Raw genomic sequence first — 57,671 nt, 5'->3', positions numbered from 1 at the left:
TCGACAAAAGCCGCAATTCCAGCCGCCTCTGGTGCGACATGGCGGTGTGCGGCAACCGACAGAAGGCAAACCGATACTATCGCCGCCGGACCGCGGCGAGGGAGGTCACCAATGTCTAAGAGATTCTCGCGCGCGATGATTGTCGTCGCGGCGTTGTTCGCGGCGGCCGCGCTCGGCGCCTGCCGTGACTCCGGCAAGGACCAGCTGTTCGCCATTTCCGGGAAGCTGTTCGAGTTCAACTACCGGCTGGGCATCGCCACCTATGTCATCACCCTCAATCCGCTGCGGCCGGTGGGTGAGGGACAGGTCGCCGTGGTCTCCTTCCAGAACCCGGCCGGTGGTGATCCGATCATCGTCACCCAGAAAATATGGCCGAAGCTGCCGCATGTGACCCTGACCAGCCCGCCGCTCACCTGCGTCGTCAAGGACAAGCCCTATGCGGTGTCGATCCGCATCGAGGATTCCAGCGGCAATTTGCTGCAGAGTTTCGAGACGACACTGACGTCCTCGCTCGACCAATCGGTCCTGCCCGACCGGCCTCTCGTGGTCGGGCCAGTCTACGAGCTCAACAAGGACCTGGCCGGCCATGTCGACGGCAAGCTGCCCGGCGAACCGAAGCCCAGTTGCCCAAAGGCTGCATGATGCGTCACCAGCGGCACTGACCGCCGCCGGAATTTTCGTGCTCGACCATCCTCACCGACAGGCGGTTCGTGGCGCCACACGGCCGCGCACGGATCATTTGTTGCGCGCCGTCTGGCACCTTCGATTTTGTTTGACCTCCCCGGCAAGGGAAGAAAGACTGTAGGCACTCGACTCCGACGTTGGCTGCGCTCGAACTGCGGCCTCCGCACAGGAAATGCCTGATGACGCTGCATGATGTCGCGCTCGACGACAAGTTCGACCTGGGAAAGGAGCGCATCTTCCTTTCCGGCGCGCAGGCGGTCATCCGCATGCTGCTGATGCAGCGCGAGCGCGACCGCCGGGCTGGCCTGAACACTGCCGGCTTCGTCTCCGGCTATCGCGGCTCGCCGCTCGGCGGCCTCGACATGCAGCTTTGGAAGGCCAGGAAGCAGCTCGCCCGGTCGGACATCGTCTTTCAGCCCGGCCTCAACGAAGAACTCGCGGCCACGGCATGCTGGGGGTCGCAGCAGGCCGAATTGCTGGGCGAGGGCACGCATGATGGCGTCTTTTCTGTCTGGTACGGCAAGGGACCGGGCGTCGATCGCTCCGGCGACGTGTTCCGCCATGCCAACCTCGCCGGCTCGTCCAGATATGGCGGCGTGCTTGCCCTGATGGGCGACGACCACATGGCCGAATCCTCGACCAACGCGCACGCGACCGAGTTCCTGTTCGTCGACACCATGGTGCCGATCCTCAATCCGGCCGGGGTCCAGGAGATCATCGACTATGGGCTTTACGGCTTTGCCATGTCGCGTTTCGCCGGCACGTGGGCGGCGATCAAATGCGTCAAGGACAACATCGAATCGACGGCTTCGGTCGATGCCGCGCTCGAACGGCTTGATATCGTCACCCCGGACTTCGAGATGCCGCCCGGCGGCCTCAACATCCGCAACGAGATCGACATGCTCGGCCAGGAGGAGCGGCTGCATGAATACAAGCGCGCCGCCGCTTCGGCCTTCATCCATGCCAACGGGCTGAACCGGATCGTTTATTCCGGTGGACGTGCCCCGAAGCTTGGCATCGTCACCATCGGCAAGAGCTATCTCGACGTCCGCCAGGCGCTGGAAGACATCGGCGTGGACGAAGCCGCCGCCAACCGCATCGGGATCAGGCTGTTCAAGGTCGGCTGCCCGTGGCCGCTCGACCTGCAGCACATAGCGGATTTCGCTCGCGGTCTCGACACCATCGTCGTCGTCGAGGAGAAACGCTCGCTGATCGAGGTGCAACTGCGCGAGAACCTTTACGGCACCGCCATGCAGCCGGTCATCGTCGGCAAGAAGGACGAGCGCGGCGACGGGCTGTTCCCGGCCAAGGGCGCGCTCGATCCCAACGATATCGCCATAGCGCTCGGCGAGAGAATCTTGCGGACAATCGGTCCGTCGGACGAAATCGCCGCGCGGGTGGCGAGACTTCGCCAGTTCCAGGCGATGCTCGCCGACACGTCAGACATCGCCTCGCGCACCCCCTTCTTCTGCTCCGGCTGCCCGCACAATTCCTCGACCAAGGTGCCCGACGGCTCGCTCGCCGCCGCCGGCATCGGCTGCCATTTCATGGCGCTGTGGATGGATCGCAACACCGTTGGTTTCACCGCGATGGGCGGTGAGGGCGCGCAATGGGTCGGCCAGGCACCGTTCTCCAAGCGCGATCACATCTTCCAGAATCTCGGCGACGGCACCTATAACCACTCTGGTGCGCTGGCGATCCGCTTCGCGCTGTCGACCGACGCCAACATCACCTACAAGATCCTCTACAACGACGCCGTCGCCATGACCGGCGGCCAGCCGCACGAGGGTGGCCTGACCGTGGACATGATCGCCAGGCAGGTGCGGGCCGAGGGCGTCGAGCGGATCGCCATCGTCACCGACGAGCCGGACAAATATACCGGCAAGGTCGAATTCCCCGCCGGCGCCACCATCCATCACCGCGACGATCTCGACCTCGTCCAGCGCGAATTGCGCGAGGTCAGCGGCATATCCGTGCTGATCTACGACCAGACCTGCGCCGCCGAAAAGCGCCGCCGCCGCAAGCGCGGCACCTTCCCGGATCCCGACAAGCGCGTCTTCATTAACGAACTGGTCTGCGAAGGCTGCGGCGATTGCGGGGTGCAGTCGAATTGCGTGTCGATCCAGCCGGTCGAGACCGAGTTCGGCCGCAAGCGCAGGATCGACCAGTCGAGCTGCAACAAGGATTTCTCCTGCATCAACGGCTTCTGCCCGTCCTTCGTTACCGTGCATGGCGCCAAGATCAGGAAGGCCGAGGGTATTGCCGGCACGACCGATCCGCTCGACGGCGTGCCCGCGCCCGCTGAATTCCCGCTCGGCGAACAAGGCTGGGCGGCGATCATCGACGGCGTCGGCGGCACCGGCGTCGTCACCATCGGCGCGGTGCTCGGCATGGCGGCCCATCTCGAAGACAAGGGCTGCGGCATGATCGACATGGCCGGCCTTGCCCAGAAGGGCGGCTCGGTGTTCACCCATGTCCGCATCGCGCGCAGCCCGGACGATATCCATGCCATCCGCGTTTCGGCCGGCAAGGCAGACCTTGTGCTCGGCTGCGATCTCGTCGTATCGGGCGCCCAAAAGGTGCTCGCCGCGGTGCGCGAAGGCCACACGATCTTCCTCGCCAACACCGCCGAGATCATGCCCGGCGAGTTTACCCGGTCGGCGGATTTCTCGCTGCCTGTCGAGCGGCTGAAAAAGGCGATCCGCACTGCCGCAGGCGATAACAAGGCGCATTTCTTCGATGCCACCCGCACCGCCACCGCGCTGTTCGGCAGTTCGCTCGGCGCCAACATGTTCATGCTCGGCTTCGCCTTCCAGCATGACGGCTTGCCGCTGTCAGCCGAGGCAGTCGAAAAGGCGATCGAGCTCAACGGCCAGGCCGTGGCGATGAACGTCTCAGCCTTCCGCTGGGGCCGCCGCGCCGCCCACCAGCCGGAGTTCGTGCGCGGCCTCGTTGACCAGCCGGGAATGACTGCACAGAACGCCGCTGTCGCCGAGACGCTGGACGACATCATCGCCCGCCGCGTCGCCTTCCTCACCGGCTATCAGAACGCCGCCTATGCCAAGCGCTACGCCGACAGACTGGCCGCGCTGCGCAGGGCCGAAGCCCGTGCGGTGCCCGGTTCGACTGCTGTGACCGAGGCCGCCGCGAGGAACCTGTTCAAGCTGATGGCGATCAAGGACGAATACGAGGTGGCAAGGCTCTACACCGATGGCTCCTTCGCCGCCGAGCTGGGGAAGCAGTTCCAGAGCTACGACAAACTCGAATTCCATCTCGCGCCGCCGATCATGGGGCGCGGCAAGGACGGCAAACCGAGGAAGTCGAGTTTCGGTCCCTGGATGATGAAGGGATTCCGCCTGCTGGCAGCGATGAAAGGCTTGCGCGGCACGGTCTTCGACGTGTTCTGCTACAGCACCGAAAGGCGTATGGAACGGCAGCTTCTTGCGCAATACGAGGCCGACCTGGAGCTTGTCGCCGGCGCGCTGGCGCCGGGCAAGGTCGAGGCCGCGGCCGCCCTTGCCTCGGTGCCGGCGCTCATTCGCGGCTATGGTCACGTCAGGCAGGCCAGTGCCGAGAGGGCGGCTGGCGAGCGCCAGAGGTTGCTCGATCGCCTGGCGAAGGCGCCGGTGCGGCCGGAACTCCATGCCGCCGAATGATCGATGCGCCTTGTCTGAAGAAGCTCAACAGGCTTGACGCAGGCCCCGAGATGGCCCCTCTAAACCTTTCTTAAGGCGGTTATGACATGACTGCGGTTCGCGCGACACCCGCAAGGTCATGAACATAGATCGACCCGACGACATATCCGAGGACGTATACGTTGGCTTCGTTCGCTCGCTGTTTCGCGACGCAGGCATCTTGCTCGTTGGCGCCTTCACGCAAGGCGCTATGGGCCTGCTCGTGTACTGGAAAACGTCTGCGGCAATCTATCTCGCGCTCGCCATCCTGATGGTTGCCGCTAGCATCGGCCGTTATCTTGCGATCCGGAGGGTCAGTCCCGACACCATCGTCACCTACGAATCCGCGCTTGCCTGGGAACGCTACTACATTGTTGCCGGGACGATTCATGGGTCGGCGGTCGGACTTTTCGCGTTCGTATGCCTCTACGTGGTTCCGGACCTGTTTGGCGAGATTGCAGCGGTGTCGCTGGTGTTGGCAAGCACCATCACCATCGCCGGCCGCAATTTCGGCTCCCGAAGGATGGTCGCCATCCTGTCCGTGTCCGTGGTCGCGCCGATTGCGGTCGGCCTGATGCTGAAGGGCGACGTCTACAACGTCATTCTGGGCCTCTTTGTCATCCCGTTCATGTTCACCATCAACAAGATGGCGCATCTTGTGCGAAAGGTGCTGTTTACAGCAATCAGCGAAGAAAAGAAGGCGAACCGCATCGCCCAGCGCTTCAATCGCGCCCTGAACACCATGTCGCATGGCCTTGTCATGCTCGGCCCCGACGGCCGGGTAGCGGTGGCCAATGCCGAAGCCGCGCATCTGATGTCGCTCAAGTCGCCCGACGCGCTGCTCGGGCGATCGATCCACGGTCTGCTGATGCGCGGCGTTGCCGGCGGCATGCTGGCGCCGAAAGACTGCCGCTACATCGAAGCCCAGCTTACGCGCGCCCTGCGCGAGGGCCGCGATCGCAAGGTTCTCGTCTCGCTTGCGAACGGTCAGCACTATGAGTTCTCGGCGCGCGAAGGCAGCCAGGAACTGGGTGTCATCACCTTCGAGGATGTGACGGCCCGCGTCGAGGCGGAAGACAAGATCCGCTTCATGGCGCGTTATGACAGCCTCACCGGCCTGCCCAACCGCGCCTATTTCCAAGAGCTGATCGGAGAGGCGATGGCATCCGGCGACCTCGAGCGTCTCTGCGGGCTCGCCGTGCTCGACCTCGACGATTTCAAGAGCGTCAACGACACGCTTGGCCACCCGGTCGGCGATGGATTGATCTACGCCGTCGCTGAACGGCTGGCGGCGGTCGCCGTACCAGGCATCACCGTCAGCCGTTTCGGTGGCGACGAGTTCATGATCTTCTTCGACCGCGTCGAGGACGAGACCCATCTGATCAGCCAAATCGACGAGATTTTCATTGACCTGCAGGGCGAGGTCGACGTCGCCGGTCATGGACTGCGCATCCAGGCCAGCGGTGGCGCGGTGCTGTCGCGGGTCAGGGACACCGATGTCGCCGCCATGATCGTCAAGGCGGACCTCGCGCTATACAAGGCCAAGGAACTCGGCAAGAACACTTGGCGGTTATTCCAGGCATCGATGGATGCGGCATTTCGCGACCGTCAGCTGATGAAGGCGGATCTGCGCACTGCGGTGGAAAGCAAGGGGTTGCGGGTGGTCTATCAGCCGATCGTCGCGATGAGCACGATGCGGATCGCCAGTTGCGAGGCGCTGTGTCGTTGGGATCACCCCGATCTCGGACCGATCTCGCCCAGCATCTTCATTCCGCTGGCCGAAGAAATGGGCATCATTTCCGAGATCAGCACCTTTGTCCTGCAGGCGGCATGCGCCGAATGCGTCAAATGGCCCGACCCGACCAGCGTCTCGGTCAACCTTTCGGCCAAGGATTTCCGCAGCAGTGGCATCGTCCAGAAAGTCCGTGAGGCGCTCGCCGGTTCCGGCCTCGCCGCCGGCCGCCTGGAAATCGAAGTCACCGAGACCGCGCTTCTCGACGACAAATCGCTGACGCGTGAGTATATCGAGGAGTTGAAACGGCTTGGCGTGCGCATTGCGCTAGACGACTTCGGCACAGGCTATTCGAGCTTGAGCTATCTCCACAAGCTGCCGCTCGACAAGGTCAAGATTGACCGCTCGTTCCTGATGGACGTCACCCAGAACCCGAGTTCGCTCGCGCTGTTGAAGGGCGTGGTCGAACTGATCAGGGTTCTCGGTCTCAACGTAACTATCGAGGGCGTTGAGACTTACGAGCAGCACGCATTCTATCAAACCGGATATGGTCCAGGGCTTTTTGTTTGGTTCAGCGCTGACAGCGTCCGGCATCGGAACGATGGCTACCACGGTCTGGCCATTCGCCATCGATAAAAAGCCTGCGGGCAAACGTGCGCTTAGCTGATTCCGCGCTTCATTTTCGACCAACTCGACCAGACCTGCCGCGCGGCGGCAAGTTAAGGTTAATATTAGGTAAACGACGTCGATTGGATTTTCACCTTTTATGCCGCGACCGCACACGATAGGTTTGCAGTGAAGATGGCAGAAGGGAATTGTATTGTGGCGGTATCCGAAGGCGTTGTTCATGTGGATGACCGACCGACCGACCTCAGCGGGATGTCTTCCTTCTCGCGCAATGTTTCGACCCTTCTTGAGCGCGTGGAATACAGACGTTGCGAAAGCGGTGAAGACATGGAGGCGATTTACCGGCTTCGCTACAAGGCTTACCGGCTGAACGGCTTTCTGCCTGAATCCAGCGACCAGATGATGACGGATGCGCTCGACTACACGCCGAACTGTTATCGCTTTGGTGTCTTCGTCGACAATTCCCTTGTGTGTACGCTCCGTATTCATCATCTGACACCGAGCGAACCTTACGCGCCCGCAATGACCAGATTCGGCGATCTGCTTCATCCGCGCCTGCTTCGCGGCGAAACCTTCATCAATCCGACGCTTCTGGCAGCCGACCCGGACTTCATATCGATGCATCGTGCCCTGCCTTACGTTACGTTGCGGCTAGCACTTATTGCCAGCATCCGCTTCCACGTGACTGCCTGTCTCGGCGTGATCCGCAAGGAACACACGGCTTTCTACCAGCGGATTTTCGGTGCCGTGCAAGTGGGGCAACCGAGAGACTATCCTCCATTCACCGTTCCCGTGGTACTCTATGACGCGAACTACGAGATCAATTTGGAGCGGGTACTCCAGCGTTTCCCCTTCTTTCGGTCGACGCCGATGGAGCAACGCATGCTGTTTGAGACACCTAGTGCTGGTGAACTCGCGCCGCTGACCATCCTGCCGACCGCCAAATATTTTCGCGAAGCCGCCTGACATTGGCAATTGTGCATCGCGGCCTTGGAGCTTTCAGGTCGCTTCGGCGTTCTGGAAGACGCGCCGGTGGCGCGCGGACGACGTCAATCTGCATCGCTTCGGCGGCAATTTCTATCGAGAGGAACCTGACATGACCATTTCCACGCACGCACTCACTCCGCTGATCTCGCTGATTGCCGGCGTGCTGATCCTGGTGATGCCGCGGCTCCTCAACTACATCGTCGCGCTCTATCTGATCGTCGTCGGCCTGCTTGGGCTGTTCCCGCAGCTCGCCGGCTGATGTGACAAGCCTCAGCCGCAAGGAAGCGCAAGGCGGCAGCCACGCTCGCCTCCGGAATATCCTCCTGCATCAGGCGGCTTCAACTTTCCTTTGAGGCTGTCGTTTCCGGCGATGCGGCAATAGCGCCATTGCCCTCGGCTCGGCTTTTCGCTATGTGCCTGAAAGATGTCTTCGAAGGGGTATTCCTATGGCTGATCACTCGCCGACCGGTCCTGTCGAACTGGGCGCGAAGATGGACTATGCCGAGCACGACCGCACCTATGCCGGATTCCTCAGGCTGGCGAAATACGGATCGCTCTTTTGCCTCGCCGTGCTTCTGGCAATGGCTTTCGGCTTCTTTGCGGGCGGCTTCTTCTCGGGATTTGTCCTGTTCGCACTGATCCTCGCCGTCGGCGCTTTCATTCTCCGGTAAATTCTTCAAAACCCCTTGCCCGTGACATCGCCGGAAATCCGGCCGGCGTCCTGCGCAGACAGGTTCCAGCCGAAAGGATCATGCGGTGGGACAGACGGTTTTCATCCCTCGTGAGCTCGATGCGAACGAGCCGCGCGTTGCTGCCTCGCCCGACACGGTGAAGCGGCTGGCGGGGCTGGGGTTCGCCGTGATCATCGAAAGCGGCGCTGGCACGGCATCGCGCATTCCCGACGAGGAGTTCGCCAAGACCGGCGCTGTGATCGGTAAGGTCGGCGATGTCGCCAAGGCCGATGTGGTGCTGAAGGTTCGCCGGCCTGATGAGGCGGAGCTGAAGGCCTATCGCCCGGGCACTGCCGTCATCGCCATCATGGATCCCTATGGCAACGATGCTGCCGTCGATGCTCTGGCAACGGCCGGCGTCACCGCCTTCTCGATGGAGTTCATGCCGCGCATCACGCGCGCCCAATCCATGGATGTCCTGTCCAGCCAGGCGAACCTCGCCGGCTATCAGGCAGTGATCGACGCGGCTGCCGAATATGACCGAGCGCTGCCGATGATGATGACGGCCGCGGGCACGGTGCCGGCGGCGAAAGCCTTCATCATGGGCGTCGGCGTCGCCGGCCTGCAGGCAATTGCGACGGCAAGACGTCTTGGCGCTGTAGTCACTGCCACCGATGTGCGCCCCGCTGCCAAGGAACAGGTTGCCTCGCTGGGCGCAAAGTTCCTGGCGGTCGAGGATGAGGAGTTCAAGGCGGCCGAGACGGCTGGCGGCTACGCCAAGGAAATGTCTAGGGAATACCAGGCCAAGCAAGCTGCTCTGACCGCCGAGCACATCGCCAAGCAGGACATTGTCATCACCACGGCGCTGATTCCTGGCCGTCCGGCGCCGAAGCTGGTTTCGGCCGCGATGGTCGCCTCGATGAAGCCGGGCTCGGTGATCGTCGATCTCGCGGTCGAACGCGGCGGCAATGTCGAAGGCGCTGTGCCCGGGCAGGTGGTGACCACGGCCAACGGGGTAAAAATCGTCGGCCATCTCAACGTGCCGGGCCGCGTCGCGGCCTCCGCCTCGCTGCTCTATGCCAGGAACCTCTTTGCGTTCCTCGAGACGCTGGTCGACAAGACCACGAAGACGCTGGCCATCAACCGCGATGACGATCTGGTCAAGGCGACGATGCTGACCGATGGCGGCCAGGTCGTGCATCCGGCCTTCGCCGGCAAGCCGGCGGTGATGATCGCCTCGGCTGAACCTGCGAAGCCCGTTGCCGCGAAGAAACCGACTGCGCCAAAGAAAGCTGCCGCACTCAAGAGACCTGCCGCTGCCAAGCCGAAAGGGATCGCGTGATGGACCAGACCTTGCAGAAAGCCCTCGACCAGCTCGACCAGGCGACCGCCGCCGTCCGGCTCGCGGTGCAGGATCTGGCCACCGCTCCAGGCGGCACCGATGCGGCAGCCGACGCCGCGCACGCGCTGTCCGGCGGGGCGATCGACCCGTTTGTCTTCCGCTTCGCTATTTTCGTCTTGGCGATCTTCGTTGGCTATTACGTCGTCTGGTCGGTGACGCCGGCGCTGCATACGCCGCTGATGGCCGTCACCAACGCCATTTCCTCGGTCATCGTCGTCGGCGCGCTGCTTGCCGTCGGCATCTCGGCGTCCGGCATCGCCACCGGCTTCGGTTTCGTCGCGCTGATGCTGGTCTCGGTCAATATCTTCGGCGGCTTTCTCGTCACCCAGCGCATGCTGGCCATGTACAAGAAGAAGGACAGGTAGAGCGACATGAACGCCAACTTCGCCTCCTTCCTCTATCTGGTCTCCGGCATCCTGTTCATCCTGGCGTTGCGCGGCCTGTCGCACCCGACCACCAGCCGCCAGGGCAACATGTACGGCATGATCGGCATGGGCATCGCCATTGTCACCACGCTGGCGCTGGCGACCCCTTCGGCGGGAGGCTTTGGCCTCATCGTGCTCGGTCTGCTGATCGGCGGCTCGGTGGGCGCGGTCACCGCACGGCGCATCGCCATGACCTCGATGCCGCAGCTGGTCGCCGCCTTCCACTCGCTCGTCGGCCTTGCCGCCGTCATGGTGGCGGCTGCCGCCGTCTATGCGCCGGGAAGTTTCGGCATCGGCACGGCAGCCGACATCCACGCCCAGGCGCTGATCGAGATGAGCCTCGGCGTCGCCATCGGCGCCATCACCTTCACCGGCTCGGTCGTCGCCTTCCTCAAGCTCGATGGCCGCATGTCGGGCAAGCCGATCATGATCGGCGGCCGTCACTTCATCAACGCGGCCCTCGGCATCGCGCTGATCGTGCTGATCGTGCTGCTGGTCACCACCGAGTCCAAGCTGGTGTTCTGGCTGATCGTTGCGGCATCGCTTGTCCTTGGCGTCCTGCTCATCATCCCGATCGGCGGGGCCGACATGCCGGTGGTCGTCTCGATGTTGAATTCCTATTCGGGTTGGGCGGCTGCGGCACTCGGCTTCACGCTCGGCAATCTGGCGTTGATCATCACCGGCGCGCTGGTCGGCTCGTCCGGCGCGATCCTGTCCTACATCATGTGCAAGGGCATGAACCGGTCATTCATCTCGGTCATCCTCGGCGGCTTCGGCGGCGAGACTTTCGCCACCGCCGACGACGGCATCGAGCGCACGGTCAAGCAGGGTTCGGCCGACGATGCCGCCTATCTGATGATGAACGCGCAGAAAGTCATCATCGTGCCAGGCTACGGCATGGCGGTCGCCCAGGCACAGCACGCGCTGCGCGAGATGGCCGACAAGCTCAAGGCCGCCGGCGTCGACGTCAAATACGCCATTCATCCGGTCGCCGGCCGCATGCCCGGCCACATGAACGTGCTCTTGGCCGAAGCCAACGTGCCTTACGACGAAGTGTTCGAGCTCGAGGACATCAACTCCGAATTCGCGCAGGCCGACGTCGCCTATGTCATCGGTGCCAACGACGTCACCAACCCGTCCGCGCGGGACGACAAGAGCTCCCCTATTTTCGGCATGCCGATCCTCGATGTCGACAAGGCCCGCACCTGCCTGTTCGTCAAGCGCTCGCTCGGCTCCGGCTATGCCGGCATCGACAACACGCTGTTCTACAAGGACGGTACCATGATGCTGCTCGGCGACGCCAAGAAGATGACCGAAGAGATCGTCAAAGCCTTGGACCACTGATCCGGGTTAGCGGCGCCGGTACACCGCCAGTTGCTCGAAACCAAAAGTCTGGCTCCGCGCCGGGCTTTTTCTTGGCCCTGAGCATCCGGCCTGGAGCGTCTTTGCTCTCACCCCGGGTTCAGAGCTACGATGGGCAAATTCTGTTCCGGGATTTGTCACCAACGGAGGCACTGGTGTCCGACCCTCATCCTGTTGCGTCGCCGGCCAAGACCAGTCCGCCGGCCTCCGGAAAGGCCCCGCGCAAGCTCAGCCAGGCCGTGGTGATCGTGCATGGCATGGGCGAACAGCGGCCCATGGGCACGCTGAGGGAATTTGTTCAGGCTGTCTGGAGTCATGATCCCGCCCGCGCGCCGTTTTATGCCCGTGTCACTGATCCGGCCGACCCCGACGGCGAGAAGATCAACCAGAGCTGGATCACGCCTGACAGCCGGACGAACTCGCACGAGCTTCGCCGGATCACCACCCCTTACGATATCGATGGCCGCCGCACCGACTTCTACGAGCTTTACTGGGCCGATATTACGCAGGGCACAACGCGGGGCCGGCTTGCGGCCTGGGTAACGAATCTGCTTTGGCGCAAGCCCGCCGACATCCCGCGCGATGCCCGCGGGCTGTATGTCGTCACGCTTCTGGCCGTCACAATAGTCTTGTGCGCAGCGCTCCTGCTCGCGACGTCGGCATCGCAAGGGTATATTTCCTGGACCACGGGTACGCTCGTCACGATCCTGGCTTCGTTCGTCATCTGGTTGGTGGACCGGTTTGGCCTTCCTTATTTCGGCGACGTGGCCGCCTATGTACGTGCTGAAGCGGCAACGGTCGAGAAGCGCGCGCTTGTCCGCGACCGTGGCCTGACGCTGCTGAGGCGTCTCATGATGGACGATGGCTACGATCGGATCGTGCTGGTCTCACACAGCCTGGGATCGATCATCGCCTATGATCTGCTGCAGATATTGTGGGCCGATTTCAGGCCCCGAAAGCTGGAAGCCGTCCGCGACAAGGCGAGACTGAAAGCGATCCGCGCCGTCGACGAGGCCACGCTCCACGCCGATGGTTCTGCGTGGCCCGACGGCTTGGATGATTTTTCCGGATTCCGCCGCGCCCAATGGGAGCTCTATCGGCAGCTTCGCACCAGGGACGCCGATCATCCATTGCCATGGAAGATCAGCGATTTCGTCACGCTCGGCAGTCCGCTGACCCACAGCGAATTTCTGGTGACCTACAACCTCGCCGAATTCAGGCGCGGCATCGCTGAGCGGCTGTTCTCGGCATGTCCGCCGATTGCCGAGACGGCGGCCGGTGGAACCGTCCTCTATCAGGAAGGGCGCAGCCGTTCGGGCAAACCACAGCGGGCGGTGCATCATGGTGCAGTGTTTGCTGCGACGCGTTGGACCAACATCTTCGACAGGGGCAATGGCTGGCTGACGGGCGACCCGATCTCCGGGCCGATGGCGGAAAATTTCGGCCCCGGCGTGGACAACATCCAGGTCGAGCTGTGCGGTTCGCTTGGCCGCATCTTCACGCACACGCTCTACTGGTCGCTGAAGACGACCGGCGTCGAGGTCGCCGCAGCCGCCGGCACGCCGCCGCGCTCGCATATTGGCGTGCTGCGCGACGCCGTCGACCTCGGTCGCAAACTGGAGCCAAGTCAGGCGGTGCCGACGATAGGCCGCACAGAAACGACCTGAAGCATAAAAAACGCGCGCCGGGAGCACGCCAACACCTCAAATACCCTGATTGATTGGGCCTCAGATATCCAGATTGGCGACCGACAGCGCATTGTCCTGGATGAACTCGCGTCTAGGCTCAACTTCGTCGCCCATCAGCCGTGAGAATAGACTGTCCGCATCGGTGGCATCGGTGACCTTGACCTGCAGCAGCGAGCGCACATTCGGGTCGAGCGTGGTTTCCCAGAGCTGTTCGGCGTTCATCTCGCCGAGGCCCTTGTAGCGCTGCATGGTCAGGCCCTTGCGACCGGTGGCAAACACGGCGTTGAGCAGCGCCAGCGGTCCCGAGATGGTTTCCGACACATCCTTGCGGCGCAGCAGCGGCGGCTCGCCATAGACTTCCGCGAGGCGCGGCGCATAGCGGTCGAGCTGGCGGGCGTCGGCCGAATTGATCAGCGCGAGATCGAGATGCGCGAACTCCTTGACGCTGCGCACTGTGCGCTCGAACACATAGCCGCCGATGCCTTCGTTCGAGGTCGACATGCGGCCGGTCCAGCCGCGTTCGGTGTCCTCGGCAATGATGTCGAGGCGCCGGGCGACACGCTCAGCCATGGCGTTGGCCCGGCCGAGATCGGCGAACAACTCAGGGTTGAGTGCGCCGGCGATCGCCGCCTGCTCGACCACGCCCCGGTTATAGCGCGTGTGCAGCCCGTTGATGAGCTGGCGCACCGCCAGCGCATCGTCGATGGCGCTGCGCAGGTCCTGTCCGGCCCGCACCTCGCCGGTGCTGAGCGCAAGCGACGCCTCCTCCAGCCCCGAGCCGATCAGGAATTCCTCGAAGGCGCTTTCGTCCTTGAGGTATTGCGAACTCTTGCCGCGCGTCACCTTGTAGAGCGGCGGCTGGGCGATATAGAGATGGCCGCGCTCGATCAGTTCCGGCATCTGCCGGAAGAAGAAGGTGAGCAGCAAGGTGCGGATGTGGGCGCCATCGACGTCGGCGTCGGTCATCAGGATGATCTTGTGATAGCGCAATTTGTCGGCGTTGAACTCGTCCTTGCCGATCGAGGTGCCGAGCGCGGTGATCAGCGTACCTATCATGTCGGAGCCGAGCATGCGATCGAAGCGGGCCCGCTCGACATTGAGGATCTTGCCGCGCAGCGGAAGTATGGCCTGGTTCTGGCGCGAACGGCCGCCCTTGGCCGAGCCGCCGGCGCTGTCGCCCTCGACGATGAAGATTTCGGACTTCGCCGGATCGCGTTCCTGACAGTCGGCCAGCTTGCCGGGCAGCGAGGTGACGCCGAGCGAGCTCTTGCGGGTGATGTCGCGCGCCTTGCGCGCGGCTTCGCGCGCCGCTGCCGCCTGGATGACCTTGTCGATGACCACCTTGCCCTCGGTCGGGTGCTCTTCGAGCCAGGTGCCGAGCGCTTCGTTGACGAGTCCTTCCACCACCGGGCGAACTTCGGACGAGACCAGCTTGTCCTTGGTCTGCGACGAGAATTTCGGATCGGGAACCTTGACCGACAACACCGCCGTCAGCCCCTCGCGGCAATCGTCGCCGATCAGCGCCACCTTCTCCTTCTTGGTGAGGCCCGAGGATTCGCCATAGCCGGTTATCTGGCGCGTCAGCGCGCCGCGGAAACCGGCAAGATGCGTGCCGCCGTCGCGCTGCGGAATGTTGTTGGTGAAGGCCAGCACGTTCTCGTGGTAGCTGTCGTTCCACCACATGGCGACTTCGACGGTGATGCCGTCGCGCTCGGCTTTGATCGCAATCGGCTTGTCGATCAGCGGTTTCTTGACGCGATCGAGATATTTGACGAACTCCTCCAGTCCGCCATCATAGTGCAACTCATGACGCACGACGTCGGCATGGCGGGCATCGGTCAGAATGATGCGCACTCCGGAATTCAGGAAGGCGAGTTCGCGCAGCCGGTGCTCCAGCGTGCCGAAGTCGAATTCGACCATTGTGAACGTTTCGGCCGACGGAAAGAACGTGATCTCGCTGCCGCTGCGTCCGTCATAGGTGCCGGCAACCTTGCGCTGTTCGTAGGTGCCGGTGACCCTTAGCGGCGCGTCGGAATTGCCGTGCGTGAAGCTCATCTCGTAGATCTGGCCGTTACGGCGGATCTTCAGCTTCAGCCAGGCCGAAAGCGCATTGACCACCGAGACGCCGACGCCGTGCAGGCCGCCAGACACCTTGTAGGAATTCTGGTCGAACTTGCCGCCGGCATGCAGCTGCGTCATGATCACTTCGGCCGCCGAGATGCCTTCGCCGGTGTGGATATCGGTCGGAATGCCGCGGCCATTGTCGATGACCGTCACCGAACCGTCGGGGTTGAGCGTCACGGTGACGAGGTCGGCATGGCCGGCCAGCGCCTCGTCGATGGCGTTGTCGACGACCTCGTAGACCATGTGATGCAGGCCCGAGCCGTCGTCGGTATCGCCGATATACATGCCAGGCCGCTTGCGGACGGCGTCCAACCCCTTCAAAACTTTGATGGAATCGGCGCCGTACTCGGCCTCAGCGCCGTTGGCGTTGTCGATCTGATCGCTCATGAAAACCTGTCTGATTGATGCCGCACATCCAGCGCAAAAAACCGGCTCCGAATCGCGCGTCCTTGATGTCCAAGATATAGGTGCAAAAGGCGGTTTTTCCAAGATTTGCAAGCATTTCCGAATGGAAGAAGAGCGCGCCTGACCGGCCAGGGCATCGGACCCAAAAAGTGGAGCCGGACTTGGAACAGAGCGGCGGCAACAACAGAGGGCCGACCTGTTCCGACGATCAGGCACTTTCCAGTGCCCGGTCACATTCCGGAGAGCCGGCGACATGGACGCTTGCCTTGCCAGCCACTACATTGAGGTGACCAGCGGAGCACGCCATGGACAGTCAGCCCGCCCCCTTCGTCCCGCCGGCGCCGAAGCCGCGTACGTCGCCGCCGTCGACGCTCGAGATGATCCGCATCGTCTATCGCAACCCGCTCGAACTGTGGGGCGAGCCGACCTACAACCAGCCCTGGATATCGGTGACCGGCATCGGCGGGCCGCTGGTCATCGCCAACGACCCCGGCCTCATTCGCCACGTGCTGGTCGACAATGCCAAAAATTACAAGATGGCGACGGTGCGCCAGATGATCCTGCGGCCGATCCTGCGCGACGGCCTGCTGACCGCCGAGGGTGAGGTCTGGAGGCGCTCGCGCAAGGCGATGGCGCCGGTGTTCACGCCGCGCCACATATTTGGTTTTGCCGAGCCGATGCTGAGGCGCACGCGGGAGTTCGTCACGCGCTATGAGGGCGGCGGCACGTCGGACATCGCCCACGACATGACGCTGCTTACTTTTGATATCTTGGCCGAGACGCTGTTTTCCGGCGAGATATCAGGCGAGCCGGGCAGCTTCGCCAAGGAGATCGACCGACTGTTCGAGACCATGGGCCGGGTTGATCCGCTCGACCTGTTGCGGGCGCCCGACTGGCTGCCGCGCCTGACCCGCATCCGCGGCCGCAAGACCATGGCTTATTTCCGCAAGATCGTAACCGACACAGTCAAGATGCGCGAAGAGCGGCTCAAGCGCGATCCGGACAAGGTGCCGCAGGATTTTCTCACGCTTTTGCTCAAGGCGGAGGGACCGGACGGGCTGACACGCGCCGAGGTCGAGGACAACATCATCACCTTCATCGGCGCCGGTCACGAGACCACGGCGCGGGCACTTGGCTGGACGCTCTACTGCCTGGCCGAAGCGCCTTGGGAGCGCGAAAAGATCGAGCGCGAGATCGACGCCGTGCTGGCGCGAGAACCCGACCCGACAAAGTGGCTCGACGCCATGCCGTTCACCCGCGCCGCCTTCGACGAGGCGCTTAGGCTCTACCCGCCGGCGCCGTCGATCAACCGCGAGCCGATCGAGCCCGAAACCTGGAACGGCCTCTATATACCGAGGCGCGCCGCGGTGCTGGTCATGCCCTGGGTTGTCCATCGCCACCGCAAGCTGTGGGACCGGCCTGACGCCTTCATGCCGGAACGCTTTCATCCGGGAAATCGCGAAAAAATCGACCGCTTCCAGTATTTGCCGTTCGGCGCCGGCCCTCGCGTCTGCATCGGCGCCAGCTTTGCCATGCAGGAGGCGATCATCGCGCTGGCCATCATGCTGTCACGTTTCCGCTTCGACACCACCGCCGAGACCAAACCGTGGCCGGTGCAGAAACTGACGACGCAACCGCGGGGCGGCCTGCCGATGCAGGTTACGCGACGCCTTCAGTGAGCGTCTGATTGGCTAGGCCGCCGTCTTTCGCTGGAACTGGCCCGCGGCGCGGTAGCGCCAGAGATAGCTCGGCAGGATGCTGCCGATCGACTGCGGTTGGATGCCGAGGCCGGCGAGCGTCCTATTTTCCCTGATGGCCGCTTCCGATACGATGTTGTGCTCGCGCAGCTGCAGGACCTGATCCTTGGTCAGCAGCGGATTGGGCAAAAGCCCGAGAATCGATGCCTGCATGTTGGCCACCCACCACGGTACCGACACCAGAAGCCGCTCGCGGTCGATCATGGCAAGCATTTCCTGCATGCATTCCTTGAAGGTCAGCACCTGCGGTCCGCCAAGCTCGTAGATCCGACCGCCCTGGACTTTGCCGTCGACCGAGCGCGCCACCGCCTCGGCGACGTCGCCGACGTAGACCGGCTGGAATTTGGTCTGCCCGCCGCCGATCAGCGGCAGGACCGGCGAATAGCGCGCCATGCTGGCGAAGCGGTTGAAGAAGCTGTCCTCCGGCCCGAAATTGATCGATGGCCGCAAGATGACGGTATCGCTAATCGTTTCCAGGACCGCTTTTTCACCGAGCGCCTTGGTGCGTGCATAGTCCGATTGCGCGTTCAGATCGGCGCCCAGCGCCGAGATATGGGTGAGGCCAGCGCCGACGGCGCGCGCCGCTTCGGCGACCGCGCGTGCGCCGAACTCGTGGACGGAGGTGAATTTCTGCCGACCGCTCTCATGCAGGATGGCCACCAGGTTGACGACATGGTCGGCGCCCTGCACGGCGCGGTCGACCGACCAACGCACGCGAACATTGGCCTGCACCGGCTGAATCTGGCCGACATTGCCCAGCGGCTGCAGATGGCCGGCGAGATCGGGCCGGCGGCAGGCGACCCTGATGCGATAGCCGCGCTTGGCCAGCGCCCGCACGACGTGGCGGCCGACAAAGCCGGAGCCGCCGAACACGACGACGAGCTTTGGGGTCTGCAGGATTTCGGTCATTGCTGGCTCCGGCGCAGTTTCCAGATTTACTGGTGCTTGGCTGAAGCAGTTTCATAGTCGGTTTCGCGCCAAAGGCAAAGGGCGACGATAAGTCGCCAACGCCCTTGTTTGACCGCGTCAGAAGGCCCTGCCGATGCGTGCGTCGACCGATTGGCGGTTGCCGCCGCGAATGACGAAGAAGAACAGGATCGCCGCCCACAGCAGCGATTTTTCGGCGCCCGAAAAGCCCTCGCCCATGGTGACCCAGTGGAACCAGACCGTGACCAGAAGCACGAACATTCCGGCGAAGGCGGCCGGGCGGATCAAGAGGCCTATTGCGATGAAAATGCCGCCGAAGAACTCGGTACATGCCAAGAGCAGGGGCCAAAATGCGCCCGGATAGAAGCCGAGGCCTTCGACCATCTCGGCGGCGCCAAACGGATCGGGTGATCTTATGCGAGCCATGGACGGTGAGGAAGATGCCGGCCACGGCACGCAGGATGGTTTCGGAGGCGGTGTTCAACGCCGCATAGAGGCCGCCAAGGGCCGGGACGAAAAGGCTTCTGCTGGAATTGTCGGTGCTTGCGGACATTGGGGCTCCTCTGCTGCTCCGCGCAAACACCCGACCACCTCGGCCAGAGTCAAATGAACAAAAGTTGACAAAAACAGGCATGTTAACTGACCAGATGCGAGAGAACGCAGAAAACCCCGCCGAAGCGGGGTTTTCCGGGTGACTTCCATGGTCGGAGTCAGGGTCCGACGAGGCGGCCTGACCTGAGACGGTATCAGGACGGCAGGAGACGCCCGCCCCAGTCCTGGACATTCGACCGGATGTCACCGCCCGGGCAACCCCACCACCCCGGACAGGCATTGGTCGCGGCACCGCGCAAAAAGGTTCAACGGCGGCCAAAAAAATCGCAGACAAACTTTTTAGGAAGAATACCGGGCCGCGAATTCGGAAATGCGCTGCACCACGGCCTTGGGCGCCGTTATGCCCCGCGCCGCCGCTTTCTCCGCCGCTTCGGCTCGGGCACGGCCGGGCACATGCACGCCGTAGCGGCGGCGCAACCGGTCGAGCTGGTCCTTCATGCGTTTCTCGAAATCCGGATCGAGCAGCTTGGGCTCGACGGCCAGAACGAAGAGGCCGGTTCCGGGACTGTCCGGTCCGCCGCTAAACCATGGCGCATCGAGCGACCAGTTGGCGCCCGACAGGCCCGCCGCCAGCACTTCGACCATCAGTGCGATGTTGGCACCGCGCTGGCCGCCGAAGGCAAGCATCGCGCCTTTCATGGCAGCGGCGGGATCGGTGGTCGGGTTGCCGCTCGCGTCCAGTGCCCAGCCTTCTGGAATTTTCTTGCCGTCCTCGGCCGCCTTGCGGATGTTGACGAAGGCAGTGGCGCTCGACGACTGGTCGATCACCAGCGGCGCTCCGTCAGCGGCGGGCGCGGCGAAGGACATTGGGTTGGTACAGTAGACCGGCTTGACCGAGCCCGAGCCGGCAAGCACGGCCGGTCCATTGGTCGCGGCGAAGGACACCAGTCCCTGCGCGGCCAGCCGCCCGGTGAAATAGCCGAGCGCGCCGCATGTATAGGCGTTCTTCTGCGAAAAGATGGCAACGCCGAACAGGCGCGCCGCCTTGGCGAGATCGTCGATCGTGCGGTCGAAACCGGTATGCGCCAGACCGCCGTGCGCGTCGGACAGATAGATCGCCAAAGCCGGCCTGGTGATGACCGGCTCGGCTTTGCCGTCGATGCGGCCGGCCTCCAGCGCTTCGAGATAGTCGATGAAATGCGACAGTCCGACCGTCGACAGACCTTCCGCCTCGGCCGCTACGATGGAAGCTGCGAGCGACCGCGCCGCTTCTTCATTGGCGCCGGCGCCGAGCGCCGCCATCCGGCACAGCCCTGTCGCCTGGTCGAGACTGAGTTGCATTGTAGCGATCCTAGGGGAGTAGGGGAGTAGGGGAGTAAGGGAGTAAGGGAATAGGGGAATAGTGAGCAGTGAATGCGAATAGGATGGAAATGTGTATGTGAATAGTGGCTGGGCCTACTCCCCTACTCCCCTACTCCCCTACTCCCCTGTCAACCAATCTTGTTCGGGATCCGCGCCTCGATCTTGCCGAGGGCGAAGACCAGGATGCCGGTGATCGCCATATAGATCAACGCCAGGAGCAGCAAGGGTTCATAGGTGAGGAAAGTGCTCTGCCTCACCTTGGAAGAGACGGCGAATATGTCGATCACGCTGATGGTCGCCACCAGCGGCGTCGATTTCAGCTGCAACACGGTTTCGCCGGTCAGCGTCGGCAGCGCCCGATAGAAGGCTTGCGGCAGCCAGATCCGCCGCAGGATCTTCCAGCGGCTCATGCCGAAGGCACGCGCCGCTTCCAACTGTCCTTTCGGCACCCCGGCGAAGGCACCCCGCATGACTTCCCCCTCGTAGCCGGCGAAGGACAAGGTCAGCGCCAGGACGCCATAGGGCCACGCTTGCCTGAGATACGGCCACATCCAGGACTCGCGTACCCATGGGTACTGCGGAAACAGCGAGCCGAGCCCATAGTAGAGCAGCCAGAGCTGCAGCAGCAGTGGCGTTCCCCTGATGACGGTGCAGAAGGCCTTTGCAGGCGCCGCGAGCCAGAAGGGGCCGGCAGCCTGCGCCAATCCGAGCGGCACGGCGAGCAGGAAGCCGAGTGTGCAGGTGACGGCGAGGATCCAAAGCGTGCGCCAGATGCCGACAAGCGCCATCTCGTAATATTGCGGCAGCCAGTCCCAGCGCATGAAGAAGGCGGCCGCGAGAACCAGCGCCAGCGCGGTCAGGATCAGCACGATGCGATGCGGCTGCAGCCAAAGCGACGCGCGGGCAACATTGATGATGATCGCTTCGCCAGCCATCAACGCGCCTCCTTGAGGGAGGGCATGCCGCGCCGAGCCCGGAGTTCGATGCGGCCGATGATCAAATTGGAGACCAGCGTCAACAGAAGATAGATCACGCCTGCGGCGAGGAAGAACGTAAGATAGGCTTTGGTTACGCCCGCCGCTTGCCGCGTGGCCAATGTCAGCTCGAAGAAGCCGACGACCGCCAGCAGGGCGGTGTCCTTGGTGGCGATCAGCCAGAGATTGGCAAGGCCGGGTATGGCGAAGGGCAGCATCGCCGGCAGCGTGATGCGTCGCAGAAGGAGGCCGGGAGACATGCCATAGGCGCGCGCGGCTTCGATCTGGCCTTGCGGAATGGCAAGGATCGCGCCACGCATCACCTCGGTCGAATAGGCGCCCTGGACGAATCCGAGCACGGCAATGCCGGCCACCAGCCCACTGATATCGATGCGCTGATATCCCATTGCCGTCAGCAACTGGTTGATCAGATCGGTGCCGGCATAATAGAGCAGCAGGATCAGCACCAGCTCCGGCACGGCGCGGACGATCGTCGTATAGACCGCCAGCAGATCGCGCACCACGGGCCCGCCGTAGAGCTTGCCATACGCACCGCAAATGCCGATCACGAGGCCGAGACCGAAAGCACCGGCAGCGATCTCGACCGAGTGGAGCAGTCCGACCAGAAGCGTTCCGCCCCAGCCAGGCGGCGTCGGCGAAAGTAGTTCGATGATGCGGGCCACAGAGGCCGGAAGAAATGCGTCGATCAGCGTCGCCCCCGAATTGCTGGCGCCAAAACCGCCGGCGATGCCGTCAGCGGAAAGCTTGCATGGGTGGATATCGACGAAAGCCACACGGCACGCTGTCCGCGCCGCGTGGTTATTCGCTCAGGGATGCCGTCAGTTCGCCTGCGGATCGTCGCCGTAGATGTCGAAATCGAAATATTTCTTGCTGATTTCGTCATATTTGCCGTTGGCGCGGATAGCCTTGATGCCGGCGTTGATCTTCTCCTTCAACTCGGTGTCTTCCTTGCGGATGCCGGCGCCGATGCCGGGCCCGAGAACGGCCAGATCCGGCGCGACCATCCCCTTCAGGTCGCAGCATTGCTTGCCCTGATCCGATTTCAGGAACGCATCGAGCGCGATGGAATCGGCCTGCACCGCATCGAGGCGACCGGCGGCAAGATCCTGATTGGCTTCGTCCTGGGTCTGGTATTCCTTGATTTCCGCTGCTTCGGTGAAGTGCTTCTTGACGTAGTCGGCATGCACGGTCGAAACTTGGACGCCGATGATCTTGCCCTTGAGATCTTCCGGGGTAGCGCCGAACTTCTGGTCCTTCGGCCCGATAATGGCAGTCGGGGTGTTGTAATATTTGTCGGAGAAATCGATCGTCTTCTTGCGTTCGTCGGTGATCGTCATCGAGCTGGCGATGACATCGATCTTCTTGGTCGTCAGCGCCGGGATGATGCCGTCCCAGGCAACGGGGGTGATGACGCAATCGAGCTTTTGCTCGGCGCAAACCGCGTCGATGAATTCGATTTCCCAGCCGACCCATTTGCCCGAGGCATCCGGCGAGGTGAACGGCGGATAGGGTTCGGCAGCGACACCGATCTTGACCGGCTCGGCCTTGGCGACGCCCATCGCGGCAACGCCCAGCAGAAGCGCTGCGGCAAACGTCTTCAGGACGGTCTTCATTTCAATAACTCCCAGTTTGTTGTTGTTCCCGTTTTCCATCCGCCTCGGCTTAACCGATGTTGCGGATGAATTGCTTGAGTCTTTCGGATTTGGGCGCACCGAAGATCTGCTCCGGCGGCCCTTCTTCCTCGACCAGCCCGTTGTAGAGGTGGACGACATGCGTCGCGACTTCGCGGGCGAACTTCATCTCGTGGGTCACCAGCACCATGGTGCGGCCCTCGCGCGCCAGGTCGCCGATCACCTTCAGCACCTCGCCGATCAGTTCCGGGTCGAGCGCCGAGGTCGGCTCGTCGAACAGCATGACGCGTGGGTTGATGGCCAGCGCCCGGGCGATAGCCGCGCGCTGCTGCTGGCCGCCCGACAGATAGGCCGGATAGACATCGCGCTTTTCGGCAAGGCCGACGCGGGCGAGCAGCTTTTCCGCCTCGGCGATGGCCACGTCGCGCTTGACGCCCAGAACATGCACCGGAACCTCGATGACGTTCTCGATCAGCGTCATGTGGCTCCACAAATTGAAATTCTGGAAGACCATGCCGAGCTTGGAACGAATGCGCTCGATCTGCTTGCGGTCGGCGGGAACGGTGTGGCCGTGACTGTCGGCCTTCATCCGGATCTCCTCGCCATTGACGCGGACGATTCCACTGGTCGGGTTCTCCAGGCAATTGATGCAGCGCAGCAGCGTCGACTTGCCCGAGCCGCTGCCGCCGATGATGGCGATGACCTCACCGTCGCGCGCCGACAGCGAAACGCCTTTCAGCACATGCAGTTCGCCGAATCTTTTATGCAGGTTCTCGACATGGATGGCTTCGGCGGCGTCGTTCTGCGCCGTATACTTCAGGGCGGGAGCCGTGCCTTGGGCTATCACCTTTGGGGTGCCTCACGAAGCGGCTGGACCCGTCGCTGCTGGAATTTATTACCCATTACCATCACTGGACAGACTTCTCATTCTCAAGATGGACCGTTCCGCTTGCCTCCGTCAACCATGCTTTTTGGACCATTGATCACGGCATGCCGAGTGGCTATTGGCTGGATGGGATATTTCAGGAGCACTTGGTGGGTAAAGCATACGGGTCGCAGTCCATGGCAGGGCCCCTGCAGCGCGTGCTGATGCGGTCCGCCGCAAGCGCCATGCCCCGCGCCAGAGCATCGGAATGGCACTATGGCCCGGCTTCGATCCGCAAAAGGCCGCTGCCCAGTATGAGGCGCTGACGACGCTGGTTTTGGCATCCGGCGCCGAGATCGAATGGCTGACCGACGCCGATGACGGGCTTGCCGATTCCGTCTTCACCCACGATCCTTCGTTGATGACCGACCACGGCGCTATCATCCTTGCCATGGGCAAGGCCCTGCGCCGGGCCGAGCCCGGCCTGCACGAGGCGGCCTACAGGCGCATGGGCGTGCCTATCCTCGGCCGCATCGAACATCCCGGACAGGTCGAGGGCGGCGACTGCGTTTGGGTGGACGCACGGACGCTGGCCGTCGGCCGCGGCATGCGCACCAACCAGGACGGCATCCAGCAACTCGCCAACCTGCTCATCCCCAAGGGTATCCAGGTCTATGGCTACGACCTGCCGCTCTGGCATGGCGAGGAGGCCTGCCTGCATCTGATGTCGGTGATCAGTCCGCTCGCCGACGATCTGGCGCTGGTCTATGCACCGCTTTTACCGGCTGCCTTCTACCAGATGCTGCGGGCGCGAGGCATTCGCCTGGTCGAAGGCGACGCTGAGGAGTTCTTCGCCTCCAACGGCCTCAGCCTCAATGTGCTGCCGACCGCGCCGCGCGAGGTGATCGCCGTTGCCGGTTTCCCGAAGACGGCGGCGGCCATGGCGGCCGCCGGCTGCAGGGTTTCGACCTTCGAGGCGGACGCGCTGTGCATCGCCTGCGAGGGCGGACCGACTTGCCTCACACGTCCAGTGCTCAGACAATGACGACAGTCGGCGAAGCGCTCATCACTTTGCTCGAAGCCCATGATGTCAACACGGTCTTCGGCATTCCGGGTGTGCATACGGTCGAACTCTATCGCGGGCTGGCGCGCTCGAAGATCCGCCACGTCACCCCGCGTCACGAGCAGGGCGCCGGCTTCATGGCCGACGGTTATGCGCGCGCCAGCGGCAAGCCTGGCGTCGCCTTCGTCATCACCGGACCGGGACTGACCAACACCATCACCGCCATGGGCCAGGCCCGTGCCGATTCGGTCCCGATGCTGGTGATCTCGGGCGTCAACGCCACGCCGACGCTGGGCAAGGGTCTTGGCCACCTGCACGAACTGCCCGACCAGCGCGGCATGATGGAAAAGGTCGCGCTGTTCTCGCACCGCGTCGCCGACGCCAACGAACTACCGGGCGTTCTTGCCCGCGCCTTCGCCCTGTTTTCGTCATCGCGCCCCGGCCCGGTCCATATCGAGATCCCGACCGATATCATGGTCAAGCCGGCCGACGGCATCGCGGCTTTGCTGGCCAATGTCGCGCCGCCCGAGCCGGATGCGGCGGCGATAGCAGAGGCGGCAAAACTTTGCGCGGCTGCCCGCCGCCCGCTGATCCTTGCCGGCGGCGGCGCCAAGAGAGCCGAAGCACCGTTACAGCGCCTTGCCGAAAGGCTGGGAGCGCCGGTTGTCCAGACGGCCAATGCCCGCGGCCTGCTGCATCGCCATCCGCTTGCCGTGCCGGCGAGCCCCAGTCTGAAGGCGGTGCGTGCATTGATGGCCGACGCCGATCTGGTCATTGCCGCCGGCACCGAATTCGGCCCAACCGACTATGATGGGTATAGCGACGGTGGCTTTGTCCTGCCGCCCAATCTGATCCGCATCGACATCGGCGCCGACCAGCTTGCCCGCTGGCCGGCCCGGATTTCGATCCACGCCGATTGCGGCGCAGCACTCGAGGCGCTGCTTGCCGAAATCGGCCAAGGCCAACCGCCATCGGGCGACGGCCCGGCTCGCGCCGCTGCAACAAGGCAAGCGGCCTTCGCCGAAATCAGCCCGGCCCTCCAGGCGCAAACACAAGCCGTCGATGCGATCCGCGATGCGTTGCCGGGCTCGATTATCGTCGGCGATTCGACCCAGCCGGTCTATGCCGCCAACCTCTATTACGATCACGATCGACCGGGCGGCTGGTTCAACGCCGCCACCGGCTTCGGCGCGCTGGGCTATGGTCCGCCGGCGGCGATCGGTGCGGCCCTTGCCGTGCCTGATGCGTCGGTCGTCTGTCTCACCGGCGACGGTGGCTTCCAATTTACGCTGCCCGAACTGGGCGCCGCGCTCGACGCCTCGGCGCCGGTGATCTTCGTCGTCTGGAACAATCGCGGCTATCGCGAAATCGAAACCTCGATGCTCGATGTTGGCGTCGAGCCGGTCGGCGTCTCGCCGGCGCCGCCTGATTTCTGCAAGCTGGCCGAGGCCTATGGCATTGCCGCGGAGCGGATTGTTGGTATCGACGATCTGGCGGACGCACTCAAGCGTGCGCGTGCGACCGGACTGCCGTATGTCATCGAAATCACTGTCGATTGAGTGCTGTGGCAGCGTCTGCCTGGGGATGCGATCCTCGTCGGATGGCCGCCGGCTTGAGGCGCGCAAACGACGCTGCGTTATCGAGATTTCGGTTGAGTGATCGCGCGAAAGGCGCGACCCTTCGGCGGCGGCGCGGCATAAGAGAGTGACTGGAGCGGTCGAAGATGACGGATACACTGGACGGCAGGCAGGTTGTGGTGACCGGCGGCACCGGGGCGCTCGGTGGTGCGGTTGTCGGCAAACTGCTGGAGCAGGGCGCGATCTGCCATGTGCCCAATGCCCATGCCGTCGCGCCCGCGCATTTTCCCTTCCCGGCACATGAGCGCGTCAGGCTGGCGCACAATGTCGATCTCGCCGACCCCGCCAAGGTCGATGCGTTCTACGCCAGTGTTACGGATTTGTGGGCATCCATCCACCTGGCCGGCGGCTTCACCGCCGCGCCGGTCGAGAAGATCGAGCCCGCGTCCTTTGCCGAAATGATGGACACCAACGCCCGCACCACCTTCCTGTGCTGCCGCGCGGCGATACGCTCGATGCTGGAATCTTCCGTGTCGGGCCGCATCGTCAATGTCACGGCGCGCGCCGGGCTCGACCTGCGGCGCGGTTCCGGCATGGTCGCCTATGCCGCCAGCAAGGCGGCAGTCGCGGCAATGACGGTGGCGATGGCGGAAGAACTCAAGGGCAAGGGCATTCTGGTCAACGCGGTCGCGCCTTCGACCCTCGACACGCCGGCCAACCGGGCTGACATGCCGGCCGCCGATTTCGGCAAATGGGTCAGCCTCGAAGCGGCCGCTGAGGCCATTGCCTATCTCGCTTCGCCGGCCAACCTGGCGATGAGCGGCACGCTGGTGCCGCTTTACGGCAGGGCCTGATCTCTCTCTTTGTTTGAGCGCGATTTCCCAAAATCGGTTTGCCACGTTTGGGTTACGATGCTCTGACCATAGTCAAACAAAAACCCCGCCGGATCGCTCCGGCGGGGTTTTTTAACAGGCGGCGCGAGGCGCGGCGTTAGTGGACTTAGCTGCCCTGCTTCTTCAGCGCGGCACCCAGGATGTCGCCCAGCGAAGCGCCGGAGTCGGTCGAGCCGTACTGGGCGACCGCTTCCTTCTCTTCGGCGATTTCCAGCGCCTTGATCGAGACCTGCAGCTTGCGGGTCTTTTTGTCGAAGGCGATGACGCGGGCGTCGACCTTCTGGCCGACCGTGAAGCGCTCGGGGCGCTGCTCGTCGCGGTCACGGCTGAGGTCGGAGCGCTTGATGAAGGTCTCGATGCCGCTGTCGACCAGCCGCACTTCCAGACCGCCATCCTTGACGCCGGTAACCTCGCAGGTGACGACCGCGTTCTTGCGCAGTTCGCCTGAAGTCGCTGCCTCGCCGGCCGTATCCTTGGCCAGCTGCTTGATGCCGAGCGAGATGCGCTCCTTGTCGATGTCGACGTCGAGCACCTGCGCCTTGACCATGTCGCCGCGATTGTACTCCTCGATCACCTGCTCGCCCGGACGGGTCCAGTCGAGGTCGGAAAGATGGACCATGCCGTCGACATCGCCTTCGAGGCCGATGAACAGGCCGAACTCGGTCTTGTTCTTGACCTCGCCCTCGACCTGGCTGCCGACCGGATGGCTGCTGGCGAAAGCCTGCCACGGGTTCTCGAGCGTCTGCTTGAGGCCGAGCGAAATGCGGCGCTTGGCCGGATCGACCTCGAGCACCACCACGTCGACTTCCTGCGTCGTCGACAGGATCTTGCCGGGATGCACGTTCTTCTTCGTCCACGACATTTCCGAAACGTGGATGAGGCCCTCGATGCCCGGCTCCAACTCGACGAACGCGCCGTAGTCGGTGATGTTGGTGACGGTGCCCTTGATCTTCTTGCCGATCGGGAATTTCGTTCCGATCTCGGACCACGGATCGCTCTCGAGCTGCTTCATGCCGAGCGAGATGCGGTGGGTTTCCTGGTTGATGCGGATGATCTGGACCTTGACCGTCTGGCCGATGTTGAGGATTTCGGTCGGATGGTTGACGCGGCGCCATGCCATGTCGGTGACATGCAGCAGGCCGTCGATGCCGCCGAGGTCGACGAACGCACCATAGTCGGTGATGTTCTTGACGACGCCTTCGACCACCTGGCCCTCTTCGAGGTTCTGCACGATTTCCGAACGCTGTTCGGCGCGGCTTTCCTCGAGCACGGTGCGGCGCGACACCACGATGTTGCCGCGGCGGCGATCCATCTTGAGGATCTCGAAAGGCTGCGGATTGTGCATCAGCGGGGAGACGTCGCGGATCGGGCGAATGTCGACCTGGCTGCGCGGCAGGAAGGCCACGGCGCCGTCGAGATCGACGGTGAAGCCGCCCTTGACCTGGTTGAAGATGACGCCTTCGACGCGCTCGCCCTTGGTGAACTTCTCTTCGAGACGGACCCAGCTCTCTTCGCGGCGGGCCTTCTCACGGGAAAGCATCGCTTCGCCAAGCGCGTTCTCGATGCGCTCGACATAGACTTCGACCGTGTCGCCGACCTTGAGCGTCGACTCCTTACCCTTGACGCCGAATTCCTTCAGCGGCACGCGGCCTTCGACCTTGAGGCCGACGTCGATGATTGCCATGTCCTTTTCGATCGCGGTGATCGTGCCCTTGACGACTTGGCCTTCGCCGGAATGGCCGGCGGAAAAAGATTCTTCGAGCAGGCTCGCGAAATCATCGCGAGTGGGATTTGCAACTGACATAGTTTCTCCTGGAATGCCCCGCATCTCAGGCGGGGCGGGCGCCGTGGGTTAGCGTTGCGTTGGCCTGCCGGCGTTCCGGGCTTCAAAAAAGCCCTTGGCCGCCTAAGCGGCAATTCCGGCGCATGAAAAATGCTGGCAGGCTGGTTCGTGCCCGATATGGGTATCTTTTCGCCGCCGGCAATCGGCAACGGAGGAAAACCCGGCTCAGGCTTTGTTTCTCTTGGCCAGAACGTCGTCGATGATCGCCTTGGCCGCCAGGAACGCGGCTTCTATAGCCATTTCCGACGTGTCGAGCAAGTGCGCGTCGGCGGCAGGCTTCAGCGGCGAGTCGGCGCGACCCATGTCGCGCTCGTCGCGGCGCAGGATATCGGCGAGGATTTCGCTGAAATTGGCGGTGCCGCCGATGCTCTCGATCTCGGCCAGCCGTCGCTGTGCCCTTACCTCGGCGCTCGCCGTCACATAGAGTTTTATGTCGGCGTCGGGGCAGACCACGGTGCCAATGTCGCGGCCGTCGAGCACGGCGCCCGGCGGCGCCTTGGCGAATTCCCGCTGCTTTTCGACCAGTATGCGCCGCACCGACGGGAACACAGCGACTTTCGAAGCCGCCTCGCCGACCGCATGCGCCGACAGCACCGACCGGTCGAGTTTTGCGAGGTCGACCTGGCGGGCAGCGGTTTCGGCGGCCGAGACATTGTCGAGCGGCAGGCCGAGCCGAAGCAGCGCATGGGCGACCGCGCGATAGGTGAGGCCGGTGTCGAGCAGGTTCAGGCGGTAATGGTCAGCCAGCCGCCGCGCCAGCGTGCCTTTGCCGGCGCCGGCGGGTCCGTCGATGGCGATGGTGAAGGTCAAGGGCGTAGCTTTCGGACACGATAAAATAGGTAGGATAGGAGGCCAAAGAAGGCGAATACATAGCCGCTGGCCAGCGGACTTATCTCCTGCCCGCCAAGACCCAGATGAAATATGTCGTCTACCAAGGCTACCGCGCCAGCTCCGGTAAACAATATCGACATCACAAGACAAAAATTACCGGAGCGAGCAGAAACCTTCTTTGCGATCTCAATAGCTATCCCATCGATCGAGGCTTTTGGAAAAACGAACTCATCGGAAGACAGTTGGGTAGTAGAAAGAATAGCTCCAGTCTGTGCTCTCAACTTGCGATGCATGTGATGGTTCAAGGCAATCCATATCGCTGCAGCAAGGAGAACCCAGATACTATCCATCCGGTCGGAAAGCCAAAGCACGATGAACACGAGCATGGGAATGAGAGTGAACAAAACAAACGCCCATTCGCGATTCTGGATCTCGATGAGGCTGGTAAGTTCATTGGCATTGACGATCCGGGTTTTGGCGGACCTGTCCAAGCGGAACAGAAAAGTACCGTCTGCTTGCCTTTGCCAATGAGAGCCCCTGGCCCCCGGCCTCTGAAAATCAGGACTTGCCATCCACTCACCCCCCCTGCGCGGTTGCTTACAAAGAAATCGAAAGTCGCTCACAAGACCGCTGGCGCGGCTAGTTTGGCGCTGAACGTGGAAATCCTGCTCGCAGTACCGCTACTCGATCTTCGCGCCCAGCCCCTTCATCAGGCCCATGAATTCAGGAAAACTCGTCGCGATCATCGCCTGGTCGTCGATGGTCACCGGCTTTTCCGTTGCCAGTCCCATGACCAGAAAGCTCATGGCAATGCGGTGGTCGAGATGAGTCTGGACGATGGTGCTCTGTCCATTTGGGTGTTGACCGAGCCCCTTGCCGCCCGGTCTTCCGCGCACCGCCAGCGAGGCCTCGCCTTCGGTGCAGTCGACGCCATTGACCTTCAGCCCGTTCGCGACAGCCGACAGCCGGTCGGATTCCTTCACCCGCAGCTCTTCCAGCCCCTGCATCAGCGTTTCGCCCTCGGCAAAGCTGGCCGCGACGGCAAGCACCGGATATTCGTCGATCATCGTCGGCGCCCGCTCGGGCGGCACGGCGACGCCCTTCAGCTCGGAATAGCGTACGCGCAGATCGGCGACATCCTCGCCGCCTTCATTGCGAGGGTCGAGAACATCGATCCGGGCGCCCATTTCCTGCAGCGTCAACAAAAGGCCGGTGCGGGTCGGGTTCATCAGCACGTTTTCGATCGTGATGTCCGAGCCCGGCACGATCAGCGCCGCCACCAGCGGGAAGCCGGCCGAGGACGGGTCGCCCGGCACAGCGATCGTCTGGCCGGTGAGCTTGCCCTGGCCCTCGATGAAGATGTGACGCACGCCGCGCTCGTCGGTCTCGACCGACAGATTGGCGCCGAATCCCTTCAGCATCTTTTCGGTGTGGTCGCGCGTCATCACCGGCTCGATGACGGTGGTGACGCCGGGCGTGTTCAGCCCGGCGAGCAGCACCGCCGACTTCACCTGCGCCGAGGCCATCGGCACGCGGTAGGTGATGGGCGCGGTGTGCTTGGGCCCGTGCAGCGTGATCGGCATGCGGTCGCCGGGAGTCGCCTTCAGCACCTGCACGCCCATCTGGCGCAGCGGCTCGAGCACGCGGCCCATCGGCCGGCCGGACAGCGAGGCGTCGCCGATGAAGGTCGTCTCCATGTCGTAGGTGCCGACCAAGCCCATGGTGAGGCGCGAGCCGGTGCCGGCATTGCCGAAATCGAGCGGGCCTTCCGGCTGCAGCAGCGCGCCGTTGCCGGTGCCGCGGATCACCCACTCGGCGCCGCGCTTCTCTATATGCGCGCCCATTGCCTTCATCGCGGCGCCGGTGCGCATCACATCCTCGCCTTCCAGCAGGCCGGTGATGCGGGTCTCGCCGGAGGCGAGGCCGCCGAACATGAACGAGCGGTGCGAGATCGACTTGTCGCCGGGTACCCGCGCCGCGCCGGAAAGCGCTGACGATTTGCGAGCGGTGGCCGGTTTCGGGGCGGCAGTATGCGACATGACTTTTTCCTGGCTGAAAACGCCGGTGGCCGGCCTTTTTCCTCTTGTTTGGGCGGTCTCGTATCACGGCGGGCGGAAATGGTCATCCCCTTGCAAGAGGTCGCTCAACACGGCGATTTATCAGGCTGGCTTTAGGCTTTGACAGCGCCGCAAACTGTGGTTATGGGGACCAAACTTTCATCGACGAGGCTTGCTGTGGCAAAACCCGAACTTGGCACCAAACGCATCGACCCCGAAACGGGTCAAAAATTCTACGACCTGAACAAGGATCCGATCGTCTCGCCCTATACCGGCAAGAGCTATCCACGTTCCTATTTCGAGGAAGGCAAGATCACCGCCCTTGAGGAGGAAGAGGAAGTTGCCGAGAAGGAAGTGGACGCCGAGGAGGAAGAGGGCGTCGAGGTCGTCTCGCTCGAAGAGGCGGATGAGGATGCGAAACCCGACGATCTTCCCGATCTCGGCGATGACGAGGACGATGTGGACCTCGGCGATGACGACGACGATACTTTCCTCGCCGACGAGGAGGAAGAAGACGACGATGTCGCCGACATGATCGGCGTCGGGGACGACGACGACGAAGTCTGATCCGGCCTCTGGCGCAAGCGCCTGCCGACTTTCGCGGCGTCTTAATAAAAAGCGGCTCTTGAAGGCTTGATATTGACGGAAGGCGGGGTTAGAAGCCGCTGCACTAACGGCGCGGTCTCAACCCGCGCCGGATCTCTTCGCCGGCAACGGCGCCGGTAGACTGCCGGAGTGGGGCCATAGCTCAGTTGGGAGAGCGCTTGAATGGCATTCAAGAGGTCGTCGGTTCGATTCCGATTGGCTCCACCAGTTTTCTCTCGGGAAAATCAGTCTCTTTAGACCTGTCTATCACTGGCAGGCCCGACAAAACCGGGCGGGTCCCCTGAAATAATTTCGCTGTATTTCGGCTAGTCTGAAGCTGAAACCCCGGCAACCACCGGGGTTTCAGCACATTAGCTGCTAATAATACCAATCCCAGACCCAAACACGCCTGCGACGGCACCGGACGCGCCGATAGCCATTTCGCCAGTAACGACGGCAGATCCTTCTCAAGCGCGCCGCCTGCGCCGCCGCCTGCGGTGCCAGTGCCGATGGCGGACCGGCTCCGCTTGAGTATCTTCATCCTCGAAGGCTTCCGTATCCGGCGCGTCGAGTTCATCGAGAATGCCGCTTCTGGCGCCCGGTACGTCGGCGACCGCGTTGATTGGCCGAACTGCGCTCGCAAGGGCTGCTGCCCCAGCAATGCCAAACATTCCTGTCAGAAATGATCGCCGATCCATGGAAACATCCAATCTTCTAGCCAGCGAGACAAGGTTCGCAAACTGAAAAATAGCGCAGGCGATACCAAAGCAAAGTAGACCCTATGAATGGTATTTAAAGAAGCTTAACGGGGTCGGCTCCGCAAACATGTGGCAGTCCCCGAAGCGATAACTGCGTCAATTCTCTCATATGCCGCATTGCACATTCACGCAGCCTGCGCAAAATGCGGCATGATCCGGAAATCCCTCACCGTCCTGGTGATCGACGAAAACCACATCCGCGCCTCCATCATTGAGGCGGGATTGCGGGAGGCCGGGCATGAGCAGGTCACGGTCGTTCACGATGTTGCGGGAATAGCGCGGCGCATTGCCGAGATCGAACCGGACGTGATCGTCATCGACCTCGAAAATCCCAACCGCGACATGCTTGAAAACATGTTCCAGCTTTCGCGCGTGGTGAAGCGGCCGATCGCCATGTTCGTGGACCGGTCCGACCAAGCTTCGATCGAAGCTGCGGTGGAAGCGGGGGTCTCCGCCTACGTCGTCGACGGGCTGCGCCAGGAGCGCGTCAAGCCGATCCTCGACATGGCGATCAGCCGCTTCAACGCGTTTTCGCGGATGGCGCGCGAACTGGAAGAGGCCCGAAGTGAATTGGAGGACCGCAAGGTCATCGACCGCGCCAAGGGCATCCTTATGAGGTCGCGCGGCCTGTCGGAGGACGCGGCCTATACGCTTTTGCGCAAGACCGCCATGAACCAGAACCGCAAGATCAGCGAAATCGCGCAGAGCCTGGTGACGGCGGCAGGCCTTCTGGATCCCGGAGAGAGTTGAGCATGGCGGCCGAACACCAGATCAATGCCGGTTTCATACCGCTCTTCGACAGTGCCGTTCTTGTCGCAGCGAGGGAGATCGGCTTTGCCGCGCGCGAAGGCGTCGACCTGACGCTCAGTCGCGAAACGTCCTGGGCCAACATCCGCGATCGCATTGCGATCGGACATTTCGACCTGGCGCATATGCTGGGACCGATGCCGATCGCCTGCAATCTGGGGCTCACCCCGCTCGCCTCCGATACGATCGTGCCGTTCTCGCTTGGGCTGGGCGGCAACTGCGTAACGGTTTCGAATATGCTCTGGGCGGGCATGGCCGCGCACGGTGCGTTGCCCGACCTCGATCCGGCGCGGGCCGGCAAGGCCTTGGGAGCGCTGATCCGTGAACGGGCAAATGCTGGTCGCGAGCCGATGCGCTTTGCGGTCGTGCATCCGCACTCGGGGCATAATTACGAACTGCGCTACTGGCTCGCGGCCTGCGGCATCGATCCGTCGCGCGAAATAGAAATCGTCATCGTGCCGCCGCCCTTCATGGCCGACGCACTCGCCGCCGGCAGGATCGACGGCTACTGCGTCGGCGAACCCTGGAACAGCGCCTCGGTCGTCGCCGGCACCGGCCATATCGCCACGGTCAAGGCCGCTATCTGGAAGACCAGCCCCGAGAAAGTCGTCGGCGTGCGCAAGGCCTGGGCCGAAAAACACCCGGAGGCCCTTTCGGCCCTGCTGCGCGCGCTGCATCATGCTGCGCGCTGGTGCCAGGATCCGGCAAACCGCGGTGAACTGGCCGCCCTGATGGCGCAGCCTTCCTTCCTCGGCGTTTCGCCGGCGCTGCTGATGCCGATCCTGACCGGACATCTTGCGCTGGGCGGGGTCGCGGAATTGAGCGTCGAGGACTTCTTTCTTCCTTTCGGCAAGGCGGCGAATTTTCCGTGGAAGAGCCATGCGCTGTGGTTCTACACGCAGATGGTCCGTTGGGGGCAGGTCAAGCACAGCGCTGCCCACATGGCGCTCGCGCGCGACACCTACCGGCCCGACCTCTATCGCGCAGCGCTGAAGCCGCTCGGCGTCGCTCTGCCGGGAGCCAATGCCAAGGTCGAGGGGGCCCTGACCGCTGCCACGCCGGTCGGCTCGGCGGGCGCCAGCCTCGTCCTTGGTCCGGATGGTTTCTTCGACGGCCGCATCTTCGATCCGGACAGGATCGACGACTATCTCGCCATCCGCGACTGGGCAATGCCGACGGGTTGAGCATTCCTTGCGCACTATCATGCACTGCACAATTTTTGTGCCGCTGCACAATGAACGTGACTGTCGCATGAGCATCGACAATCCGGCGCTCCAGCCTTTACGCCCGCTCTCTCGGTTGTTTTCATTGCTGAATCTACCGTTTCTTCAAACTGGCACGGTTCCTGCATCATAATCCATGGGCCTTCAGGGCCATTGAATACGGCGTCCAATGGCGGGCGCCACAGGCAAAGCTGCCGCTCAGGTCAACACGCGATCCGGATCAACGGATGCGGCGGCCTGGCCGGCGGCTTTTTTGTTTTGGTCGAACACGCAATCGACGGCGCAGATCCCAAGCCGCGCCCAATGGAGATGACGATGACGAAACGCATCAAAACCCAATCCGCCCTCACGGGCGTAACGCGCCGCGATTTCCTGATGATGAGCGCGGCCACCGCGGCAACGCTGGCGGCGGCACGCGCGCTGTTGCCGTCCGGCGCCTATGCGGCAACGGCGGCGCCGGAAGTCACTGGCGCCAAGCTCGGCTTCATCGCGCTGACCGATGCGGCGCCGCTGATGATCGCCAAGGAGAAGGGCCTGTTCGAAAAATTCGGCATGCCCGATGTCGAGGTGCTCAAGCAGGCCTCCTGGGGCGCGACACGCGACAATCTGATGCTCGGCGGCGAAGCCAACGGCATCGACGGCGCCCATATCCTGACGCCGATGCCTTACCTGATGCACACCGGCAAGGTGACGCAGAACAATCAGCCGATGCCGATGGCGATCGTGGCGCGGCTCAACTACGACTGCCAGGCGATTTCCGTCGCGCAGGAATATGCCGGCACCGGCGTCGGCCTCGATGCCTCCAAGCTGAAGGACGCCTTTGCGGCCAAGAAGGCCGAAGGCAAGGAGGTGAAAGCCGCCATGACCTTCCCGGGCGGCACCCATGATCTCTGGTTGCGCTACTGGCTGGCTGCCGGCGGCATCGATCCCGACAAGGATGTCTCGACCATCGTTGTGCCGCCGCCGCAGATGGTCGCCAACATGAAGGTCGGCAATATGGACGTGTTCTGCGTCGGCGAGCCATGGAACGAGCAACTCGTCCATCAGGGCGTCGGCTTCACCGCCGCCACGACGGGCGAGTTGTGGAAAGGCCATCCGGAAAAGGCGCTCGGCCTGCGCGCCGCCTTCATCGACAAGAACCCGAACGCCACCAAGGCGATCCTGATGGCCGTCATGGAAGCCCAGCAATGGTGCGAAGCCATGGAGAACAAGGACGAGATGGCGGCCATCATCGGCAAGCGGCAGTGGATGAACGTGCCGACCGCCGACATCATCGGTCGCCTTAAGGGCGACATCAATTACGGCAATGACCGCGTCGCCACCGGCACCGACCTCTACATGAAGTTCTGGAAGGGCGGTGTGTCCTATCCGTTCAAGAGCCACGACAGCTGGTTCCTCGCCGAAAACATCCGCTGGGGCAAATTCGCGGCGACCACCGACATCAAGGCGCTGGTCGATCAGGTCAACCGGGAAGATCTGTGGCGCGAGGCGGCGAAGGATCTCGGCGTCGCTGCGGCCGACATCCCGGCGTCTTCATCGCGCGGCGTCGAGACCTTCTTCGACGGCAAGATCTTCGATCCGGCCAATCCGTCCGCCTATCTCGACAGCCTGAAGATCAAGGCATCGGCCTGACGTCGCCGGCAAGCGGCGCCAGTGGCGCCGCCTGTCACGCCAATGCTCAAGGAGCTTTTTGCGAAATGTCTATCCAAGCCATCGAGGACACCAAGGTGAAGGCGTTCCCCACGCCTGCCAAGCCTGCAGAGGTCATAGCTTTCACCGCCAAGGTGAGGCGCCGCTTCGATCCCGCCGCGATCGCCGGCAAACTGGCGAGCACGCTGGTGCCGCCGGCAGTCGTCATCGTCGTCATGCTCGTCATCTGGCAGATCGCCTGCTCGTCGCCCAACGCCAGCTTGCCGCCACCTAGCCAGGTATGGAACGAGGCCTACGATCTGATCGCCCATCCGTTCTTCGATTATGGTCCGCAGGACATCGGACTGGCCTGGCGGGTGCTGATCTCGCTGCAGCGCGTCGCCATCGGCTTTGGCCTGGCTGCCATCGTCGGCGTCGCGCTCGGTGCTCTGGTCGGCCAGTCGATCTGGGCGATGCGCGGCCTCGACCCTGTGTTCCAGATCCTGCGCACCGTGCCGCCGCTCGCCTGGCTGCCGCTGTCGCTGGCCGCCTTCCGCGATTCCAGCCCATCGGCGATCTTCGTCATCTTCATCACCTCGATCTGGCCGGTGATCATCAACACCGCCGTCGGCGTCCGCAACATTCCGGAGGACTACCGCAACGTCTCCCGCATCCTCAGGCTCAACCAGCTCGAATTCTTCGTGAAGATCATGGTGCCGGCCGCGGCACCTTACATCTTCACCGGCCTGCGCATCGGCATCGGCCTGTCCTGGCTTGCCATCGTCGCCGCCGAAATGCTGACAGGCGGCGTCGGCATCGGCTTCTTCATCTGGGACGCCTGGAACTCGTCGCGGCTGCCCGACATCATCGTTGCGCTCGCCTATATCGGCGTCACCGGCTTTTGCCTCGATCGCTTGGTCGCGGCGGTCGGCGCCTTTGTCACCCGCGGCACAACGGCAAAGTGAGGAGAGGGCAATGACGGCCTATCTGAAGCTCGACCATATCGACAAGTCGTTCGCCCGGGGCGGCCAGGTCAGCGAGGTGCTGAAGGACATCCGGCTGACGATCGACAAGGGCGAATTCGTCTCGATCATCGGCCATTCCGGCTGCGGCAAGTCGACCTTGCTCAACCTGATCGCCGGGCTGACGAAAGTGACCGCCGGCGCGGTCCTGCTCGAAGACAAGGAGGTCGACAGCCCTGGTCCTGAACGCGCCGTGGTGTTCCAGAACCACAGCCTGCTGCCATGGCTCACCGTCTACGAAAACATCAACCTAGCGGTGTCTAAGGTCTTCGGCCGCACCAGGAGCCGGGCCGAACGGCACGACTGGATCATGCGCAATCTCGACCTCGTGCAGATGGCACATGCCAGGGACAAGCGGCCCGCTGAGATATCAGGCGGCATGAAGCAGCGCGTCGGCATCGCCCGCGCGCTGGCCATGGAGCCGAAGATCCTGCTGCTCGACGAACCGTTCGGTGCGCTCGACGCTCTGACGCGCGCCCATCTGCAGGATGCGGTGATGGATATCCATTCGAGGCTTGGCTCGACGACGATCATGATCACCCACGATGTCGACGAGGCGGTGCTGTTGTCCGATCGCATCGTCATGATGACCAACGGTCCAGCGGCGACCATCGGCGAGGTGCTTCCCGTGCCGCTGGCCCGACCACGCCGGCGCATCGAGCTTTCCTCCGACCGGACCTTCCTGCGCTGCCGCGAGGCGGTGCTGAAGTTCCTCTACGAACGCCACCGCTTCGTCGAAGCCGCGGAGTAGCTCAATGACCGAAAAACTCGTCATCATCGGCAACGGCATGGCGCCCGGGCGGATGCTGGAGCACCTATTCGAACAGGCGCCCGGTCGCTACCAGGTCACCATCTTCAACGCCGAGCCGCGGGTCAATTACGACCGCATCATGCTGTCGCCGGTTCTGTCCGGCGAGAAGGCCTTTGAGGAAATCATCATCCATGGCGACGGCTGGTACATCGCCAACGGCATCACGCTCTACAAGGGCCACAAGATCGTCGCTATCGACCGGGCGGCAAAGACCGTTACTTCCGACCACGGTGTCACTGAGCCCTATGACAAGCTCGTCATCGCCACCGGCTCGGTGCCGTTCATCATTCCGGTGCCCGGCCACGATCTGCCGGGCGTGCTCACCTATCGCGATCTTGACGACGTTCAGGCCATGCTGCTTGCCGCCCAGTCGCGGGCCAAGGCCGTGGTCATCGGCGGCGGTCTGCTCGGGCTGGAAGCGGCAGCGGGCTTGAACTCGCAAGGCATGGACGTCACCGTGCTGCATGTCATGCCGACGCTGATGGAGCGTCAGCTCGATCCGGCCGCCGGCTATCTCTTGCAGCGCGCCGTCGAGCAGCGCGGCATCAAGGTCATCACCAAGGCCAACACCCAGGCGATCACAGGCAAGGGCAAGGTCGAGCAGGTGGAACTCGCCGACGGAACCATCATCCCGGCGACGCTCGTCGTCATGGCGGTGGGCATCAGGCCGAATGCGGCCCTCGCGAAGGAAGCCGGCATTGCCGTCAATCGTGGCATCGTCGTCGACGCCGGCATGCGCAGCAACGATCCCGATATCTACGCGCTCGGCGAATGCGCCGAGGTCAACGGGCAGGTCTACGGGCTGGTCGCGCCGCTCTACGAGATGGCGCGCGTCGCCGCCAGCCAGCTTGCCGGCAACGAGGCGGCGGCTTTCGTCCATATGGACACGCCGACCAAGCTCAAGGTCACCGGCATCGAACTGTTCTCGCTCGGCGACTTCGCCGAGGGCGAGGACCGCCAGGAGATCGTGCTGCGCGATGCCGCCGCCGGCGTCTACAAGCGGCTGGTGCTTAGGGATGACCGCATCATCGGCACCGTGCTCTACGGCGAGACGGCGGACGGCGCCTGGTTCAACGACCTCAAAAAGAAGCAGACCGACATATCGCAAATGCGCGACACGCTTATCTTCGGCCAGTCATACCAGGGAGGCGCCTCCCTGGACCCTATGGCGGCCGTTGCAGCCTTGCCGGATGATGCGGAAATCTGCGGCTGCAACGGCGTTTGCAAGGGAAAGATATCAGGCGCAATCACAGCCAAGGGCCTGACCTCGCTCGACGACGTGCGTGCCCACACCAAGGCGTCCGCTTCCTGCGGCTCCTGCACAGGCCTGGTCGAAAAGCTGATGGTGCTGACCATCGGCGACAAATACAATCCGGCGGCAGTGCAACCGATGTGCGGCTGCACCACGCTCGGCCATGATGAGGTTCGCCGGCTGATCAAGGCCAAGGGCCTGAAAACCATTCCCGCCGTCATGCAGGAACTGGAATGGACCACCTCCTGCGGCTGCGCCAAATGCCGGCCGGCGCTCAACTACTATCTCGTCTGCGACTGGCCGGACGAGTATGCCGACGACTACCAGTCGCGTTTCATCAACGAGCGCGTCCACGCCAACATTCAGAAGGACGGTACCTATTCGGTGGTGCCGCGCATGTGGGGCGGCGTCACCAATGCCGCCGAACTGCGCGCCATCGCCGATGTCGTCGACAAATTCGAGATCCCGATGGTCAAGGTCACCGGCGGCCAGCGCATCGACATGCTCGGTATCCGCAAGGAAGACCTGCCGGCGGTGTGGGCCGACCTCGGTCAGGCCGGCTTCGTCTCCGGCCATGCCTATGCCAAAGGCCTACGCACCGTGAAGACCTGCGTCGGTTCGGACTGGTGCCGCTTCGGCACGCAGGATTCGACGGGGTTCGGGGTCCGCATCGAGAAATTTATGTGGGGCTCGTGGACGCCCGCCAAGGTCAAGATGGCGGTGTCGGGCTGCCCTAGGAACTGTGCTGAAGCAACCTGCAAGGATGTCGGCGTGATCTGCGTCGATTCAGGCTACGAGATCCATTTCGCCGGGGCCGCCGGCCTCGATATCAAGGGCACCGAGGTGCTCGGCCTAGTCAAAACCGAGGACGAGGCGCTGGAACATATCGTGGCGCTGACGCAGATGTATCGCGAACAGGGCCGGTATCTCGAGCGCATCTACAAATGGGCCAAGCGCATCGGAATCGCCGAGATCAAGCGCCAGATCATGGACGATGGCGAGAAACGCAGGACCTATTTCGACCGCTTCGTCTTTTCGCAGAAATTCGCGCAGGTCGACCCTTGGTCGGAACGCGTTTCCGGCAAAGACAAGCACGAGTTCCGGCCGATGGCTTCGGTCGGTTTCGCGCAGGCGGCGGAGTGACCGTGATGAACTGGGTATCTATCGGCACGCTCTCAGACATTCCGCGCCGCGGCGCGCGCTGCGTAGCCACGCCTCAAGGCAAGATTGCTGTCTTCCGCACCGCTGACGATCAGGTCTTTGCCATCGAGGACCATTGCCCGCACAAGGGCGGACCGCTCTCGCAGGGGATCGTCCATGGCGCGGCGGTGACCTGTCCCCTGCACAATTGGGTGATCTCGCTGGAGACCGGCAAGGCGCTTGGCGCCGACGAAGGTGCGGTGCGCACTATTCCGGTGCGGATCGAGGGCGAGCGTCTATTCATTGCGCTGGAAGCGCTGGCCAGTCGCGCGGCGTGAGCATGAAGATCGACGAAGCGCGCGAGGTGAGGACCACCTGCCCTTATTGCGGGGTGGGTTGCGGCGTGCTGGCGAAGGTCGCCGCGAACGGTGAGGTAACCGTTCGCGGCGACCCTGACCATCCGGCGAATTTCGGCCGGCTCTGTTCCAAGGGCTCGGCGCTGGCCGAGACGATCGACCTCGACGGACGGCTGCTCCATCCGGAGATCCACGGTCGCCGCACCGACTGGGACGAAGCGCTCGACCTCGTCGCCTCGACCTTTTCGCGGAGCATCGCCGAGCACGGTCCCGATTCGGTCGCCTTCTACGTCTCCGGCCAGTTGCTGACCGAAGACTATTACGTCGCCAACAAGCTGATGAAGGGGTTTATCGGCTCGGCCAATATCGACACCAATTCGCGCCTGTGCATGGCCTCGTCGGTTGCCGGCCACCGTCGCGCCTTCGGCTCCGATACGGTACCGGGCAGTTACGAGGATCTGGAGTTCGCCGACCTCATCGTGCTGGTAGGCTCCAATCTCGCCTGGTGCCACCCGGTGCTTTACCAGCGCATCGCTGCTGCCCGGGAAAAGCGGCCGGAGATGAAGGTGGTGCTGATCGACCCGCGCCGCACCATGACTGCAGATATCGCCGACATGCATCTGGCGATCGCGCCGGATGGCGACGTCGCGCTGTTCACAGGGCTGCTCGCCTATCTCGGCCAGCACAACGCGCTGGACCGCACCTATATCACGGCGCACACGACCGGCTTCGGGCAAGCCCTTTTTGCCGCCTCCGCGCTCGACCTTGCCGGCGTTGCCGCAGCCACGGGCCTCGGCGAGGACGAGCTTCTCAGCTTCTATAGCCTGTTCGCCGCGACGGCGAAGACGGTGACCGTCTACAGCCAGGGGGTGAACCAGTCGTCCTCGGGCACCGACAAGGTCAACGCCATCATCAACTGTCATCTTGCGACCGGCCGCATCGGCAAGCCCGGCGCCGGGCCGTTTTCGGTGACCGGCCAGCCCAACGCCATGGGCGGCCGCGAGGTCGGCGGCCTGGCCAACATGCTGGCCGCCCATATGGAGATCGAAAACCCCGAGCACCGCGACCGCGTGCAGCGTTTCTGGAGTGCGCCGACCGTCGCCGAAAAGCCCGGCCTAAAGGCGGTCGAAATGTTCCAGGCGGTGGCCGACGGGCGCGTCAAGGCGCTGTGGATCATGGCGACCAACCCGGTCGATTCGATGCCGGATGCCGATGCCGTCGAGGCGGCGATCAAGGCCTGCCCGTTTGTCGTGGTGTCGGACGTGCTGGCCAAGACCGACACGGTCCGCCACGCCCATGTCCGCCTGCCCGCCGCCGCATGGGGTGAAAAGGACGGCACCGTCACCAATTCGGAGCGCCTCATCTCGCGCCAGCGCACCTTTTTGGCCACGCCCGGCGAGGCAAGAGCCGACTGGTGGATTATCGCCGAAGTGGCCAAGCGGATGGGTTTTGGCGAAGCGTTTTCGCATGCGTCGCCGGCCGATGTCTTCGCCGAACACGCAGCGCTGTCGGCATTCGAGAATGACGGCGCGCGCGATTTTGACATCGGCGCGTACGCAGGGGCCGATGGAGAAGACTACGACGCGCTGGTGCCTTTCCAGTGGCCAGCGCCGGCCTCACCCTCCCCCTTGAGGGGAGGGTCGGCGCGCGCGTTGAGCGAAGCGAGACAAGCGAGCCGGGGTGGGGTCGGTGGTGAAGTCTCGACCTCTCCGGGCCGCCTCAACGAGGTGGAGGCCGTCGCGGACGACCCCCTCTGGCCTGCCGGCCATCTCCCCCGCAAGGGGGGAGATCGGCTATCACCACGGCCTTCGCCAATCTCCAATACTGCAAGGGGAGAGCAGGCGCCCAAGCTGCTAATCTCCCCCCTTGCGGGGGAGATGGCCGGCAGGCCAGAGGGGGGTGCTCAGGCTGAAAGTGAGAAAGACTTGGGCGTTCAGGCAAGACGTGCCTCACCCAGCACCCGCTTTTTCGCCAACGGCAGCTTCTACACACCCGATGGCAAAGCGCGCTTCATCCCGATCCGTCCAGTTCCGCAAACCCGCACGAACGAAAAATTCCCGCTGATCCTCAACACCGGGCGGGTTCGCGATCACTGGCACACGATGACGCGGACCGGCAAAAGCCAGCGCCTGTCCCAGCACATGGCCGAGCCCTTCGTCGAAATCCACCCGGCGGATGCACTGCACTTCGGCATCGGCGACGCCGACATCGTGCGCGTCTCGACTGTGCACGGCGAGGTGCTGGTTCGCGCGCTGGTGACAGCGCGGCAGCGCCCGGGATCGGTCTTCGTGCCGATGCACTGGACGGACCAGTTCTCCGCGCGCGCCCGCGTCGATGCGCTGGTGGCGCCCATAACCGATGCGATTTCAGGCCAGCCGGCCTCGAAGAACGTTGCCACCCGCGTAGAGCGCTTCGCTGCTGTCGCCTTTGGCTTCGCGGTGCTTGGCGAACGGCCGGCCGCGATCGACGCCGACTATTGGAGTCTCGCCCGCTGCGCCGCTGGCTGGCGCCTCGAATTTGCGTTGAAGGCAGGCCGGGACTGGCCGGTTTTCGCGACTTCGCTTCTCGAGGCGGACGTGCAAGGTGAGACGCTCGCCTATCATGATGTCGCCGGCGGGCACTATCGCTTCGCCCGCTTCGCCGGCAGCCGGCTGGCTGGTGCGCTCTATCTTGCGCCTAAGCCTGTCGCGGTGTCGCGCAGCTGGGCGGTGGAGCAGTTGAGTGCAGATCACGCCGATCGGCGCGGGCGGCTGGCGATCGTGGCTGGGCGGCCCGGCGGCAATCGCGTCGACCGTGGTGCCATCGTCTGCTCCTGTTTCGGGGTTGGCGCCAATCAGATCGCCGAAGCGGTGCGCGGCGGCTGCACCAGCGTCGAAGCGATCGGCGCCACCTTGCATGCCGGCACCAATTGCGGCTCCTGCCGCGCCGAGATCAGGACCATCATCGACGCGCGAAATCTTCAAGCGGCAGAGTGAATGCTCGACTGCTGTTGAATTTCCTGTGGCCGGAACGGTTCTGCCGTAAAGGCCGTCCCACAAAGCTGTCACCGCGCTGCTTTGCCGCTTACCAGCCATTTACAACCGTGGTCTACCAACGTCCTTGTTCGATTCGCCAAGCACGTTGAACGGTGGGACAAGGAACAGCATGAGCAAAGCCCTCACTTCATTCGCATTGGTCGCCATTTTGACGGCTCTGCTGATGGCTCTCAGCCTGGCAGTGGCCAGGCATGGCTATCCCTATGGTGCGATCGGCGCAAAACGCCTGGACGACGTCGCCGATGCCGGGACGTTCATCCCGCTTGCTTCAGTGTATTTCTTCAGCGCGCTGCTGATGATGATCCTGCCGATTCGGGCCGCCGGCGTCGTCCTGACGAACGCAGCAGATGCGATCTTCTGGACAGTCATCGTGTTGTTCGCGGCTATCATTGGCGGCCTCGCCGCCAGATGGGCTTTCGATCGAAGCAATATCTTGCCGGCACTGCTGAATTGGCGCTTCCTGTTTGTCGCCGCCGTAGTCGGATGCCATCTCTTCATGAACGAGTTGCGCCGCAATATCCTGCTGAGAAGCCTGTTCTTTGTCGTCTTCACCGCTGCGACTCTGGCCTGCCTGTTGTGGTCGTTCACCATCTGAGAACCCGCGCAGGCGCTGGCTTTGACGGCTTAATTCTTGTCGACAGGCTTCGAACGCATGCGCGAAACGGTTTCGCGTTCCGCCCGCTTCGAACGCATAGGCGGCAGGCCGCGATCGATGAGGTCCATGTCTTCCAGCACCATGTCGCCCATGCGCCTGAAGGCGATGTCGAGCGCGCCGGCCCGGTGGGCGGAGCGCAGGAAGCCAGTCAGCGAGCGCACGGGATGATCCTGCGCCAGCGGCTCTTCCGGAAACACGTCGCTGGCGGCGACGATGTGACCACTGCGAACGGCGTCCATCAGCGCCGGAAATTCGACCACTCCTGCGCGGCTGAGCAGGATGAACGCGGATCCTTTGCGCATCCTGGCAAAGGCCTCAGTGCCGAGAAAACCCTGGTTTTCGCTGGTCACCGAAGCGACGACGAAGACGAAATCGCTGGCGGACAAAACCGTGTCGAGCGAAGCGGGCTCGACGCCGTTCTCGATAAGGATCGACGGCGGCAGCCACGGATCGAAAACCTTTGTCCGCGTGCGAAAGCCTGACAGCAGCCGGTTGAGCGCGCGGCCGAGATCGCCGAAGCCGATGATGCCGACGTCCGCACCGGAGAGAAGCCGTGCCGTCTGGTTGCCGTCGCGGCCCCACAGCTCCTTGCCTTGACGAAACGCGAGATCGGCGTCGACGATGTCGCGGGCGAGGTTGAGCGCCATGGCAAGGCCGAGTTCGGCCACCGGCTCGGCGAAGACCAGGCCTGTGGTGACGACATGGATGCCGCGCGTAAACAGCGTCTCATACGGCATGTTGTTGATGAGGTTGCTCTCGACGTTGAAGACGCAGCGCAGCGTTTGCATCTTGTCGAGCGTCTCCGGCGCGATCGGCGGCTGGCCGACAATGTAGCGCGCCTCGGCGAGCAAATCGGCCGGCAGAGCCGCGACGCCTTCGGGCGACGTCTCGACGATACGGTATCTGGCGCGGAATCTCGCCAGTGCCTCGGGCGTGAAAATCAGGTCGAGCGTGCGTGGCTCGGGCGCGCTGATCACCAGCGGCAACGCGCTGTCGGACATGGCAGTTTCCTCCTGGTGCGATCCGCGTCGCACCATACTAGAATCATGGTTTACCACCTCGACACCTAAGCAGGCTTGCCGGGCTTCGCCTGCATAGGTTTTTTTGTTTTGTCGCAGGTTTCTATCGGAAAACCGTAGGACACTTTTTCGAAACCTGCTTAGCACATGCCTGTCGAGGAGGAGAACTTTGCCGCCGGCGGCCTTGCGGTATGGCGGCCGGTGGTCCAGATAGACGCCAATCGAAGGACGACAAGGAAGACAGCGACATGATCCCGTTTCGAAAGAACCTCATCGATGGCGAGTGGGTGGGCGATGCCGGCTCCCGCAACATCAACCCGTCCAATCTCGACGACGTGGTCGGCGAATATGCGTCGGGGGGCGCCGAGCAGGCCCGGCAGGCCATCGCGGCGGCGAAAGCGGCATTTCCGTCATGGTCCCGATCGGGCCTGCTGGCACGCCATGCGGTGCTGAGGAAGGCGTCGGACGAGATCACAGCGCGGAAAGATGAAATCGGCCGGGCGTTGGCGCGCGAGGAAGGCAAGACGCTGGTCGAGGGCATCGGCGAGACCGTGCGGGCCGCCCAGATCTTCGATTTCTTCGCTGGTGAGACGCTGCGCCTGTCTGGCGAGCTGGTTCCGAGTGTGCGGCCCGGCGTCGGTGTCGAGATCACGCGGGAGGCGGTCGGCGTCGTCGGCATCATAACGCCGTGGAATTTCCCGATCGCCATCCCGGCGTGGAAAATCGCTCCTGCCCTGGCCTATGGCAACACCATTGTCTTCAAGCCGGCCGAGCTGGTTCCGGAGAGCGCCTGGACCATTGTCGACATATTGCACCGCGCCGGCCTGCCGAAGGGTGTGCTCAATCTCGTGATGGGCAAGGGTTCGGTGGTCGGCCAGGCCATGCTCGACAGCCCTGACCTCAATGCCATCACCTTCACCGGCTCGGTCGGCACCGGCAAGCGCGTCGCTGCTGCCAGCGTCGAGCACATGCGCAAGTTCCAGCTCGAAATGGGTGGCAAGAACCCGCTAGTTGTGCTCGACGATGCAGATCTTGCCGTCGCCGTCGACTGCGCGATCAACGGCGCATACTTCTCTACCGGCCAGCGCTGCACGGCATCGTCCCGCCTGGTGGTGACGGACGGCATCCATGACCGTTTCGTCGACGCGATGAAGGATCGCCTGGGCAAGCTGGTCGTCGGCGACGCGCTCGATACCAAAACCCAGATCGGACCCGTGGTCGACCAGAGCCAGCTGAAGCAGGACGAAGACTATATCGCCATCGGCCGCCAGGAGGGCGCCGATCTCGCTTTCGGCGGCGAGCGGCTCGATCGCGAAACCCGCGGCTTCTACCTGCAGCCGGCGCTGTTTACGCAAGCCACCAACGCCATGCGCATCTCACGCGAGGAGATCTTCGGCCCGGTCGCCAACGTGATCCGCGTCAAGGACTATGACGAGGCGCTGGCGGTGGCCAACGACACGCCGTTCGGGCTGACGTCGGGCATCTGCACGTCGAGCCTCAAGCACGCCACGCATTTCAAGCGCAACTCGGAGGCCGGCATGGTGATGGTCAATCTGCCGACGGCGGGCGTCGACTTCCATGTGCCTTTCGGCGGACGCAAGGGATCGAGCTACGGCCCGCGCGAGCAAGGCCGCTACGCGGCGGAATTCTACACCACGGTGAAGACCGCTTATACGTTCGCCGGCTAATCAAATCGGTGACTTGCCAAGCGAGACGAACATGCGAGCCGGCCGATGACGCCCCTCCTAGCAAGCGCGAGTTGCTGGGAAGGGCGAACATCTTCGTGCCCGACACGACAGCGACAGCTGGGCAGTAGCCGTCATTCAGCACGGGTCCTTGGGAGGAGGCTCGCCGGCTGCGACAGCCAGCCGCCGCTGAACCCAGCCTTGCACAGGCCGCGACGGATATGCGGGCTCAACCGCATCAGGTCCCAGATTAGGCGCGAGCGGTGATTTTCGATCATCAGCACGACAATGCCCTGGTCCAGTCCGTAATGCGCATCCGATATCCAGCCACTCGGCCCGAACTTCCGCCGGTTCGCCAGCGTCGGGTTGAAGCCGCTCGGCATCCTGAAACTGTCGATCACCTCAGGGTGGCGTTCTCTGAGGTGGCGCAGCGCCGGCAGGCAGATTTCCGGCGCGAAGGGCAGCGATGCGAGATACGACCACGGCGCTATCGTTCCGTCGTCGGGGCCGAACGGTGCGCCGCGCGCCGCGTAGCCGGAAAATTTGCGCGGTCGCCGCTCGATCTGCGCGCGGAAGTTGCCGGGTCCGTCACCCGCCGAAAGGCCCCAAAGTCCTTCGCCGTAGCCGTCGTAGCCAGAGGGGTTGTGCCGCGCATAGTCCCGGTGAAGGTAGGTCGCGCGGCGGCTGTTTTCGAAATAGTCCGAGTTCTTCTCCCGCATGAACGCATCCCGGATGCCGTCGAAGTCAATCCAGGCATGCGAGAACTGGTGCATGAACAGCGGGCCGCCATAGAGCACGTCGTAGCCGTAGATGTTTTCCCACTGATATGTCGCCGTCCAGCCGGCATAGCTGTCGTCCGAGGCTGGCTTGTCCGGGGCGGCCATTGCCAGAACGTAGAGCATCGTCGCTTCGTTGTAGCCTTCCCAGCCATAACGCAGAAAGCCGCTCTTCGGCCTCCAGCCCTGCCGCAAGGTCGAGTTGCTGCCTTGCGCCCATCGCCAGTCGACGCGCCGGTAGAGCACTTCCGCCAGCTCGCGGATTTCGGTTTCTTCGTCATTGTCGCCTGTGAAATAGGCGCCAGCCACGAGCACGCCGGCCATCAAAAGCGCAGTGTCCACCATCGACAATTCGCATCGCCAGGCGCGCAGGCCGGTCTGCATGTCGAGGAAATGGTAATAGAAGCCTTTGTGCCCGGTGACGTTGTCGCCATTGCCTTGCCGGCTGTTCCAGAAGAAGCGCAGTGCGGCAAGCGTCAGCTTCGCGGCTGTGTCTCGCGTCATCCAGCCGCGCTCGACCCCGACCGGATAGCAGGACAGGGCGAAGCCGACGACCGCGATGCTTGCCGGCCAATTTGGCCGCGAGGTGTCGGCGACCAGCCCGTTCTCGGGATTCACGGTTTCCAGAAAATAGCCGAAGGCCGCGCACTGGAAGCGGTCGAGCAGATCTTCGTCGGACAGTGGAGGTTCGACCCTAAGCAAACGACGTAAACTCCAGTCCGGCGGCCCTGGTGGTAGATCGCCCGATTTGCTTCAATAGGTGGCCCGGCCGCCGGAAATGTCGAAAACGGCGGCCGTCGTGAAGGAACATTCCTCGGAAGCGATCCACGAGATCAGCGCCGCCACCTCCTCGACCTCGCCGAACCGCGCCATCGGTATCTTCGACAGCATGAAATCGATGTGCTGCTGGCTCATCTGCTGGAAGATCGCGGTGCGCACGGCCGCCGGCGTGACACAGTTCACCGTCACCTTGGTCTTGGCCAGTTCCTTGCCCAGCGACTTGGTCAGGCCGATCACCGCCGCCTTGGAGGTGCTGTAGGCAGAGGCATTCGGGTTTCCCTCCTTGCCGGCGATCGAAGCGATGTTGACGATCCTGCCGTAATTGCGCTTGAGCATGTGCGGAACCAGTGCCTTGTTGCAGTAGAAGGCGCCATTGATGTTGATGTCGATGACCCGGCGCCAATCCTCCACCGAATAGTCCCAGGTCGTCGTGTTCGGTCCGGTGATGGCCGCACTGGTGACCAGGATATCGACCGCGCCAAGGGTATCGAATGTCTGCTGAGCGGCCTGTTCGACCGCTAAGGGATCGGCGACGTCGACTGTCACGCTGTGCAGGTTGGCAATGACAGCCTTCGCCTGCTCGATTTGGGCGGGGTCACGATCCCAGACGCAAACGCGCCCGCCCTCCCCAGCGATTCTTTGCGCGACGGCCAGGCCAATTCCCGACGCGCCACCGGTGATCACGGCCGACCGCCCGGCAAACCGTCCCGCAAAACTCATCGTCATGTGCTCGTCCTCCCAATCGGCGGCGAATGTGAAGTCAACGACAGAGAAGTTCAAGCCGGAGTCTGGAGCCTCCGAACAGCTTCGTGGTGGGCCAGTAGCAGGCGGTTGAGAAGCCCCTCCTGGCTGTTACCTCTCCATATGATACTGGGGCTGCGGTCGCGGCGAGACGGCAGGGCCGTCCGAGCGACTCCCATGGGCGCAGTTCAGACGTTCTTGATCGACTTCCAATGGCTCAGCCGCTCTGCGATCAACTCCACGCGCCGCTGATTGTCGCGTCCGTCCAGGATGCTTAAGTCCTCCGGATCGGCGCGCAGGTAGACCCCGGACGTGCGCGCATTCACCTCGGGGTTCGTGTCCGCGCGCGTCGTGAAATACCCGGATGCGCGATCGGCGGACTCCAGCCGGATCTCTCCCGTCCCGTACAACTGCGACGCGTTCGCATCCAAGGGCCGTTCTCCATTCCAAAAGTAGAAGATGCCGGGAGGCTCCTTTCTCTCCTTTACCGCCTCGCTCCAGTATCTGGCTGACAGACTACCATTCTCTTGCCATGAGCGGCCGGCCAACTCCAGCGCACCATCGCGGCCTCGCGAGATACGCAAGAGGCTCACGGCGGACGGCTCCCTGGCGGAGCGCTCCGTCAGGGAAAACTGCCACCAGAAGCCCTCTATGCGGGCGACGCGACTTTCGTTCTCGATCGCATTCCGAAGCTTTTGGTTGATCGCCCTCATCTCCGCGCCGGTCGTCGCCTCGCCATACCTTACGGAGGTGAGGCCGAGGAGATCGCTTGGAAGCTTGGAGCCGTTGGCATGGAGGATGAACGTCCGGCGCATTCCAAGGACTCCGCCGAAAAGCCCGGCCTCGAAAACCACATTGTCTCGTGGAGAAGCTTGAGCGGATGCCGCCGCAGACGATGCCGGCTGGCTCACACTGGTCCAATCGTCCTGAGCGAACACGAAAGCGGCGAAGTCGACTTCACGCGTAAGCTCGAGGAGGCGCCCCAGGGTGGTTGTCCCCGGATTGAAGGACGTCGTCCAAGGTTCCACATGCGCGATGTCTTCAAGACCGCGTGTCAGCGCCTGCAGCAGTTTTTTCTGCTTCCCCGAAGAGCCCAGGAAGATTCGAGGTTTGTCCATCCGTTTGCTCCAACCCAGCAGATCGGGGACGACCAGCGCCTGCCAATTGTTCGTGTGGCCATCGTCTGGTTGTCCCGGAGATAGCGTACGCGGAGGGCCTCATTCATTGCAACGGATGCAACGAATGCCGGCTGCTATTTTTCGGTCCGGTGCTGAAAGAACTGCAAAAACAGTTCCGCGCGGTGGTGATGCCGAGCCTCTCATAAATGCGGCGGCGATGGTTTTTGACGGCGCCGACAGCGATGCCCAGCCGTGCGCCGGGATGCTCGGGTTCTTGCCGCACGGCCTGTCGTGGCCTTTTACCGCCGTCCCGGGGGCGCCTTATGGCTGTTTTTGCCTCATTTGGGTGACAGGCTGCGGGGGATGGGTTATATTGCACTGCACAATGGAAGCGTTCGCGCATGGTGGCGCGGCGGCGAATCGGCATTGAACTGCATGGACGGGAATTCGCTACCGAGATGAAGATTCCAAAATCTCTGTTGGTCGACCCGGAGAAGAGCACGGTCTACGGCACATTTGCTGTTGCCATCTCCGTTTGGGCGTTCTCCTACTCTTCCGTTTTCGGCCAGATCCTGATCCTGGCCTACTATGCGGTCTGGCTTCCGCTGATCCTGGTCGACTACCGGCGGCTGTTGCGACATGCCTCCACCGCGTGGCTCCCGCTGGCGTTTGCATTCTACGTCTGCCTCTCGGTGTTCTGGTCGGATGCCCCCGGCATCACGTTGAGGACGGCAATCCAGTATTGCTCCCATATCGCCTGCGCCTACATTGCAGCACGCACCGTCAGCGTCCGAACGTTGACGATAGGCTCACTGATTGGGATTTTTGTCGTTCTGCTCTATTCGCTGAAGGTCGGGGGTTATTCCTATGATATGCTCGACGGGACGTACAATTTCGTCGGCGCATTCAGCTCCAAAAACCAGATCGGCTTTGTCGCATCGCTCGGCATCTATTTTTGCATTGTCTTCCTGGTCTTCCTCAGACGCGGCCGGACAAGCCTTTTCCTGACGGCGCCGGTCCTCGTCCTGTCGGCCTATCTGCTGGTCATGGCGCATTCCGCCACCTCGACGGCTTCGATACCGGCAGCTCTCGCTCTGGTGGCTCTGCTTACCATGGCCAAGAAGCTTTCGCTCCGCTACCGACGGGTGATTTTCCTAGTCGGCGCATTCGGGCTGGTCGTGGTCACCGTGATTGCCTTTGCGGGACTTCTGGATTTCATCCTTGGCGCCTTCGGAAAGGATTCCACGCTCACCGGACGGACCTATCTCTGGGAGCAGGGCTGGGATGCGGCGCAGCAAGCACCGATCCTCGGCGTCGGCTACGCGGCTTATTGGGTGCAGGGTTTCGCCGAGGCCGAGCGGCTTTGGAACGAATTCTACATCACGACCCGAAGCGGCTTCCACTTCCACAACACCTATATCGAAGCCCTCGTCGAGCTTGGCTATGTCGGGGCGACGCTGATGTCGCTGATTATTGTGCGCACGCTGTGGGGCCATATATCGGCGTTGATATTCAGGACATGGCAAGCCGAGTCCGTGATTCTTGCCGGCGTGATGGTGCTTCTGTTCATCCGATCCTTCGTCGAGATCGATACCTTCAACCCCTATATCATGGGCTCTTTCCTCCTGTACTACAGCTACTTCAAGCTGGTGAGGGTGCCTGTCGCCCGTCCCCGGTGGGCCGCAGCCAACCTCGCGGAACCAGAAACCGCAAGGGGCTAAGCAAAGCGCCAAATATCGTCTTGATGTTCGTTTGCTAAGATTAGTATCAAAATAAATGTAATCCTGGGACGCCACAAATTCGCGAATTATTCGGGCAGGATTTCCCGCAGCCATGCTTCGTGGGGGCGACCACGGACCCAGATCCAATTACGCGATGATCCCCGATTTCGACGCCAGGCAGGATTATTGTATTGAACTTCGGACGAAGACGCCGCCTAACAACGCTCAGGCCAACAATCATCACGCAGGCAGCTTCTGAAGCGGCGGCGAGAGGCACTTGCTCCTTCCACCCTCGCCCCAGTTGGGCTTGCCACCTATTGATCAGGCCCTAAGGGTTAGGAGCGCATACCATGCGAACCGCTTCACGAAGGGAAGCGTCAGAACCACCGAATCGACAGCTTTGCCAACGGTGTAGACGGTTTCCGAGATGCTTCGCGGCATCAGCGCGCTTCCTACGGAGCACAGGCCGAAATAGTCCACCTGGACATTGCTGAAATAGCGGCGGGCCAACGCGAAGTCCGAAATTAACAAAGGATGTTCATCGGCGGTGCGGATAAGGGGTGTCCGCCTTCTGAAGGCATTCAGGAGAGGATTGTGTCCCATCGGCTCGTAGAAGGACGCCACGCCGTTCGGCTTCAAGACACGGACCACATCGGAAAAACACCGGTCCAGGTCCAGGTGATGGATGATCCCGCGTCCATACACCAGGTCGAACTTGTTGTCCTCGAAGGACATGGCTTCCGCATTCATCGCCAGGAATGTAGCGTTCGTGCTTCCAAGCGTGCTCGCCCGTTCGTTCGCCTTGTTTACTGCTACATCCGAAATATCGATCCCCGTCAGAGATCGGCAAAGATCGGGCAGGTGCAGGGAATGCAGGGACCACCCGCCATCGGAGCAACCGTACTCGAGCACGTCTGCGTTCTTCGACAGGCGTTTTATTTGCTCGTCTTGACGTTCAGCGCCGTGACGAATTGTTCGATACCACTTGTCCAGGCTTCCTCTTGGATCCTCCTCCTGACTGAATCTGAGATTGTGAAATTCTCTTTCTCGACTGACGATTTCGTCCCTTTCACTGTGCACGACAAAGTCCTCCTCGGATTTAAGTTGCAACTAAAGCACAACATCTCCTTGCGCTGCAATTACTCCACGTCCCGAGGTTGGCGGTAGGCCGGTTTGTCGGGGCGGCGAGCACAGTGTTGGCGAGTTCAAGGTCGAACTCGTCCGAGTCGAACTCTTCGCCGATCCAGTCGATCTGTTCGGCGTGATCTGATCAGCCGATCGCTCGAAGGCCTATTGGCTAGCCATCGGTACCAGCTTCACCTTGATCACGTCCCCGGGCAGTACGGGCGTGTCTTCGCTGGCGGTGATTGCGCTGGTCTTGCCGTCGACCATCCGAACCAGGCTAAACGTCATTGCCGGCTCTTCGCCGTCGCGATAGCGTTGCAGTGCCGGGTTCCCCGACATGGCTTCGGCCATCAGGCCTGTTTGCATGTTCATCTTGAGCATCGTTGCACTGAGATCGGCTTCTACCTGTTGCCGGTCGGCGGCCAGGTCCGCATTCTGGGTGTTTTCCAGGTCGATGGCATCTTGGGTGGCTTTGCTGATCGCCTGCTTGGCGGTGAGGATGGCCGTGTCGTAATCCAGGATCTGGCCTTCCAGGTCGGCGATCGTCTGTTGCGAACCCAGAACCCGCGTGTTGACGACAAGGCCTTTCTGCGCCAGCGAACCGATGCCGCTGAGCTGTTCTTTTGCCAGGTCGACCTGCCGCTGCTGGTTGACGATCTTTTTCTGCAACGATTCGATCTCGCTCTGCAGCAGCTTCTTCAAGTCGTCGAGCGCCTGAAGGCGCAGTTTGAGCTTCTTTTGGTCGGCTGTCAGGATCGCCATCTCGTCGGCAACGATACTTGCCAGCTTCGGATCGTCGCCCAACTCCTTCGGTACGTCGAATATCGGCTTGTCCGCGATCTCCGCTTCGATGCGGGCGCGCCTGACGATCAGTCGGACCCGTTGGTCTTGGAGAACGTCAAAATCGCCCTTGGCGTTGATCATGTCGCGGTCGTACCGCTGTCCTTCTGGGCTCCGCCGGACACCGCCGGCGATGCTCATCGCCCTCAGCACGGTCAGGTCCGGCACGTAAGGATACTGGCCCGGCGTCTGGACCTCCCCGGAAATGTAGAACGGCCTGTACTGCGCCATTTCGACGGAGGCTTCCGGCCGGTCCGCCAGGGCGAGCTTGCGCTGGAGCGCCTGGCCAATCGCTGCCGCGATCTCGGATGTCGTCTTGCCGGATGCCGGCATCTCGCCGACGAACGGCACGGACAATGTTCCGGCCGGGCCGACTGTGTACTCTCCGTTGACGGCCGTCCAGTCGCGGAACGTGCCTTCAACGGTCTGCCATTCGGCCACGCGGACGGTCAGCTTGTCCTGCGATCCAAGGCGGTACTCATCGGCGGCGGCGAGTTGGGGAATGGTGAGCGCCAGCGCGAGGCAAGTGGTCAAAAGCCGCATCCGCCGCATGCGATTGCTAACAATGCCAGCGCTGGAGATTTCGAAGATGTCTGTTTTCAACTGAACGTTTCCGATCCGCTTAGCCTCGCCCGATGAAACTTGCTGCAGAATGTCTGGCGTCTCGACAGTCACTCATCCACACAGAGACCGGGTCCCGGCCGGTCAGTAGCAGCCCCGCGACATCCAGACGGCAGGCACGGTCTTGATGATAATGCGAATGTCCTCGAATAGCGACCAGTTCTCGACATAGTGGCGATCGAATGCGACGCGGCTGTCATAGGAAACGTCGTTGCGGCCGCTGACCTGCCAGAGCCCGGTCAGGCCGGGGCGCGATTTCAGGTAATAAACAGCCGAACTGCCGTAGATTTCGAGCTCGTCGCGCACGACGGGGCGAGGACCGACAAGGCTCATGTCGCCCTGAAGGATGTTGATGATCTGCGGCAATTCGTCGAGGCTGAGCTTCCTCAGCACGGCCCCGACGCGCGTGACGCGCGGATCGTTCTTGAGCTTGCGGGTCGCTATCCATTCGGCGTTGGCATCCGGGTTGGCGGCAAGATATGCCGCCAGCACCTGTTCGCCATTCTGTACCATAGTCCGAAATTTGAGGCACGGGAAAATCCGTCCTCCCCGACCGATCCGGCTGTGACCGTAGAAAATCGGTCCGCCGTCAGAAAACTTGACAAGCAGCGCGACCATCACAAACAGCGGACTGAGAGCAACCAGGCCAATCAGTGAACCGGCAATATCGAAGCTGCGTTTGAGCAGGCCGCCGATTGGTTGAAAATCGATACCGGCCTGCGAAAATTCCGCGTCGGCCGGCTTGGCTACGTCCCTCATGCGTAAACTCCATACGTTGAACGGATGGTTTGCCGCACGATATCAAAAAAATGCTGCATCGCAACACACAATTTCTTGAGCGCCTGAAATAATCACGTCATGAATTGACTAAATAATAAACCGATCCTGCACAAATTCTGAACTTTATGGCGAGTTTGTGACAAATTATGGGCAATCGTGAAAAATCTAGTGCCTTTTTGGGATTGATTTTGGGCGAATCGCTCTTTGTGTCGCTTCTTCGAGTGTTTATCGTGCTTCATATTTGTAAATATAGGAAATATTTAAGGTAAAATACTGGTTAATATTGCGGCTCTTACGGGAGTGAGTCCATACCGGGTGATTGGCTGTGATGCCGATGTGTGCATTGCAACATGGCAGACTCGATCCCGCGAACTTATCCAAAATAATTTGCCGTTGGCCTTGCCCGCTATTGCACACCTTAATAGAGTTGCAGTTTGTTTCTGTCAGAGTATGGACAGCGTGGGAAGGCCGGAAGCAACCGGCCAAAAAGCGAGCGGCCTCAACAGCTCGCATGGCGAAGGGAGGCTCGGGGTGGGGCAATCATCGATTTTTGCCCGAGCAGGTTGACGGGCTGTCGGGTATGTCGCTACCAAAATTCATTGTCGGCATGATTTTCGCCCTGGCGATCGTGGCCGCCTGGTCTTATCTCGACGGCGCTTCGCTAGGCACAACGCTGTTTCGCACTATAGCCTGCGCCATTGTCATCCAGCTGGGCTACTTTCTGTTGGTTTTCGTCATGGTTGTCAGAAATCCCCCGACGTCGGCTGATAAGATTCGCGATGCCGAACGAAAGCTGAGTTCGGCCGAAACGGCCGATGGCGAGAAGTTCAGTGCCAGGAGAAGCCTCCACTGACCTGACGACAGGTAGCGTCAATCGGATTCCTAGCGGACTGCTCGCCCGACAACATCCTGGACAACCGGCTTCCGGATTTTCCTTCAGCCTCGGATCCTCTGATTCAGCCCCTAATATTGCCTAAACCCTGTCGATCGACCTGATGATCGCCGATTCGAGTGCGCTGACGGCTCCATCCAGAATGAGCAGGGACGGTGTGCGAAGC

Annotated in this window: 45 protein-coding genes, 1 tRNA gene and 4 pseudogenes (1 of these 50 running past the window's edge); 30 read left to right on the top strand and 20 right to left on the bottom strand. The window is 62.5% G+C overall.

Annotated elements, in window-relative coordinates:
* The 11 genes and pseudogenes from AC0NIE_RS01800 to AC0NIE_RS01750 form a co-directional block, all read left to right on the top strand.
* On the top strand, positions 1–119 hold the 3' end of the coding sequence (locus tag AC0NIE_RS01800) for a CGNR zinc finger domain-containing protein (RefSeq protein ID WP_473484280.1). The gene continues 490 nt to the left of window position 1, outside the view; only the last 119 of its 609 coding nucleotides appear in the window; its start codon lies off the left edge, out of view; the stop codon is at positions 117–119.
* Positions 112–642 (top strand): hypothetical protein, encoded by a 531-nt coding sequence (locus tag AC0NIE_RS01795; RefSeq protein ID WP_473484277.1) that lies wholly within the window; start codon positions 112–114, stop codon positions 640–642. Before AC0NIE_RS01800 ends, AC0NIE_RS01795 begins: the two co-directional genes overlap by 8 nt.
* A 221-nt stretch (positions 643–863) precedes the next feature.
* Positions 864–4,340, top strand: coding sequence for an indolepyruvate ferredoxin oxidoreductase family protein (locus tag AC0NIE_RS01790; protein WP_473484275.1), 3,477 nt, complete (start codon positions 864–866; stop codon positions 4,338–4,340).
* A 118-nt stretch (positions 4,341–4,458) separates the two neighbouring features.
* Positions 4,459–6,757, top strand: a pseudogene (locus AC0NIE_RS01785) (putative bifunctional diguanylate cyclase/phosphodiesterase).
* Positions 6,758–6,912: 155 nt separating this feature from the next.
* Positions 6,913–7,683, top strand: a complete 771-nt coding sequence (locus tag AC0NIE_RS01780; protein WP_473484273.1) for an N-acyl amino acid synthase FeeM domain-containing protein — start codon at positions 6,913–6,915, stop codon at positions 7,681–7,683.
* A gap of 130 nt (positions 7,684–7,813) precedes the next feature.
* Positions 7,814–7,963, top strand: a complete 150-nt coding sequence (locus AC0NIE_RS01775) for a DUF3096 domain-containing protein (RefSeq protein WP_473484271.1) — start codon at positions 7,814–7,816, stop codon at positions 7,961–7,963.
* 187 nt (positions 7,964–8,150) lie between these two features.
* Positions 8,151–8,375: an aa3-type cytochrome c oxidase subunit IV gene (locus AC0NIE_RS01770; protein WP_123146345.1), complete on the top strand. Its 225-nt coding sequence runs from the start codon at positions 8,151–8,153 to the stop codon at positions 8,373–8,375.
* Between the two features lie 85 nt (positions 8,376–8,460).
* Positions 8,461–9,717: a Re/Si-specific NAD(P)(+) transhydrogenase subunit alpha gene (locus tag AC0NIE_RS01765; protein ID WP_473484268.1), complete on the top strand. Its 1,257-nt coding sequence runs from the start codon at positions 8,461–8,463 to the stop codon at positions 9,715–9,717.
* Entirely contained in the window at positions 9,717–10,142 is a 426-nt protein-coding gene (locus AC0NIE_RS01760; protein WP_123146347.1) for a proton-translocating transhydrogenase family protein, read from the top strand. The genes AC0NIE_RS01765 and AC0NIE_RS01760 overlap by 1 nt, the downstream gene beginning before the upstream one ends.
* A 6-nt stretch (positions 10,143–10,148) precedes the next feature.
* A complete protein-coding gene (locus AC0NIE_RS01755; protein WP_473484266.1) occupies positions 10,149–11,546 on the top strand; it encodes an NAD(P)(+) transhydrogenase (Re/Si-specific) subunit beta in 1,398 nt (465 codons plus the stop codon).
* Positions 11,547–11,719: 173 nt separating this feature from the next.
* A complete protein-coding gene (locus tag AC0NIE_RS01750) occupies positions 11,720–13,231 on the top strand; it encodes a hypothetical protein (protein WP_473484264.1) in 1,512 nt (503 codons plus the stop codon).
* A 60-nt stretch (positions 13,232–13,291) separates the two neighbouring features.
* Here the strand turns inward: AC0NIE_RS01750 and gyrB are convergent, their stop codons facing one another.
* Positions 13,292–15,763, bottom strand: a complete 2,472-nt coding sequence (gene gyrB / locus AC0NIE_RS01745) for a DNA topoisomerase (ATP-hydrolyzing) subunit B (protein WP_473484262.1) — start codon at positions 15,761–15,763, stop codon at positions 13,292–13,294.
* On the opposite strand from gyrB, the gene AC0NIE_RS01740 reads away from it, so the two are divergent.
* Both AC0NIE_RS01740 and AC0NIE_RS01735 read left to right on the top strand, forming a co-directional pair.
* Positions 15,762–15,905 (top strand): hypothetical protein, encoded by a 144-nt coding sequence (locus tag AC0NIE_RS01740; RefSeq protein ID WP_473484260.1) that lies wholly within the window; start codon positions 15,762–15,764, stop codon positions 15,903–15,905. The two genes, gyrB and AC0NIE_RS01740, sit on opposite strands and share 2 nt — an antisense overlap.
* Positions 15,906–16,086: 181 nt before the next feature.
* The gene (locus AC0NIE_RS01735; protein ID WP_473484258.1) at positions 16,087–17,460 is read left to right on the top strand and encodes a cytochrome P450; all 1,374 of its coding nucleotides are present in this window, start codon (positions 16,087–16,089) and stop codon (positions 17,458–17,460) included.
* Between the two features lie 12 nt (positions 17,461–17,472).
* Here the strand turns inward: AC0NIE_RS01735 and AC0NIE_RS01730 are convergent, their stop codons facing one another.
* From AC0NIE_RS01730 to AC0NIE_RS01700, 7 genes and pseudogenes are all read right to left on the bottom strand, one after another.
* Positions 17,473–18,447: a complex I NDUFA9 subunit family protein gene (locus tag AC0NIE_RS01730; protein ID WP_473484255.1), complete on the bottom strand. Its 975-nt coding sequence runs from the start codon at positions 18,445–18,447 to the stop codon at positions 17,473–17,475.
* 117 nt (positions 18,448–18,564) lie between these two features.
* Positions 18,565–19,018, bottom strand: a pseudogene (locus tag AC0NIE_RS01725) (DoxX family protein).
* 338 nt (positions 19,019–19,356) lie between these two features.
* A complete protein-coding gene (locus tag AC0NIE_RS01720; RefSeq protein ID WP_473484252.1) occupies positions 19,357–20,358 on the bottom strand; it encodes an Ldh family oxidoreductase in 1,002 nt (333 codons plus the stop codon).
* Between the two features lie 149 nt (positions 20,359–20,507).
* Complete coding sequence (locus AC0NIE_RS01715) at positions 20,508–21,314, bottom strand: ABC transporter permease (RefSeq protein WP_292408731.1); 807 nt, start codon at positions 21,312–21,314, stop codon at positions 20,508–20,510.
* Positions 21,314–21,979 (bottom strand): ABC transporter permease, encoded by a 666-nt coding sequence (locus tag AC0NIE_RS01710; RefSeq protein ID WP_095494135.1) that lies wholly within the window; start codon positions 21,977–21,979, stop codon positions 21,314–21,316. Before AC0NIE_RS01710 ends, AC0NIE_RS01715 begins: the two co-directional genes overlap by 1 nt.
* 213 nt (positions 21,980–22,192) lie before the next feature.
* Positions 22,193–22,987, bottom strand: a complete 795-nt coding sequence (locus AC0NIE_RS01705; RefSeq protein WP_473484250.1) for a transporter substrate-binding domain-containing protein — start codon at positions 22,985–22,987, stop codon at positions 22,193–22,195.
* A 49-nt stretch (positions 22,988–23,036) separates the two neighbouring features.
* Positions 23,037–23,849 carry an ABC transporter ATP-binding protein gene (locus AC0NIE_RS01700; RefSeq protein ID WP_473484546.1) on the bottom strand — a complete coding sequence of 271 codons (813 nt, stop codon included), beginning with the start codon at positions 23,847–23,849 and terminating at the stop codon, positions 23,037–23,039.
* Between the two features lie 218 nt (positions 23,850–24,067).
* Here AC0NIE_RS01700 and AC0NIE_RS01695 point away from each other — a divergent pair.
* The 3 genes and pseudogenes from AC0NIE_RS01695 to AC0NIE_RS01685 all read left to right on the top strand — a co-directional run bounded on the left by AC0NIE_RS01695 (position 24,068) and on the right by AC0NIE_RS01685 (position 27,364).
* Positions 24,068–24,915: pseudogene (locus tag AC0NIE_RS01695) on the top strand (dimethylarginine dimethylaminohydrolase family protein).
* Positions 24,912–26,492, top strand: coding sequence for a 5-guanidino-2-oxopentanoate decarboxylase (locus AC0NIE_RS01690; protein ID WP_473484248.1), 1,581 nt, complete (start codon positions 24,912–24,914; stop codon positions 26,490–26,492). The pseudogene AC0NIE_RS01695 and the gene AC0NIE_RS01690 overlap by 4 nt, the downstream one beginning before the upstream one ends.
* Positions 26,493–26,656: 164 nt before the next feature.
* Positions 26,657–27,364: an SDR family NAD(P)-dependent oxidoreductase gene (locus tag AC0NIE_RS01685; protein ID WP_473484246.1), complete on the top strand. Its 708-nt coding sequence runs from the start codon at positions 26,657–26,659 to the stop codon at positions 27,362–27,364.
* A gap of 145 nt (positions 27,365–27,509) precedes the next feature.
* Here the strand turns inward: AC0NIE_RS01685 and rpsA are convergent, their stop codons facing one another.
* The 4 genes from rpsA to aroA all read right to left on the bottom strand — a co-directional run bounded on the left by rpsA (position 27,510) and on the right by aroA (position 32,116).
* Positions 27,510–29,207, bottom strand: coding sequence for a 30S ribosomal protein S1 (rpsA, locus tag AC0NIE_RS01680; protein WP_123146359.1), 1,698 nt, complete (start codon positions 29,205–29,207; stop codon positions 27,510–27,512).
* 204 nt (positions 29,208–29,411) lie between these two features.
* Positions 29,412–30,056 carry a (d)CMP kinase gene (cmk, locus tag AC0NIE_RS01675; RefSeq protein WP_473484244.1) on the bottom strand — a complete coding sequence of 215 codons (645 nt, stop codon included), beginning with the start codon at positions 30,054–30,056 and terminating at the stop codon, positions 29,412–29,414.
* Complete coding sequence (locus AC0NIE_RS01670) at positions 30,053–30,649, bottom strand: hypothetical protein (RefSeq protein ID WP_473484243.1); 597 nt, start codon at positions 30,647–30,649, stop codon at positions 30,053–30,055. The genes cmk and AC0NIE_RS01670 overlap by 4 nt, the downstream gene beginning before the upstream one ends.
* Positions 30,650–30,757: 108 nt before the next feature.
* Positions 30,758–32,116 carry a 3-phosphoshikimate 1-carboxyvinyltransferase gene (gene aroA, locus AC0NIE_RS01665; protein WP_473484241.1) on the bottom strand — a complete coding sequence of 453 codons (1,359 nt, stop codon included), beginning with the start codon at positions 32,114–32,116 and terminating at the stop codon, positions 30,758–30,760.
* A 195-nt stretch (positions 32,117–32,311) separates the two neighbouring features.
* Between aroA and AC0NIE_RS01660 the strand changes: the two genes are divergently transcribed.
* The 11 genes from AC0NIE_RS01660 (at position 32,312) to AC0NIE_RS01610 (ending at position 45,347) form a co-directional block, all read left to right on the top strand.
* Positions 32,312–32,701, top strand: a complete 390-nt coding sequence (locus tag AC0NIE_RS01660) for a TIGR02300 family protein (protein WP_473484239.1) — start codon at positions 32,312–32,314, stop codon at positions 32,699–32,701.
* A 170-nt stretch (positions 32,702–32,871) separates the two neighbouring features.
* A tRNA-Ala gene (locus AC0NIE_RS01655) sits at positions 32,872–32,947 on the top strand.
* Between the two features lie 680 nt (positions 32,948–33,627).
* A complete protein-coding gene (locus AC0NIE_RS01650) occupies positions 33,628–34,227 on the top strand; it encodes an ANTAR domain-containing response regulator (protein ID WP_023796771.1) in 600 nt (199 codons plus the stop codon).
* A gap of 2 nt (positions 34,228–34,229) precedes the next feature.
* Positions 34,230–35,468: a CmpA/NrtA family ABC transporter substrate-binding protein gene (locus tag AC0NIE_RS01645; RefSeq protein WP_192365450.1), complete on the top strand. Its 1,239-nt coding sequence runs from the start codon at positions 34,230–34,232 to the stop codon at positions 35,466–35,468.
* Between the two features lie 354 nt (positions 35,469–35,822).
* Positions 35,823–37,139: a CmpA/NrtA family ABC transporter substrate-binding protein gene (locus tag AC0NIE_RS01640; RefSeq protein ID WP_123147362.1), complete on the top strand. Its 1,317-nt coding sequence runs from the start codon at positions 35,823–35,825 to the stop codon at positions 37,137–37,139.
* A gap of 65 nt (positions 37,140–37,204) precedes the next feature.
* On the top strand, positions 37,205–38,101 hold the full coding sequence (gene ntrB / locus AC0NIE_RS01635) for a nitrate ABC transporter permease (protein WP_123146367.1): 897 nt from the start codon (positions 37,205–37,207) through the stop codon (positions 38,099–38,101).
* 10 nt (positions 38,102–38,111) lie between these two features.
* Positions 38,112–38,909, top strand: coding sequence for an ABC transporter ATP-binding protein (locus tag AC0NIE_RS01630; RefSeq protein ID WP_292206307.1), 798 nt, complete (start codon positions 38,112–38,114; stop codon positions 38,907–38,909).
* Between the two features lie 4 nt (positions 38,910–38,913).
* Positions 38,914–41,364 (top strand): nitrite reductase large subunit NirB, encoded by a 2,451-nt coding sequence (gene nirB / locus AC0NIE_RS01625; protein WP_473484236.1) that lies wholly within the window; start codon positions 38,914–38,916, stop codon positions 41,362–41,364.
* Between the two features lie 5 nt (positions 41,365–41,369).
* The gene (gene nirD, locus AC0NIE_RS01620; protein WP_473484234.1) at positions 41,370–41,699 is read left to right on the top strand and encodes a nitrite reductase small subunit NirD; all 330 of its coding nucleotides are present in this window, start codon (positions 41,370–41,372) and stop codon (positions 41,697–41,699) included.
* A 2-nt stretch (positions 41,700–41,701) separates the two neighbouring features.
* Positions 41,702–44,692: a nitrate reductase gene (locus AC0NIE_RS01615; protein WP_473484232.1), complete on the top strand. Its 2,991-nt coding sequence runs from the start codon at positions 41,702–41,704 to the stop codon at positions 44,690–44,692.
* A gap of 169 nt (positions 44,693–44,861) precedes the next feature.
* Entirely contained in the window at positions 44,862–45,347 is a 486-nt protein-coding gene (locus tag AC0NIE_RS01610; protein WP_473484229.1) for a hypothetical protein, read from the top strand.
* Positions 45,348–45,376: 29 nt separating this feature from the next.
* Here AC0NIE_RS01610 and AC0NIE_RS01605 read toward each other — a convergent pair whose 3' ends face one another.
* On the bottom strand, positions 45,377–46,408 hold the full coding sequence (locus tag AC0NIE_RS01605) for a hydroxyacid dehydrogenase (RefSeq protein ID WP_473484226.1): 1,032 nt from the start codon (positions 46,406–46,408) through the stop codon (positions 45,377–45,379).
* A gap of 269 nt (positions 46,409–46,677) precedes the next feature.
* Between AC0NIE_RS01605 and AC0NIE_RS01600 the strand changes: the two genes are divergently transcribed.
* A complete protein-coding gene (locus AC0NIE_RS01600; RefSeq protein ID WP_473484544.1) occupies positions 46,678–48,114 on the top strand; it encodes an aldehyde dehydrogenase family protein in 1,437 nt (478 codons plus the stop codon).
* Positions 48,115–48,245: 131 nt separating this feature from the next.
* Here the strand turns inward: AC0NIE_RS01600 and AC0NIE_RS01595 are convergent, their stop codons facing one another.
* From AC0NIE_RS01595 to AC0NIE_RS01585, 3 genes are all read right to left on the bottom strand, one after another.
* A complete protein-coding gene (locus AC0NIE_RS01595; RefSeq protein WP_473484223.1) occupies positions 48,246–49,589 on the bottom strand; it encodes a glucoamylase family protein in 1,344 nt (447 codons plus the stop codon).
* Positions 49,590–49,640: 51 nt separating this feature from the next.
* Positions 49,641–50,393 (bottom strand): SDR family NAD(P)-dependent oxidoreductase, encoded by a 753-nt coding sequence (locus AC0NIE_RS01590; protein WP_473484220.1) that lies wholly within the window; start codon positions 50,391–50,393, stop codon positions 49,641–49,643.
* A gap of 203 nt (positions 50,394–50,596) precedes the next feature.
* On the bottom strand, positions 50,597–51,526 hold the full coding sequence (locus AC0NIE_RS01585; RefSeq protein ID WP_473484217.1) for a TIR domain-containing protein: 930 nt from the start codon (positions 51,524–51,526) through the stop codon (positions 50,597–50,599).
* A gap of 458 nt (positions 51,527–51,984) precedes the next feature.
* Here AC0NIE_RS01585 and AC0NIE_RS01580 point away from each other — a divergent pair, with 458 nt between their 5' ends.
* Positions 51,985–53,247 (top strand): O-antigen ligase family protein, encoded by a 1,263-nt coding sequence (locus AC0NIE_RS01580; protein ID WP_473484214.1) that lies wholly within the window; start codon positions 51,985–51,987, stop codon positions 53,245–53,247.
* A gap of 81 nt (positions 53,248–53,328) precedes the next feature.
* Here AC0NIE_RS01580 and AC0NIE_RS01575 read toward each other — a convergent pair.
* The 4 genes and pseudogenes from AC0NIE_RS01575 to AC0NIE_RS01560 form a co-directional block, all read right to left on the bottom strand.
* Positions 53,329–53,437 (bottom strand): annotated as a pseudogene (locus AC0NIE_RS01575) (acyltransferase); the annotation flags it as partial.
* Between the two features lie 131 nt (positions 53,438–53,568).
* Entirely contained in the window at positions 53,569–54,357 is a 789-nt protein-coding gene (locus AC0NIE_RS01570) for a class I SAM-dependent methyltransferase (RefSeq protein WP_258120744.1), read from the bottom strand.
* 180 nt (positions 54,358–54,537) lie between these two features.
* Positions 54,538–55,764: a polysaccharide biosynthesis/export family protein gene (locus AC0NIE_RS01565; RefSeq protein WP_473484543.1), complete on the bottom strand. Its 1,227-nt coding sequence runs from the start codon at positions 55,762–55,764 to the stop codon at positions 54,538–54,540.
* A 153-nt stretch (positions 55,765–55,917) separates the two neighbouring features.
* Positions 55,918–56,592 carry a sugar transferase gene (locus AC0NIE_RS01560; protein ID WP_095493866.1) on the bottom strand — a complete coding sequence of 225 codons (675 nt, stop codon included), beginning with the start codon at positions 56,590–56,592 and terminating at the stop codon, positions 55,918–55,920.
* 532 nt (positions 56,593–57,124) lie between these two features.
* On the opposite strand from AC0NIE_RS01560, the gene AC0NIE_RS01555 reads away from it, so the two are divergent.
* On the top strand, positions 57,125–57,466 hold the full coding sequence (locus AC0NIE_RS01555; protein WP_473484211.1) for an exopolysaccharide production repressor exox: 342 nt from the start codon (positions 57,125–57,127) through the stop codon (positions 57,464–57,466).
* Positions 57,467–57,671 lie beyond the last annotated feature (205 nt).

The organism is Mesorhizobium sp. WSM4842 (genome assembly GCF_055901575.1).
This window is presented reverse-complemented; position numbering and strand designations above follow the sequence as displayed.

Coding starts and splice junctions, on each gene's coding strand:
- AC0NIE_RS01615 (WP_473484232.1), top strand. CDS start 41,702: ATGAAGATCGACGAAGCGCGCGAGGTGAGGACCACCTGCCCTTATTGC.
- AC0NIE_RS01795 (WP_473484277.1), top strand. CDS start 112: ATGTCTAAGAGATTCTCGCGCGCGATGATTGTCGTCGCGGCGTTGTTC.
- AC0NIE_RS01720 (WP_473484252.1), bottom strand. CDS start 20,358: ATGCAACTCAGTCTCGACCAGGCGACAGGGCTGTGCCGGATGGCGGCG.
- AC0NIE_RS01565 (WP_473484543.1), bottom strand. CDS start 55,764: ATGCGGCGGATGCGGCTTTTGACCACTTGCCTCGCGCTGGCGCTCACC.
- rpsA (WP_123146359.1), bottom strand. CDS start 29,207: ATGTCAGTTGCAAATCCCACTCGCGATGATTTCGCGAGCCTGCTCGAA.
- gyrB (WP_473484262.1), bottom strand. CDS start 15,763: ATGAGCGATCAGATCGACAACGCCAACGGCGCTGAGGCCGAGTACGGC.
- AC0NIE_RS01555 (WP_473484211.1), top strand. CDS start 57,125: ATGGCGAAGGGAGGCTCGGGGTGGGGCAATCATCGATTTTTGCCCGAG.
- AC0NIE_RS01605 (WP_473484226.1), bottom strand. CDS start 46,408: ATGTCCGACAGCGCGTTGCCGCTGGTGATCAGCGCGCCCGAGCCACGC.
- AC0NIE_RS01790 (WP_473484275.1), top strand. CDS start 864: ATGACGCTGCATGATGTCGCGCTCGACGACAAGTTCGACCTGGGAAAG.
- AC0NIE_RS01690 (WP_473484248.1), top strand. CDS start 24,912: ATGACGACAGTCGGCGAAGCGCTCATCACTTTGCTCGAAGCCCATGAT.
- AC0NIE_RS01670 (WP_473484243.1), bottom strand. CDS start 30,649: ATGGCAAGTCCTGATTTTCAGAGGCCGGGGGCCAGGGGCTCTCATTGG.
- AC0NIE_RS01650 (WP_023796771.1), top strand. CDS start 33,628: ATGATCCGGAAATCCCTCACCGTCCTGGTGATCGACGAAAACCACATC.
- nirD (WP_473484234.1), top strand. CDS start 41,370: ATGAACTGGGTATCTATCGGCACGCTCTCAGACATTCCGCGCCGCGGC.
- AC0NIE_RS01740 (WP_473484260.1), top strand. CDS start 15,762: ATGAAAACCTGTCTGATTGATGCCGCACATCCAGCGCAAAAAACCGGC.
- AC0NIE_RS01685 (WP_473484246.1), top strand. CDS start 26,657: ATGACGGATACACTGGACGGCAGGCAGGTTGTGGTGACCGGCGGCACC.
- AC0NIE_RS01645 (WP_192365450.1), top strand. CDS start 34,230: ATGGCGGCCGAACACCAGATCAATGCCGGTTTCATACCGCTCTTCGAC.
- AC0NIE_RS01560 (WP_095493866.1), bottom strand. CDS start 56,592: ATGAGGGACGTAGCCAAGCCGGCCGACGCGGAATTTTCGCAGGCCGGT.
- AC0NIE_RS01640 (WP_123147362.1), top strand. CDS start 35,823: ATGACGAAACGCATCAAAACCCAATCCGCCCTCACGGGCGTAACGCGC.
- AC0NIE_RS01755 (WP_473484266.1), top strand. CDS start 10,149: ATGAACGCCAACTTCGCCTCCTTCCTCTATCTGGTCTCCGGCATCCTG.
- aroA (WP_473484241.1), bottom strand. CDS start 32,116: ATGTCGCATACTGCCGCCCCGAAACCGGCCACCGCTCGCAAATCGTCA.
- AC0NIE_RS01610 (WP_473484229.1), top strand. CDS start 44,862: ATGAGCAAAGCCCTCACTTCATTCGCATTGGTCGCCATTTTGACGGCT.
- AC0NIE_RS01760 (WP_123146347.1), top strand. CDS start 9,717: ATGGACCAGACCTTGCAGAAAGCCCTCGACCAGCTCGACCAGGCGACC.
- AC0NIE_RS01630 (WP_292206307.1), top strand. CDS start 38,112: ATGACGGCCTATCTGAAGCTCGACCATATCGACAAGTCGTTCGCCCGG.
- AC0NIE_RS01775 (WP_473484271.1), top strand. CDS start 7,814: ATGACCATTTCCACGCACGCACTCACTCCGCTGATCTCGCTGATTGCC.
- AC0NIE_RS01590 (WP_473484220.1), bottom strand. CDS start 50,393: ATGACGATGAGTTTTGCGGGACGGTTTGCCGGGCGGTCGGCCGTGATC.
- ntrB (WP_123146367.1), top strand. CDS start 37,205: ATGTCTATCCAAGCCATCGAGGACACCAAGGTGAAGGCGTTCCCCACG.
- AC0NIE_RS01735 (WP_473484258.1), top strand. CDS start 16,087: ATGGACAGTCAGCCCGCCCCCTTCGTCCCGCCGGCGCCGAAGCCGCGT.
- AC0NIE_RS01715 (WP_292408731.1), bottom strand. CDS start 21,314: ATGGCTGGCGAAGCGATCATCATCAATGTTGCCCGCGCGTCGCTTTGG.
- AC0NIE_RS01580 (WP_473484214.1), top strand. CDS start 51,985: ATGAAGATTCCAAAATCTCTGTTGGTCGACCCGGAGAAGAGCACGGTC.
- AC0NIE_RS01730 (WP_473484255.1), bottom strand. CDS start 18,447: ATGACCGAAATCCTGCAGACCCCAAAGCTCGTCGTCGTGTTCGGCGGC.
- AC0NIE_RS01770 (WP_123146345.1), top strand. CDS start 8,151: ATGGCTGATCACTCGCCGACCGGTCCTGTCGAACTGGGCGCGAAGATG.
- nirB (WP_473484236.1), top strand. CDS start 38,914: ATGACCGAAAAACTCGTCATCATCGGCAACGGCATGGCGCCCGGGCGG.
- AC0NIE_RS01705 (WP_473484250.1), bottom strand. CDS start 22,987: ATGAAGACCGTCCTGAAGACGTTTGCCGCAGCGCTTCTGCTGGGCGTT.
- AC0NIE_RS01585 (WP_473484217.1), bottom strand. CDS start 51,526: ATGGACAAACCTCGAATCTTCCTGGGCTCTTCGGGGAAGCAGAAAAAA.